Source organism: Polaromonas sp., assembly GCF_030680935.1.
Classification (GTDB): Bacteria; Pseudomonadota; Gammaproteobacteria; order Burkholderiales; family Burkholderiaceae_C; genus Polaromonas.
In genome coordinates, this window is record NZ_JAUXUP010000013.1 from 1 (window position 1) to 49,766 (window position 49,766).

The 49,766-nt window shown below is 62.3% G+C and carries 51 protein-coding genes and 1 tRNA gene; 28 read left to right on the top strand and 24 right to left on the bottom strand.

What is annotated here, in order from left to right; translation table 11 throughout:
- Positions 1 to 245 precede the first annotated feature (245 nt).
- Positions 246 to 719, top strand: coding sequence for a hypothetical protein (locus Q8L50_RS04095; protein ID WP_305347383.1), 474 nt, complete (start codon positions 246 to 248; stop codon positions 717 to 719).
- Positions 720 to 834: 115 nt separating this feature from the next.
- Here the strand turns inward: Q8L50_RS04095 and Q8L50_RS04100 are convergent, their stop codons facing one another.
- Together Q8L50_RS04100 and Q8L50_RS04105 are read right to left on the bottom strand one after the other, a co-directional pair.
- On the bottom strand, positions 835 to 1,257 hold the full coding sequence (locus tag Q8L50_RS04100; protein WP_305347384.1) for a universal stress protein: 423 nt from the start codon (positions 1,255 to 1,257) through the stop codon (positions 835 to 837).
- A gap of 24 nt (positions 1,258 to 1,281) precedes the next feature.
- Positions 1,282 to 1,725: a universal stress protein gene (locus Q8L50_RS04105; RefSeq protein WP_305347385.1), complete on the bottom strand. Its 444-nt coding sequence runs from the start codon at positions 1,723 to 1,725 to the stop codon at positions 1,282 to 1,284.
- A gap of 108 nt (positions 1,726 to 1,833) precedes the next feature.
- On the opposite strand from Q8L50_RS04105, the gene Q8L50_RS04110 reads away from it, so the two are divergent.
- The 15 genes from Q8L50_RS04110 (at position 1,834) to Q8L50_RS04180 (ending at position 14,181) form a co-directional block, all read left to right on the top strand.
- A complete protein-coding gene (locus tag Q8L50_RS04110) occupies positions 1,834 to 4,146 on the top strand; it encodes a cation-translocating P-type ATPase (protein ID WP_305347386.1) in 2,313 nt (770 codons plus the stop codon).
- A 7-nt stretch (positions 4,147 to 4,153) separates the two neighbouring features.
- On the top strand, positions 4,154 to 4,291 hold the full coding sequence (gene ccoS, locus Q8L50_RS04115; protein WP_305347387.1) for a cbb3-type cytochrome oxidase assembly protein CcoS: 138 nt from the start codon (positions 4,154 to 4,156) through the stop codon (positions 4,289 to 4,291).
- 63 nt (positions 4,292 to 4,354) lie between these two features.
- Complete coding sequence (gene ccoN, locus Q8L50_RS04120) at positions 4,355 to 5,794, top strand: cytochrome-c oxidase, cbb3-type subunit I (protein ID WP_305347388.1); 1,440 nt, start codon at positions 4,355 to 4,357, stop codon at positions 5,792 to 5,794.
- 11 nt (positions 5,795 to 5,805) lie between these two features.
- Complete coding sequence (gene ccoO, locus Q8L50_RS04125; protein ID WP_305347389.1) at positions 5,806 to 6,441, top strand: cytochrome-c oxidase, cbb3-type subunit II; 636 nt, start codon at positions 5,806 to 5,808, stop codon at positions 6,439 to 6,441.
- 11 nt (positions 6,442 to 6,452) lie between these two features.
- Entirely contained in the window at positions 6,453 to 6,590 is a 138-nt protein-coding gene (locus Q8L50_RS04130; protein ID WP_305347390.1) for a CcoQ/FixQ family Cbb3-type cytochrome c oxidase assembly chaperone, read from the top strand.
- 9 nt (positions 6,591 to 6,599) lie between these two features.
- The gene (gene ccoP, locus Q8L50_RS04135; RefSeq protein WP_305347391.1) at positions 6,600 to 7,511 is read left to right on the top strand and encodes a cytochrome-c oxidase, cbb3-type subunit III; all 912 of its coding nucleotides are present in this window, start codon (positions 6,600 to 6,602) and stop codon (positions 7,509 to 7,511) included.
- 24 nt (positions 7,512 to 7,535) lie between these two features.
- On the top strand, positions 7,536 to 8,969 hold the full coding sequence (gene ccoG, locus Q8L50_RS04140) for a cytochrome c oxidase accessory protein CcoG (RefSeq protein ID WP_305347392.1): 1,434 nt from the start codon (positions 7,536 to 7,538) through the stop codon (positions 8,967 to 8,969).
- A gap of 16 nt (positions 8,970 to 8,985) precedes the next feature.
- Entirely contained in the window at positions 8,986 to 9,258 is a 273-nt protein-coding gene (locus tag Q8L50_RS04145) for a FixH family protein (protein ID WP_305347393.1), read from the top strand.
- A gap of 11 nt (positions 9,259 to 9,269) precedes the next feature.
- Positions 9,270 to 9,548 carry a hypothetical protein gene (locus Q8L50_RS04150; RefSeq protein WP_305347394.1) on the top strand — a complete coding sequence of 93 codons (279 nt, stop codon included), beginning with the start codon at positions 9,270 to 9,272 and terminating at the stop codon, positions 9,546 to 9,548.
- A 40-nt stretch (positions 9,549 to 9,588) separates the two neighbouring features.
- Positions 9,589 to 10,683 (top strand): PAS domain-containing sensor histidine kinase, encoded by a 1,095-nt coding sequence (locus Q8L50_RS04155; protein ID WP_305347395.1) that lies wholly within the window; start codon positions 9,589 to 9,591, stop codon positions 10,681 to 10,683.
- The gene (locus tag Q8L50_RS04160) at positions 10,680 to 11,318 is read left to right on the top strand and encodes a response regulator transcription factor (protein WP_305347396.1); all 639 of its coding nucleotides are present in this window, start codon (positions 10,680 to 10,682) and stop codon (positions 11,316 to 11,318) included. Before Q8L50_RS04155 ends, Q8L50_RS04160 begins: the two co-directional genes overlap by 4 nt.
- A gap of 148 nt (positions 11,319 to 11,466) precedes the next feature.
- Positions 11,467 to 11,859 carry a response regulator transcription factor gene (locus Q8L50_RS04165; RefSeq protein ID WP_305347397.1) on the top strand — a complete coding sequence of 131 codons (393 nt, stop codon included), beginning with the start codon at positions 11,467 to 11,469 and terminating at the stop codon, positions 11,857 to 11,859.
- Positions 11,860 to 12,103: 244 nt separating this feature from the next.
- Positions 12,104 to 12,892 carry a helix-turn-helix domain-containing protein gene (locus Q8L50_RS04170; protein WP_305347398.1) on the top strand — a complete coding sequence of 263 codons (789 nt, stop codon included), beginning with the start codon at positions 12,104 to 12,106 and terminating at the stop codon, positions 12,890 to 12,892.
- Between the two features lie 13 nt (positions 12,893 to 12,905).
- A complete protein-coding gene (locus Q8L50_RS04175) occupies positions 12,906 to 13,835 on the top strand; it encodes a DnaJ C-terminal domain-containing protein (protein ID WP_305347399.1) in 930 nt (309 codons plus the stop codon).
- Positions 13,813 to 14,181: a chaperone modulator CbpM gene (locus Q8L50_RS04180; RefSeq protein WP_305347400.1), complete on the top strand. Its 369-nt coding sequence runs from the start codon at positions 13,813 to 13,815 to the stop codon at positions 14,179 to 14,181. Before Q8L50_RS04175 ends, Q8L50_RS04180 begins: the two co-directional genes overlap by 23 nt.
- A gap of 135 nt (positions 14,182 to 14,316) precedes the next feature.
- Here Q8L50_RS04180 and Q8L50_RS04185 read toward each other — a convergent pair whose 3' ends face one another.
- Genes Q8L50_RS04185 through Q8L50_RS04200 form a run of 4 tightly spaced genes read right to left on the bottom strand, consistent with a single transcriptional unit; the run spans position 14,317 to position 17,677 of the window.
- Positions 14,317 to 16,038, bottom strand: a complete 1,722-nt coding sequence (locus Q8L50_RS04185; protein ID WP_305347401.1) for a SulP family inorganic anion transporter — start codon at positions 16,036 to 16,038, stop codon at positions 14,317 to 14,319.
- A gap of 52 nt (positions 16,039 to 16,090) precedes the next feature.
- Positions 16,091 to 16,891, bottom strand: a complete 801-nt coding sequence (locus Q8L50_RS04190) for a DUF6691 family protein (RefSeq protein ID WP_305347402.1) — start codon at positions 16,889 to 16,891, stop codon at positions 16,091 to 16,093.
- Between the two features lie 22 nt (positions 16,892 to 16,913).
- Positions 16,914 to 17,348, bottom strand: coding sequence for a YeeE/YedE family protein (locus Q8L50_RS04195; protein ID WP_305347403.1), 435 nt, complete (start codon positions 17,346 to 17,348; stop codon positions 16,914 to 16,916).
- Positions 17,345 to 17,677 carry a helix-turn-helix transcriptional regulator gene (locus Q8L50_RS04200; protein ID WP_305347404.1) on the bottom strand — a complete coding sequence of 111 codons (333 nt, stop codon included), beginning with the start codon at positions 17,675 to 17,677 and terminating at the stop codon, positions 17,345 to 17,347. Before Q8L50_RS04200 ends, Q8L50_RS04195 begins: the two co-directional genes overlap by 4 nt.
- Positions 17,678 to 17,781: 104 nt before the next feature.
- Here Q8L50_RS04200 and Q8L50_RS04205 point away from each other — a divergent pair, with 104 nt between their 5' ends.
- Together Q8L50_RS04205 and Q8L50_RS04210 are read left to right on the top strand one after the other, a co-directional pair.
- Entirely contained in the window at positions 17,782 to 18,642 is an 861-nt protein-coding gene (locus Q8L50_RS04205) for an MBL fold metallo-hydrolase (RefSeq protein ID WP_305347405.1), read from the top strand.
- Between the two features lie 46 nt (positions 18,643 to 18,688).
- Complete coding sequence (locus tag Q8L50_RS04210) at positions 18,689 to 19,135, top strand: OsmC family protein (protein WP_305347406.1); 447 nt, start codon at positions 18,689 to 18,691, stop codon at positions 19,133 to 19,135.
- A 30-nt stretch (positions 19,136 to 19,165) separates the two neighbouring features.
- Here the strand turns inward: Q8L50_RS04210 and Q8L50_RS04215 are convergent, their stop codons facing one another.
- The 6 genes from Q8L50_RS04215 to Q8L50_RS04240 form a co-directional block, all read right to left on the bottom strand.
- Positions 19,166 to 19,492 carry a DUF302 domain-containing protein gene (locus Q8L50_RS04215; RefSeq protein ID WP_305347407.1) on the bottom strand — a complete coding sequence of 109 codons (327 nt, stop codon included), beginning with the start codon at positions 19,490 to 19,492 and terminating at the stop codon, positions 19,166 to 19,168.
- 150 nt (positions 19,493 to 19,642) lie between these two features.
- Positions 19,643 to 19,837, bottom strand: a complete 195-nt coding sequence (locus Q8L50_RS04220) for a DUF2892 domain-containing protein (RefSeq protein WP_305347408.1) — start codon at positions 19,835 to 19,837, stop codon at positions 19,643 to 19,645.
- Between the two features lie 108 nt (positions 19,838 to 19,945).
- Complete coding sequence (locus tag Q8L50_RS04225; protein ID WP_305347409.1) at positions 19,946 to 21,478, bottom strand: DASS family sodium-coupled anion symporter; 1,533 nt, start codon at positions 21,476 to 21,478, stop codon at positions 19,946 to 19,948.
- Positions 21,479 to 21,539: 61 nt separating this feature from the next.
- Positions 21,540 to 24,341: a cation-translocating P-type ATPase gene (locus Q8L50_RS04230; RefSeq protein ID WP_305347410.1), complete on the bottom strand. Its 2,802-nt coding sequence runs from the start codon at positions 24,339 to 24,341 to the stop codon at positions 21,540 to 21,542.
- A 45-nt stretch (positions 24,342 to 24,386) separates the two neighbouring features.
- Positions 24,387 to 25,424 (bottom strand): alcohol dehydrogenase AdhP, encoded by a 1,038-nt coding sequence (gene adhP, locus Q8L50_RS04235; RefSeq protein WP_305347411.1) that lies wholly within the window; start codon positions 25,422 to 25,424, stop codon positions 24,387 to 24,389.
- A 580-nt stretch (positions 25,425 to 26,004) separates the two neighbouring features.
- A complete protein-coding gene (locus Q8L50_RS04240; protein ID WP_305347412.1) occupies positions 26,005 to 27,042 on the bottom strand; it encodes a zinc-dependent alcohol dehydrogenase family protein in 1,038 nt (345 codons plus the stop codon).
- Between the two features lie 393 nt (positions 27,043 to 27,435).
- Between Q8L50_RS04240 and Q8L50_RS04245 the strand changes: the two genes are divergently transcribed.
- On the top strand, positions 27,436 to 30,111 hold the full coding sequence (locus Q8L50_RS04245) for a bifunctional acetate--CoA ligase family protein/GNAT family N-acetyltransferase (RefSeq protein WP_305347413.1): 2,676 nt from the start codon (positions 27,436 to 27,438) through the stop codon (positions 30,109 to 30,111).
- On the opposite strand, the gene fnr is transcribed toward Q8L50_RS04245, so the two are convergent.
- Entirely contained in the window at positions 30,100 to 30,819 is a 720-nt protein-coding gene (gene fnr / locus Q8L50_RS04250; RefSeq protein WP_305347432.1) for a fumarate/nitrate reduction transcriptional regulator Fnr, read from the bottom strand. The genes Q8L50_RS04245 and fnr overlap by 12 nt on opposite strands.
- 194 nt (positions 30,820 to 31,013) lie before the next feature.
- On the opposite strand from fnr, the gene hemN reads away from it, so the two are divergent.
- A complete protein-coding gene (gene hemN / locus Q8L50_RS04255; protein WP_305347414.1) occupies positions 31,014 to 32,396 on the top strand; it encodes an oxygen-independent coproporphyrinogen III oxidase in 1,383 nt (460 codons plus the stop codon).
- A 14-nt stretch (positions 32,397 to 32,410) separates the two neighbouring features.
- Positions 32,411 to 33,103, top strand: a complete 693-nt coding sequence (locus tag Q8L50_RS04260) for a sulfite exporter TauE/SafE family protein (RefSeq protein WP_305347415.1) — start codon at positions 32,411 to 32,413, stop codon at positions 33,101 to 33,103.
- A gap of 45 nt (positions 33,104 to 33,148) precedes the next feature.
- Here Q8L50_RS04260 and Q8L50_RS04265 read toward each other — a convergent pair whose 3' ends face one another.
- Positions 33,149 to 34,084, bottom strand: coding sequence for a delta(1)-pyrroline-2-carboxylate reductase family protein (locus tag Q8L50_RS04265; RefSeq protein WP_305347416.1), 936 nt, complete (start codon positions 34,082 to 34,084; stop codon positions 33,149 to 33,151).
- Between the two features lie 113 nt (positions 34,085 to 34,197).
- Between Q8L50_RS04265 and Q8L50_RS04270 the strand changes: the two genes are divergently transcribed.
- Positions 34,198 to 34,587 (top strand): hypothetical protein, encoded by a 390-nt coding sequence (locus tag Q8L50_RS04270; protein WP_305347417.1) that lies wholly within the window; start codon positions 34,198 to 34,200, stop codon positions 34,585 to 34,587.
- A 96-nt stretch (positions 34,588 to 34,683) separates the two neighbouring features.
- The gene (locus Q8L50_RS04275; protein WP_305347418.1) at positions 34,684 to 34,905 is read left to right on the top strand and encodes a hypothetical protein; all 222 of its coding nucleotides are present in this window, start codon (positions 34,684 to 34,686) and stop codon (positions 34,903 to 34,905) included.
- Here Q8L50_RS04275 and pcp read toward each other — a convergent pair.
- Positions 34,898 to 35,536 (bottom strand): pyroglutamyl-peptidase I, encoded by a 639-nt coding sequence (gene pcp, locus Q8L50_RS04280; RefSeq protein ID WP_305347433.1) that lies wholly within the window; start codon positions 35,534 to 35,536, stop codon positions 34,898 to 34,900. The genes Q8L50_RS04275 and pcp overlap by 8 nt on opposite strands.
- Before the next feature lie 140 nt (positions 35,537 to 35,676).
- Here pcp and Q8L50_RS04285 point away from each other — a divergent pair, with 140 nt between their 5' ends.
- The 3 genes from Q8L50_RS04285 to Q8L50_RS04295 all read left to right on the top strand — a co-directional run bounded on the left by Q8L50_RS04285 (position 35,677) and on the right by Q8L50_RS04295 (position 39,234).
- The gene (locus Q8L50_RS04285; protein ID WP_305347419.1) at positions 35,677 to 36,555 is read left to right on the top strand and encodes a neutral zinc metallopeptidase; all 879 of its coding nucleotides are present in this window, start codon (positions 35,677 to 35,679) and stop codon (positions 36,553 to 36,555) included.
- A gap of 175 nt (positions 36,556 to 36,730) precedes the next feature.
- Positions 36,731 to 38,206: a DEAD/DEAH box helicase gene (locus tag Q8L50_RS04290; RefSeq protein ID WP_305347420.1), complete on the top strand. Its 1,476-nt coding sequence runs from the start codon at positions 36,731 to 36,733 to the stop codon at positions 38,204 to 38,206.
- A 98-nt stretch (positions 38,207 to 38,304) separates the two neighbouring features.
- On the top strand, positions 38,305 to 39,234 hold the full coding sequence (locus Q8L50_RS04295) for a YihY/virulence factor BrkB family protein (RefSeq protein ID WP_305347421.1): 930 nt from the start codon (positions 38,305 to 38,307) through the stop codon (positions 39,232 to 39,234).
- A 61-nt stretch (positions 39,235 to 39,295) separates the two neighbouring features.
- On the opposite strand, the gene Q8L50_RS04300 is transcribed toward Q8L50_RS04295, so the two are convergent.
- Positions 39,296 to 40,147 (bottom strand): symmetrical bis(5'-nucleosyl)-tetraphosphatase, encoded by an 852-nt coding sequence (locus tag Q8L50_RS04300; RefSeq protein ID WP_305347422.1) that lies wholly within the window; start codon positions 40,145 to 40,147, stop codon positions 39,296 to 39,298.
- 23 nt (positions 40,148 to 40,170) lie between these two features.
- Between Q8L50_RS04300 and Q8L50_RS04305 the strand changes: the two genes are divergently transcribed.
- Positions 40,171 to 41,520: a hemolysin family protein gene (locus Q8L50_RS04305; protein ID WP_305347423.1), complete on the top strand. Its 1,350-nt coding sequence runs from the start codon at positions 40,171 to 40,173 to the stop codon at positions 41,518 to 41,520.
- Between the two features lie 18 nt (positions 41,521 to 41,538).
- Here the strand turns inward: Q8L50_RS04305 and Q8L50_RS04310 are convergent, their stop codons facing one another.
- Positions 41,539 to 41,991, bottom strand: coding sequence for a hypothetical protein (locus Q8L50_RS04310; protein WP_305347424.1), 453 nt, complete (start codon positions 41,989 to 41,991; stop codon positions 41,539 to 41,541).
- Between the two features lie 226 nt (positions 41,992 to 42,217).
- Here Q8L50_RS04310 and Q8L50_RS04315 point away from each other — a divergent pair, with 226 nt between their 5' ends.
- Positions 42,218 to 42,697: a GAF domain-containing protein gene (locus Q8L50_RS04315; RefSeq protein WP_305347425.1), complete on the top strand. Its 480-nt coding sequence runs from the start codon at positions 42,218 to 42,220 to the stop codon at positions 42,695 to 42,697.
- 4 nt (positions 42,698 to 42,701) lie between these two features.
- Here Q8L50_RS04315 and Q8L50_RS04320 read toward each other — a convergent pair whose 3' ends face one another.
- The 7 genes from Q8L50_RS04320 to Q8L50_RS04350 all read right to left on the bottom strand — a co-directional run.
- Positions 42,702 to 43,145 carry a response regulator gene (locus tag Q8L50_RS04320; RefSeq protein ID WP_305347426.1) on the bottom strand — a complete coding sequence of 148 codons (444 nt, stop codon included), beginning with the start codon at positions 43,143 to 43,145 and terminating at the stop codon, positions 42,702 to 42,704.
- Between the two features lie 456 nt (positions 43,146 to 43,601).
- A complete protein-coding gene (locus Q8L50_RS04325) occupies positions 43,602 to 43,895 on the bottom strand; it encodes an addiction module antidote protein (RefSeq protein WP_305347427.1) in 294 nt (97 codons plus the stop codon).
- A 65-nt stretch (positions 43,896 to 43,960) separates the two neighbouring features.
- The gene (locus tag Q8L50_RS04330; protein ID WP_370869747.1) at positions 43,961 to 44,722 is read right to left on the bottom strand and encodes a serine protease; all 762 of its coding nucleotides are present in this window, start codon (positions 44,720 to 44,722) and stop codon (positions 43,961 to 43,963) included.
- Positions 44,723 to 45,165: 443 nt separating this feature from the next.
- A tRNA-Thr gene (locus tag Q8L50_RS04335) sits at positions 45,166 to 45,241 on the bottom strand.
- A 25-nt stretch (positions 45,242 to 45,266) separates the two neighbouring features.
- On the bottom strand, positions 45,267 to 46,286 hold the full coding sequence (locus Q8L50_RS04340) for a class 1 fructose-bisphosphatase (protein WP_305347429.1): 1,020 nt from the start codon (positions 46,284 to 46,286) through the stop codon (positions 45,267 to 45,269).
- A 69-nt stretch (positions 46,287 to 46,355) separates the two neighbouring features.
- On the bottom strand, positions 46,356 to 49,031 hold the full coding sequence (gene pepN / locus Q8L50_RS04345) for an aminopeptidase N (protein ID WP_305347430.1): 2,676 nt from the start codon (positions 49,029 to 49,031) through the stop codon (positions 46,356 to 46,358).
- Positions 49,032 to 49,147: 116 nt separating this feature from the next.
- Positions 49,148 to 49,766, bottom strand: a 619-nt coding sequence (locus tag Q8L50_RS04350; protein WP_305347431.1) for a peptide chain release factor-like protein, incomplete at its 5' end; no start/stop codon positions are given.

Below are 49,766 nucleotides of genomic sequence, written 5' to 3' on the forward strand. Positions count from 1 at the left end.
CGCCGCAGGTACGTTAATCGGGCATTCTTATGGGTGTTCATCTGGATTGGGGTGTTGAGGGTTGGGCGTTTGGCGATTCCCAGTCTCTCAGAACCAATCCGGGTGAACACCCGTAACAACCTATTGAAACTTCACACCTAGACGTTTTGTCATTGGCGATGGTTGAGGCGCAACACGGGTTGACGTCGCGAGCACGCCGAAACCTCGTGTTACATTTTGAGCCTTACAAAATATGGGAGGCTCAAATGTCTATTCGTTTACTCGCGATTGTTGTTGCTGCGGTTGCTGTTACCGGTTGCGCTTCGATTGTCAATGACTCAACCAACCCCGTGCGGTTTGAGACTTTCAATACCAGCGGCGTCGAAATCAAGGATGCTGAGTGCAAACTTGAAAATGACTACGGCACGCAAACGGTCAAGACGCCCGCAACTGTCAACGTGCGCCGTTCGTCCAAAGACCTGCAGGTGACTTGTGTCAAAGCCGGCGAAACTGATGGGCGCGGAGTGGCCATTTCGAGAGCCAACGCGGGGTTCGCGGGCAACATCATTTTCGGCGGCGGGATTGGCGCCATCATTGATCACAACAAGGGGACGGCTTACACCTATCCGCAATGGGTGCGGGTGGTAATGGGCAAGCTGCTCACCTTTGACCGTCGTGCTGATGTCGATGGACAGCCAAATCGCGGTGTTGATCTTCCCGGGCCAGTAGCAAACAAGTAAATGACGAAGACCTGAAAAGCGGCTGGGAGCTGGCAATCGGACGGGCTTGATCTGGGGTCACGCCGGCCATCCTCGTCAGGCCGGTGTGATGCTGCTTCAGCAAAAGTGTCTGGCGCTACTTCACCAGCAGAACCGGAATCTCGCAGTCGGCCACCACGCGCTGCGCCACGCTGCCCATCAGGGCACGGCTCAGCAGGCCCTGGCCGTGGGTGCCCATGACGATCATGTGCGCTTTTTCGCGCTTGGCGGCGCGAACCACCTCGCTCGCCGGCGATCCCACGATCCAGGTCATTCGAAATTTGAGCTTGTGCCTTTTGAGCAGGCGTTCGATCGGGTCCAGCACCTTTTTGGCTTCTTCTTCATGGTAGGCCTTCACATTGGCAGAGCCCAGCATGGAGCTCACCCGCCCCGGAACAGGCGACTGGACGTTCAGAACGACGAGATCGTCTTCCGGTCCTGCCAGGCTCTCGTGGGTGACGAGAAAAGCGATGGCCTTTTTGGTGTATTTGCTGCCATCAGCAGCGAACAGAATTTTCATTTTTTCTCCTCGATTGAAATGGAATCAGCGCAACACTAACACGGGAACGCTGCTGTGCGTCAGCACGTGCTGGGTTTCACTGCCAAGGAGGATGCGCTTGATGCCTTTGCGGCCATGCGAGGCCATCACCACCAGATTGCATTTGTATTTTTTAGCCGCTTTGATGATGGATTCGGCCACAAGGTCGGAGGACGTGGTCACAGCCTTCGCCTTGACGCCTTCGCGCTCGGCCAATTGCCTGACCGCGTCCACCACGGCCTGGCCCTGATCGGCCCATTGCTTTTCCGTGCGGGCGATATCCTGTGCCGAGATGGATATACCGCCCTCAAAGTAGGCGACGGGGTAACGCGGAACCACGTAAAGCGCCACCAGCTCGGCGCCGGTCGCGCCAGCGAGGTCAATCGCGTTGCGCACTGCTTTTTTTGAAAGGGTCGAGCCGTCGGTGGCCACAAGAATGCGTTTGTACATGGTGGGGTCTCCTGAATTACTGTGAGGCTTGCAGCTTAGGACTGACCTTGTCTTGCCGGTTTGATCCATGTCAAGCGCGCGCGGGCAGCGGGCGCTAGGCTTGGCAGCATGTCATCTGCCACCTTTGCGTCCGTCCCCGGCCCTGGTGACGCGGCGCCGCCAGCCCGCTGGTCAACGCTGGATGAACCTGCCGAATGGGAGAGTTTCGGTCGACCGCTCGCGACGCAGCCCGGTCGCTGGGAGTCATACCTCGCGATCCAGGGCATGTATTGCGCTGCCTGCGCGCTCACGGTGGAAGCCCTTCTGCAGCAACTGCCTGGCGTACACAGTGTGCAGGTCAACGGCGCCAGTGCAGTGGCGCGCCTGACCTGGTCACCGGCGCAAGGTCTTCCTTCTGCCTGGTTGGCCGCTCTACAGCGGGCTGGTTATGGCGGCTTGCCGGCGGGCGACGTGCTGGCAGCCGCGCCACGCGAGCAGGCCGGACGTCTCATGTTGTGGCGCTGGCTGGTGGCCGGTTTTTGCATGATGCAGGTCATGATGTATGCCTTTCCGGCGTACACCGCAGGGGCGGGTGACATTTCTGCCGAGGCGCAGTCACTGCTTCGATGGGCCTCCTGGGTGCTGACATTGCCGGTGGTGCTGTTTTCCTGTCAGCCTTTTTTTGCGGCGGCTCTGCGCGATCTGAGCCACAGGCGCATCGGCATGGACGTCCCTGTGGCGCTGGGTATTGCCATTGCGTTTGGTGCCAGTACTGCGGCCACTTTCGATCAGGCCTCGCTCTGGGGTGCTGAGGTCTGGTACGACTCCTTGACCATGTTTGTGTTTTTTCTGCTCTCGGGGCGGCTGCTGGAGCAGCGCTTGCGTGACCGTACCGCCGGCTCGCTGCAAGCCCTGATGCGCCGCCTGCCCGAGCGTGTGGAGCGCCAGGGTGCGGACGGCGGCTTCGAGCCTGTCGCGCTGCAGCGCCTGGCCGCTGGCGACCTGATCCGGCTGTTGCCGGGCGAGATGGTGCCAGCGGACGGGTTGGTGGAGGCCGGTGAAAGCCAGGTCGATGAAGCCCTGCTGACTGGCGAGTCCACACCGCTGCCGCGCGGGATGGGCAGCGCCGTGATTGCCGGCAGCGCCAACCTGACCGGCGTGCTGCTGGTGCGGCTGCAGCGCGTGGGGCCGCACACCCGCTACGCCGGTATCGTGGCCTTGATGCAGCAGGCCTCGGTGCAAAAGCCGCGTTTGGCGCAGCTGGCCGACCGCATTGCCAGCCCTTTTACCGGGCTGGTGCTGCTGGCCAGCGCGGCAGCGGCCTGGTGGTGGTGGCCCAGCGATCCGGCGCACGCCATCAGCGTGGCGGTGGCGGTGTTGATCGTCACCTGCCCTTGCGCGCTGTCGCTGGCAACGCCCGCTGCCACCCTGGCCTCGGCGGGCGCGCTGGCGCGACGCGGAATTCTGGTGCGTCGGTTGGAGGCGCTGGAGACCGGCGCGGAGGTCGATACCGTTCTCTTCGATAAAACCGGCACTTTGACGGCACACGGCATGGCGCTGGCCACGACCCGCACCCGCCAGGGCGTGAGTGCCGCACAAGCGCTGGCTGTGGCCGCCGCTCTGGCGCAGTATTCGCTGCACCCCTTATCGCGTGCACTGGTGCAGGCGGCTGGAATGGAGTCTGGCCCAGCGACCAACATCTCCGTTGCCGCCACCGTCACTGACTTGGCTGAAGAACCCGGCCGTGGCATACGGGGGCGCCTGCTGGCCGGCAGCGATGGGCAGACACAGGTGTTGCGTCTCGGTTCGGCCGAGTTTTGTGGTGGGGTGCCGCAGAACGCAGAGGTTGAAGGCGCACAGGTTCATCTGGCAGACGGGCAGGGGTGGCTCGCCAGTTTCTCGCTGGACGAAACCCTCCGGCCAGACGCCCGCCCTGCTGTTGGCGCGCTGGATGCGCTGGGCTTGCGTGTGTGCCTGTTGTCGGGTGACAGGTCGGCAGCCGTGACCCGGCTGGGCTGGCGCGCAGGCATTGGCAACGCCCTGGGCCAGCGAACACCTGAAGGAAAGCTGGCGCATATTCGCCAGCTACAGGAGCTTGGCCATCGCGTTGCCATGGTGGGCGACGGCATGAACGACGCACCGGTGCTGGCGCGCGCAGATGTCTCGGTCGCCATGGGTCAGGCCGTGCCACTGGCGCAGGCTCAGGCCGACTTTGTGGTGCCTGGTGGCCAGCTGGCTGCGGTAGCTACCTTGCTGGCACAGGCGCGACGCACCAGGACAGTGGTGCGCCAGAACCTGCTGTGGGCGGCTGTTTACAACGGTGTGTGTGTGCCGCTGGCCGTGCTCGGGCTGATGCCGCCGTGGCTGGCAGGTCTGGGCATGGCCGCCAGCTCGCTGCTGGTGGTGCTCAATTCTGCGCGGCTGGCCCGCATCACTGATTGACCAGGCGATGGACATTCTTTTTCTGCTGATTCCTCTTTCAGTTGCGCTGGCACTGCTCGTCATTGCGGCGCTGGCCTGGGCCGTCTGGCGTGGCCAGTTTGATGCGCTGGAGCAGGAGGGCGAGCGCATTCTGCGCTCGGATTGACTTTGATCAAGTCAGACCCTGATCCTGACAGGGACACTTGGCGCATTCGACAACAGGTGCTTCATGAATCCAACAACACTACCCGCCGCCACCTACCACGACACCGCGGTGCGGCAGTTTGCCCTCATGTCGGTGGTCTGGGGCGTGGTGGGCATGCTGGTCGGCGTCATCATTGCGGCGCAGCTGACCTGGCCTGAACTGAACTTTGGCATTTCCTGGCTCAGCTACGGACGCCTCAGGCCGCTGCACACCAACGCCGTGATTTTTGCGTTTGGCGGCTGCGCCTTGATGGCCACCAGCCTGCATGTGGTGCAGCGCACCTGCCAGGTGCGGTTGTTTGCGCCGGCGCTGGCCTCCTTTGTGTTCTGGGGCTGGCAGGCGGTGATTGTGGCGGCGGCCATCAGCCTTCCCATGGGTTACACCCAGGGCAAAGAATACGCCGAGCTGGAGTGGCCGATTGACATCCTGATCACGCTGGTCTGGGTCGCCTATGCGGTGGTATTTTTCGGCACCATCGGTACCCGCAAGGTGCGCCACATCTATGTGGCCAACTGGTTTTATGCATCCTTCATCATCACCGTGGCCTTGCTGCACATTGTCAACAGCGCGGCCATCCCTGCCGGCTGGATGAAAAGTTACTCGGCCTACGCCGGTGTGCAGGATGCCATGGTGCAGTGGTGGTACGGTCACAACGCCGTCGGCTTTTTGCTGACCGCAGGTTTCCTCGGGATGATGTACTACTACATTCCCAAGCAGGCCGGCCGCCCGGTGTATTCGTACCGCCTGTCGATCGTTCACTTCTGGGCGCTGATCTTCACCTACATGTGGGCGGGGCCGCACCACCTGCACTACACCGCCTTGCCGGACTGGACCCAGTCCATCGGCATGGTGTTCTCGCTGATTTTGCTGGCTCCAAGCTGGGGCGGCATGATCAACGGCATCATGACGCTCTCGGGCGCCTGGCACAAGCTGCGCACCGACCCCATCCTGCGTTTTCTGATCGTGGCGCTCTCCTTCTACGGCATGGCGACTTTTGAGGGGCCGATGATGTCGATCAAGACGGTCAATGCCCTGAGCCATTACACCGACTGGACCGTGGGCCATGTGCACGCCGGCGCACTCGGTTGGGTGGGCCTGATGACCATGGGCTCTCTCTACTACCTGATCCCCCGCATGTACGGCCGCACCGAGATGCACAGCGTCAAGGCGATCGAACTGCACTTCTGGATGTCCACCATTGGCATCGTGCTGTACATCGCTGCCATGTGGATTGCGGGTGTCATGCAGGGCCTGATGTGGCGCGCAGTCAACGCCGACGGAACCCTGACCTATACCTTTGTAGAGGGCGTCAAGGCAACCTACCCCTACTACGTGGTTCGCCTGATGGGTGGCCTGCTTTATCTGGCCGGCATGGTGGTGATGGCCTGGAACGTGTGGATGACCGTGCTTTCTGGCCGGACAGTAGAGGCGACCATCCCCTTACCCGCCGCTGCCCGCGCCTGAGGAATTGAGTCATGACTGAAAACACCAAAGAAACTTCAAAACCCGGCTTCTCGCACGAGAAGATAGAAACCAACAACTTCCTGATGATTGTGCTGATTCTGCTGGTGGTCGCCGTCGGTGGCTTGGTGGAGATTGTGCCGCTGTTCTTTCAGAAATCGACCACCGAAGCCGTCACCGGCATGTTGCCACCCACCCCGCTTCAGGTGCTGGGTCGCGACATCTATGTGCGTGAAGGTTGCTACAACTGCCACTCGCAGATGATCCGGCCCTTCCGCGCTGAAACACTGCGTTATGGGCACTACTCGGTGGCCGGTGAATTTGTCTACGACCACCCGTTCCAGTGGGGCAGCAAACGCACGGGGCCGGACCTGCACCGCGTCGGCGGCAAGTACAGCGACGAGTGGCAGCGCATTCACCTTGTCAATCCCCGTGACCTGGTACCCGAGTCCAACATGCCCGCCTACCCGTGGCTGGAGAAAGCGCCACTGAGCGGGGCTGAGGCCGCCGCCCACATGCGCGCTTTACGCCGCGTGGGTGTGCCGTTTACCGACGCCCAAATCGCCGCCGCCCCGGCCGAGGTCACCGGGAAAACCGAGATGGACGCTCTGGTGGCCTACCTGCAGTCGCTCGGACTTGCATTGAAATAAGGAGCTTTCGCATGGACGTCACCACACTGCGCATCGCGGCCACGCTGGCCTCGTTTTTGACCTTTGTCGGCATTCTGGTCTGGGCCTGGTCGCGAAAAAACGCGAAAGCCTTTGACGAGGCCGCCCGTCTTCCGTTTGAGCAGGACTGAGCAAGCACCATGAGCGATTTTTTCAACAGTTTCTGGTCGTACTACGTGCTGGCGCTCACGCTGGCCAGCATTTTTGCCTGCGTCTTGCTGCTGTGGTTGACGGCGCGTGGCCAAACCCCTGCGGGTACCGACAACACCACCGGCCATGTGTGGGACGAGGATCTGCGCGAAGCGAACAATCCCATGCCGCGCTGGTGGGTGGGTCTGTTTGTGCTGACGATTGTCTTCAGCCTGGGCTACCTGGTGGCTTATCCGGGACTGGGCAGCTACAAGGGTGAGCTGGGATGGAGCACCCAGCAGGAGTATGCCAATGACATCGCCAGCGCGAACCTCGAGCTGGAACCGGTGTACGCCATGTACACCGCCATGCCCGCCGAAAAGTTGGCGGGCGAACCCAAAGCCATGGCCATTGGCGAGCGGCTATTTTTGAACAATTGCGCGCAATGCCACGGCTCGGACGCACGCGGCAGCAAGGGTTTTCCGAATCTGACCGACCAGGACTGGCTGTACGGCGGATCCCCTGAGGTCATCAGCGCGACCATTCACAAGGGGCGCACCGGCGTGATGCCGCCCATGGCGGCTGCAGTGGGTACGCCGGACGATGTGAAGAACCTGGCCAACTATGTGCTGAGCCTGTCGGGAAGCCCGCATGACTCGCTGCGTGCGGGGCTTGGTAAAAGCAAGTTCGGCGCCTGCGCAGCCTGCCACGGTGTGGGCGGCGCCGGCAACCCGGCGCTGGGGGCGCCCAACCTCAGCGACAAGGTGTGGCTGCACGGCTATGGGCAGGAAGCCATCATCTCCATCATCAACACCGGCAAGACCAGCCAGATGCCACCGCAGCAGGGCCGTTTGACCGATGCGCAGATTCATGTGCTCTCGTCTTATGTCTGGGGTTTGTCCAGCAAGCCAGGCAAGCCGTGACCCCCTGCGCTGACCCGACCCGACATGCCTGAGGTACCGCTTCCCGTTCGCAAAGTCATTCCCATCGCTGTGATCGAAGGGCAGGGGGACGGTGCGCTGTATGCGGCGCACAAGAAAATTTATCCGCGCAGCGTGCGCGGCATTTTTGCGCGCTGGCGCTGGGCCATGGTGTTCCTGACCCAGCTGGTGTTTTATGGCCTGCCGTGGCTGGAGTGGGGGCAGCGGCAGTCGGTGCTGTTTGACCTCGGCGCGCGCCGCTTTTATATCTTTGGTCTGGTGCTCTACCCGCAGGACCTGATTTACCTGACAGGCCTGCTGGTGGTTTCGGCGCTGGCGCTGTTTCTGTTCACGGCCGTGGCCGGTCGCCTGTGGTGCGGCTACACCTGTCCGCAGACGGTTTACACCGAAATTTTCATGTGGGTGGAGCACAAGATCGAAGGCAACCGTATTGCCCGCATGCGGCTTGACGAGAGCTCTTTTTCGGCCGAGAAGCTGGTCAAAAAATGGTTCAAACACGTCGTCTGGATCGCCATCGCGATGTGGACCGGTTTCACCTTTGTCGGGTATTTTTCGCCGATCCGCGATCTGGGCATGGACTTTTTGCAGACACGCATGGGTTCATGGGAAGTGTTCTGGGTGTTTTTCTACGGTTTTGCAACCTATGGCAACGCTGGTTTCATGCGTGAGCAGGTCTGCAAATACATGTGCCCTTACGCGCGCTTTCAGGGCGCCATGTTTGATCGCGATACGCTGATTGTCAGTTACGACACCGCGCGCGGCGAGCCGCGTGGCGTTCACACCAAAGGCACGGACGCCAGAGCGCAGGGCTTGGGCGACTGCATCGACTGCTCCCTGTGTGTGCAGGTCTGCCCGACCGGCATCGACATCCGGGATGGCCTGCAGTATGAGTGTATTGGTTGCGGCCTGTGCATCGATGCCTGCAACACCGTCATGGACCGCATGGCTACCCCGCGCGGGCTGATCCGGTATGCCACACAGAACAGCATGGCCGGCCGCTGGTCGCCGCAGCAGGTGTTGCGCCGCGTGTTGCGGCCGCGGGTGTTGCTTTATGCTGGCGTGCTGACGGCCTTGTGTATCGGCTTGCTGGCCAGCCTGGTGGTGCGCACGCCGCTCAAGGTGGATGTGGTGCGGGACCGCGCATCACTGGCACGCATCGCCGAAGGGGGTCAACTTGAAAACGTCTATCGGTTGCAAATCATGAACGCGACCGAGCAGTTGCAGCGCTACCGCATTGAGGCCAGCGGCTTGCCAGGGCTGAGTGTTTTCCCGTTGGAGCCGGTAGAGGTGGAGGCTGCCCAGTCGCGCTGGGTCGCGGTACGCCTTCAACTGCCCTACGGCAGCGCGTCGGCGGGTTCACATCCGGTGCAGATTGACGTTTATTCCATCACTGGCAGCGCGCGGGTTTCTGAAAAAGCCGCGTTTCTGGTACCCCGCTGACATCCAAGGAGGCAACATGCAAATTGACCAGTCCCCAGAACCTGGCGCACCCTGGTGGAAGTTTCCGCTGGTGTGGATGGTGATCGCAGGCCCCGCCATCGTGGTGGTGGCGGGTTTTGCCACACTCTGGCTTGCGCTGCGCGCACCCGACCCGCTGGTGGCCGGGGACTACTACCGGCGCGGGCTGGAGATCAACAAGACACTGGCCACGCAAGACAAGGCGCTCATGCCTGCGGTGCAGGGTCGCAACCATGCGGCCACGCCTGCACCCGCGCCAACCGGTCGTTGAAGGAGGTCACCATGCTCAAGCAAAAGTTGATGTGGGTGGCGTGGCCCGCGTTTCTGACGGCCTGTGGTCTTGAGTTGCTGGTGTTTGCGCTGATTGACCCGCAGGACCTGCATTGGTCGGGGCAGCCGCTGGGCTGGTCGCGGCAGGGTGTCTATACCGTTGCCTTTTTCGCTTTCTGGGGTATCTGCATGATTTCAAGCACGCTGACCGCGATGCTTTCCAGTTCCTCGGCAGAGCTCAGCCAGAACAGCCCGTCTGCCCCCAGCCGGAGCGACGCTGCGCCGCCCTAGACGCCCGCGGCTGCCATGGAACGGCTTGCTACACTGTCCCATGCATTTTTCTCCCTCTGGCAGTCTGGACACGCCCTTTTTGCAAAGCCACCCTGGTGACGCTGGCGCTCTGCTGGCCGGCTTGCTGGATTCGGCCATGGACGGCATCATCACGGTGGACAAGGCGCAAAGAATCGTGTTGTACAACCGCGCTGCGGAGAAGCTTTTTGGCTGGCCCCGGGACCAGGTGCTGGGTCAATCGCTGGACCGCTTGATGCCCGCACGTTTTCAGCGCGGGCATGCCGAACACATTCGCCGCTTTGCCACCACCGGGGTGACCTCCAGGCGCATGGGGGACGGCACTGTCATCTACGGACTGCGCGCCAGCGGGGAAGAGTTTCCGATGGATGCGTCGATCTCACAGCTCGACACTGCAGACGGAAAGCTTTACACGGTGATCCTGCGGGACGTGACCGAGCGGGTCCGGGCGCAGGAAGCGCGCAGTGCTTTTGCGGCGGCTGTCAATGCTGTGCGCGAAGAGGAGAAAACCCGGGTGGCCCGCGAGCTCCACGATGAGCTGGCCCAGTCGCTGACCGCGTTGAAGATGGACACCATGTGGCTGCGCGATCAGGCCGGCGGTGCACCCCTTGCCGCGCATGCCAAGCTGACCGAGATGCTGGCCATGCTGGACCACACCATTGCAGCGACGCGGCGCATAGCCGCTGACCTGCGCCCGCTGCTGCTCGATGATCTGGGTCTCGTGCCCGCGATTGAATGGCTGGTTCACACCTTCCAGCAGCGAACCGCAGTGGCATGTGCGCTGTCAGCCGACGAAGAGCTGGCGCTGCACGAGCCGTATGCCACAGCGGTGTTTCGCATCGTTCAGGAGGCGCTGGCCAATGTGGCCAAACATGCGTGCGCCTCTGAAGTCAAGGTCTCGATTGAGCGTGTGCCGGGGGGTGTCGCGCTGGCTGTGCGCGACAACGGGCGCGGGTTTGTGGCCGATGCACCGCGCCAGCCGCACTCACTGGGCCTGATGGGCCTGCGCGAAAGGGCTGCGCTCCTCAAGGGCCATGTGGTGATCGACAGCGAGCCGGGTCGCGGCACTTGCGTCAAGGTCGACATTCCCCTGGCCGAGGGGGGCGGCGCGTCGTGATCAGAATCGTGATTGCCGACGACCACGCGATTGTGCGTGAAGGGCTCAAGCGCATCGTTTCGTCGGTGGACGATATGCAGGTGACGGGAGAGGCCGCTGACGGCACCGAGGTCATGCAGCGGGTGCGAGAGTTGAGCTTTGATGTGCTCATGCTGGATTTGTCGATGCCGGGTCGCAGCGGTATGGAGCTGATCAAGCTGGTGCATGCCGAGAAACCCAAGCTGCGAATTCTGGTGCTCAGCATGCACCAGGAGCTGCAGTACGCGGTACGGGCCATCAAGTCGGGCGCCAGTGGTTATCTGACCAAGGAGAGCGCACCCTCACTACTGGAGCAGGCGATTCGCAAGCTGGCGGGCGGTGGCGCGTTTATCAGTGCCGAGGTGGCAGAGCAGCTGGCGCTTGGCGCGATGCCCGGGGGCGAAGGTTTGCCACACGAAAGCCTCTCGAACCGGGAGTTCGAGGTGCTCCGATTGCTGGTCTCGGGGGTGTCTGTGACTGACATTGCGCTGCGCCTGAAGCTCTCTGTCAAGACGGTCAGTTCACACAAAGCCAACCTGATGCAGAAGATGGGACTGCAGAACCAGAGTGAGTTGATCCGCTACGCGCTCAAGCATGCATTGATCGATCAACTCTGAGGAATCCCGGCCAGTCGCGACCTGGCCGTTTCTCAGACAATTCCTAGTCGGCCCCAGCTTGTGCTGAGGGCGATTTTCAGCACAGGCAGGGGTGGATTTTCGGTTTCTGCCGATGGCTGCAATGCAGCGCTGCCGCCACAGTAGGGGCATGGCTGAAACACTTCCCTGTATTGTCAAAGTTTTCCTTGCTGAAGACTCCGTCCTGATCCGCGATCGGGTCACCGGCCTGTTGCAGGCGGGCGGCATGGCGGTTGTTGGCTTCGCCCAAACCCCGCAGGCTGCCATCGACGGCATCCTCGCCGCCCATCCCTGTGTGGTCGTGCTCGACGTGCAACTGGAAGGTGGCTCTGGCTGGGAGGTGCTGCGCACTGTGCGGCGTACGGCGCCTGACATTGCTTTCGTGGTGTTCAGCGGCAACTCGGATCCAGCCTATCGCAAGCTCTATCTTGGCGCGGGGGCCGAGACCTTCCTCGACAAGAGCACGCAATTCGATCAGCTTGTGCAAGCTGTCACAAAAGCAGCGAACCATGCGCAGGTCTGATTCAGTTGCCCTGAAAACCCCGGCGACGGCGTCTTCGCTGACACCGGGTTTCGTCATTGCCTGTCGCAGGTTCTGCGGTCTGCCGCGGGCCTGGGTGCTCTGGCGCACAGACGGCCTCGGGCATCGGGCGCACCGTGGAACAGACGCTGTTTTTGCGGTCTCCCGTCCGGCTTCGTACCGGCTTTAACCCGGGCTTGATCCCATTCTCCACCTTCATATCCGCCAATCCTCAAAGGAACACACCATGTCCTCAGCCGCTCTGGAAGCCACCGTTTCTCCTGTCCGGGTGTTGGCCCGCCAACCTGACGGCAACAGCTCGGCGATAACACCTCTGGTGACGCACTGCTCCAACTGCCACCTGCGTGACCTCTGTCTGCCCTGCGGGATGACAGGCGGCGATGTCGAGCGCCTGGACAGCCTGATGTTCGGCCGTCGCAGGGTGCTGGCCGGTCAGACACTGTACCGGGAGGGTGACGGCTTCCAGTTCATCTATGCTGTGCGTAGCGGAACCTTCAAGTCCAGCCTGATGTTGAGCGACGGACGCGAACAGGTCAGCGGCTTTTACATGGCAGGCGAGCTGATGGGGCTGGACGGCGTGGCCCACGGCGCCCATGCCAGCAGCACCACGGCGCTGGAAGATGCTGAAATCTGTGCCATTCCCTATGCCCATTTTGCGTCGGTGGCGGCCAGCAGTTCCGGCATGCAGCATGTGGTCAGCCGCCTGATGAGCCGTGAAATTGTGCGCGAACACAGTCTCATGGTGTTGCTTGGCAGCATGAACGCAGAAGAGCGGCTGGCTGCATTTTTGCTGAACTTGTCGCAGCGCCTCAAGGCGCGCGGCTATTCGGCCAGTGAATTTCATCTGCGCATGTCGCGCGCAGAAATTGGCAGCTATCTGGGCATGACGCTGGAGACGGTCAGCCGGACCTTCTCGGCCTTTCAGCAGCAACGCCTGCTGGAGGTGGACAAACGTCACATCCGCATCACCGATCTGGACGGCCTGACCCGCGCCTTCGATACGCGCGTGCATTGAAGGCCCTGGTGCGATGAAGTACAAGGACTACTACGCCGCGCTGGGCGTGCCGCACGACGCCAATACCGATGAGATCAAAAAGGCCTATCGCAAGCTCGCGCGTCAGCACCATCCCGATATGTCCAGGGCGCCAGACGCCGAAGCCCGTTTCAAGGAAGTGGCAGAGGCCTATGCGACGCTGAAGGATTCCGAAAAGCGCGCAGCCTACGATGATCTCGGCCGTCGGCCTGCCGGCGAAGAGTTCGCACCGCCGCCGCAGTGGCGTCAGGCGCATACATCGACCGGGCAGATGTTCGACGAGATGGACCTTTCCGATCTGTTGGCAGCCATGGGGCGGGGCCAGCGGGGCGGGCAGCAAGGCCCTGTTGCCATGCATGGCCGGGACTACGATAGCTCGGTACAGATCAGCCTGGAAGACGCGCATCGGGGTAGCCGCATCACCCTGAATCTTGCTCGCGAAGGTGGAGAGTCCGTTCTGGAGGTGACCGTTCCGGTTGGCGTGCAGGACGGTCAGAAACTGCGGCTGCGCGGAAAAGGCGGCAAGGGGCTGAGCGGCGGAGTCGATGGGGACATCTACCTGCACATCGCCCTCAAACCCCATCCGGTGTTTCGAGCCGATCACCACGATCTGTATTTCGATCTGGCGCTGACCCCCTGGGAAGCAGCGCTGGGCGCGGAGGTGGAGGTGCCGACGCTGGACGGACCGGTGCTGTTGACGGTACCACCGGGGTCCCGCTCAGGCCGCAAGTTGCGGCTTCGTGGCCGGGGGCTGGCCAAGGGGCAGGGCGTCGCTGGGGATCTGTACGCGGTGGTAAGCATCGACGTCCCGGCCACACTGACCGAACGTGAGCGTGAGTTGTTTGAAGAGCTTGCGCGTACCTCGCGCTTTCACCCACGGCCCTCGAACCAGGAGAAAGAGCATGAAAACACCGCAGCAAGCTGAATGGATGTGGCTTGACGAGCACAACACCGTGACTCTGACCGAGTTGTCCCGGTTTTGCGCCATGACTGCCGCTGAGGTGGATGAACTGGTCGAATACGGCGCCTTGTTGCCGCTGGAGCAGGGCCGCGAGGAGCTTGTCTTCAGTGCCCAGTGCATCACGCCCCTGCGCGCCGCCGGGAAGCTGCGGCTTGACTTTGACCTGGACCTGTTTTCGGTGGCGATGCTGCTGGGGTATCTGAACCGCATTGAGGCGCTGGAGCGTCAGGTGCACTCCCTGCAGGCTCACCTGCCTTCGCAGGGGAACTTCGCCACTCAGGATGCGCCTCATCTGCCGCACGCGCCGTAGTCAACTTATTGAGCCTTGCACAAGACATGGCAGGCAGGTTTTCAGCATTGCCCCTTGACTTGGCCTGTCCCGAGCCCTACGCGGGGCCGCTCTGAACGGGCCAGTGTCATTGTGAGCGCGGTGCTGCCAGCACGATCAGCCCGGCCGCAACGCCGCGCTGTTCGTTTGACTGGCGTATTCAAACGCCTCGTGGACACTGAGAAACACGCGCTGCTGCATCCGCTGGCCCAGCTCTGTGGGGCGCAGGCGGTCCATGACCGGGCCCTTGACTTCAGCCAGCATGAACTCAATGCCTCGTGCAGCCAGACTTCGCTCCAGCTGGGTCAGCACGCCCAGGGCGGTGGTGTCGATCTGGTTGACAGCCGAGCAGATCAGCAGTACACGCCGCACAGTGGCATCCTGACTCAGCAGTGCCTCAACCCGGTCTTCGAGCACAGTCGCATTCGCAAAAAACAGGCTCTCGTCGACCCGCAGGGCCAGCAGGCCGGGGACCGTCTGCACGGCGTGCCGTGCCACGTTGCGAAAGTGTTCAGTGTCCGGCACCCGCCCGACCACCGCCATGTGCGGGTGGCTGCTGCGCCAGACCAGCACCCCCAGCGACAACACCACGCCGGTCAAAATCCCCACTTCAACCCCCAACGCCACCACCCCCAGCGCGGTGGCGACCAGCGACAGGGCATCTGCGCGGTCGTAGTGCCAGGCTTCCTTGAGCGTCTGCAGGTCGATCAGCGAGGTCACAGCCACAATGATGGTGGCCGCCAGCACCGCATGCGGCAAGTAATAGAAGAGGCCGGTCAGCGTGGCGATCACCAGCGCCATCAGCGCGGCCGAAATCACGCCGGCCAGCGGCGTGTGGGCGCCAGCAGCGAAGTTCACCACAGAGCGCGCGAAGCCGCCGGTCACCGGGTAACCGCCCGACAAGGCACTGGCCACGTTGGCGGCGCCCAGGCCCAGCAGTTCGCGGTTCGGCTGGATGCGCTGCTGGCGCTTGAGTGCCAGCGACTGCGCCACCGACACACTCTCCACAAAACCGATCAGTGTGATCAGCAGGGCAGGCAGCCAGAGCTGGCCCAGGGTCGACATGCCGGGCAGTGACAGATTCAATTGGGGCAATCCTTGCGGAATATTTCCGACGACGCTGACACCGGCGGTCTCGTTGAGCTTGAACATGGCGACCACGGCAGTGGAGGCGATCACGGCCACCATAGGCGCAAGCTTGGTCATCAGATCGGCAGCTTTGGCAGGCACCCCCAGCCTGGTCAGCACCTGGGCCAGGTAGCGGCGGGCCAGTAGCAGAAAAAGCAGGCTGGCCCCACCGATGGTCAGCGTGACCGGTTGGGTCTGTGGCAGGGCCTTGACCAGGCCGGTCAGGGTCTCCAGCACGTCCGAGCCGGCCACCTTGACGCCGAAAATGTACTTGAGCTGACCCACGGCGATCAGCACGGCAGAGCCGGTGATAAAACCGCCGATGACCGGGTGGCTGAGAAAATACGCCAGAAACCCCAGTCGCAAGGCGCCAAAAGCCAGCAGCATGACCCCCGAAATCAGCGACAACTGGACAGCCAGTGTGACGTATTCAGCCGACCCGGCGGCGGCCAGCGGTTGCAGGGCGCTGGCGGTCATGAGAGACGCCACTGCTACCGGACCCACCGCCAGCGTCATGCTGGACCCCAGCAATGCGTAGGCGACGATGGGCAGGATGCTGGCATACAGACCCACTTCGGGTGGCAACCCGGCCAGCAGGGCATAAGCCAGACTCTGTGGAATCAGCATCACCGTGACAATCAGGCCGGCGGTCAAGTCGCCGGCCAGCCATGACGGACGATAGGCCCGAAGCCATGCCGGTAACCAGGTCATGGGCAGTTCTTTTTCATGGGCGTTTGGAACGGGGTTGCGCTGCGGCGGGGCTTTAGCTGGCCACCTCAGCCAGCTTGTAAAGCTGGGCCGAGCGGGTGCCCGAGCGGCAGAAGGCCAGCACGGGTGCAGGCGCGGTGGCCAGCGCTTCGCGCATGGCCAACGCCTGGGCCGGTGTGATGGCGCCCGCGACCACCGGCAGATAGACGTAGTGCAGACCTGCCGCCAGCGCAGCCTGCTCCATGTCGCTGCTCAGCGCCTGCGTGCTGCCACCTTCACCGTCCGGCCGGTTGTTGATCAGGGTTGCGAAGCCCTGCTCGGCGACAGCGGTGACGTCGTGGGCCGTGAGTTGCCCGGCAACCGAGAATGCGCTGCTCACCTGACGAATGGCCGGCAGGGTGCGGGCCTTCGGCTTCGTTGGCGTTTTCGCTCCCGCGCCCTGCATGCGCCGTTCGCTCCATTCAAAAATGACCATGCCTGCCAGCATGGCCAGTACAAAGACGGCCGCCTTGGGCTGGCCACTGCCGAGCGAAACAATGGCCGGACCGGGACAAAAGCCGGCCAGCCCCCAGCCCGCGCCGAACAGCAGGCTGCCAGCCAGCAGGCGCTTGTCAATGTCACGTGAGTTGGGCAGGTGCAAGGCGCCACCCAGAAATGTAGTGGTGCGTTTTTTGGCCAGCGCAAACGCAAACACGCCGACCAGAATGGCGCCGCCCATCACCAGTGCCAGCGAAGGGTCCCAGGCGCCAGCCAGATCCAGAAAGCCGATGACCTTGCCGGGGTCTGTCATGCCGGAGAGGATGAGGCCGATGCCGAAAAGCAGCCCGACCGCGAATTCAGAGATGCGATGTTTCATGATTATTCCTTGTAGCCAGGACTCAACCGGCCAGCGCGTGGCGCGCCAGATAAACGGTGACAAAACCTGCACCCATGAAGGCCAGCGTGGCCACCAAAGAGCGCGGTGACAGGCGCGACAGACCGCAGACCCCGTGCCCGCTGGTGCAACCCGAGCCGAAGCGCGTGCCCACACCCACCAGCAGCCCTGCGATGATCAGCGTGGCCCAGCTGGCGTCTATGCGCACGGCAACGGGCCCTGCCAGCAGCAGATAGAGCAGGGGCGCCACCAGCATGCCCAGTACGAAAGACAGGCGCCAGCCCACGTCGCCCGATTGGGGACGCAACAGGCCGCCGATGATGCCGCTGATGCCCAGGATGCGCCCGTTCACCAGAATGAACATGGCCGAGGCCAGACCCAGCAGAATGCCACCGGCCAGCGAGGCCCAGGGCGTGAAGTTGTTCCAGTCAATGGTCATTTCTCTTTCCTTTTTGAGGTATTGCAAAACTGCTCATACAAGACATTCATCACGGCCAGCGCCTGGGGGCTGTCGATCTGGTAGTAGATATTTTTGCTTTCGCGGCGGGTACTGACCAGGCCTTCATCACGCAGTACACCCAGCTGCTGCGACAGGGTGGGCTGCACGATACCGACCATCGCTTCCAGCTCGCCGACCCGCTGCTCCCCCTGCGCCAGCTGGCAAAGCAGTAGCAGCCGTGCCGGGTTGGACAGCACCTTCATCAGGCGACTGGCTTCTTCAGCCGAACTGCGCAGCATATCGATGTCCATGGTGGTTTCTGCCTGCATGGTGAGAGTGTTCCGTTGTTGATTCAAGACAATGTCAGTATATTGACTAATAGTATATATGTCAATATAATATTGGAGGTGGAATAAACAACAAGGAACACTTCATGAATGCAGCCATAGAGAGCTTTTTTGACCCCGCCACATGGACGGTGAGTTATGTCGCCTATGAAAAAGAGGGGTCGGCCTGCGCCATCATTGATTCGGTGCTGGACTATGACGCCAAGTCCGGGCGTACCCGCACCACCTCGGCCGACAAGCTGGTCGAATTTGTGCAGCAGAAGAAACTGCGCGTGGACTGGATTCTCGAAACCCATGCCCACGCCGACCACCTGTCTGCGGCGCACTACCTCCGGGCCAAGCTGGGCGGCAAGATCGCCATAGGGGCGGCCATCACCGATGTTCAGAATGTGTTCCAGGGCATTTTCAATCTCGAACCCGGGTTTCGTCCGGATGGCCACCAGTTTGACCACCTGCTGCGGGACGGCGAGACCTTTGCCATTGGTGCGCTGACCGCAGAAGCCCTGTCGGTTCCGGGTCACACGCCGGCGTGTATGGCTTTCCGTGTGGGTGACGCGGTGTTTGTCGGCGACACCCTCTTCATGCCGGATGTCGGTACGGCCCGCTGCGACTTTCCCGGCGGCGATGCCCACAGCCTGTACCGGTCCATGCGCAAGCTGCTCAGCCTGCCGGTTGAAACGCGGTTGTTCATGTGTCATGACTACCCGCCAGAGGGACGCTCGGCGTTGTGGGAAACCACGGTGGCCGAACAGCGCGCCGGCAACATTCATGTTCACGATGGTGTGAGTGAAGAAGACTTCGTGAGAATGCGAACCGCGCGTGACGCCACTCTGGAGATGCCGGTGCTTATCCTGCCCGCGGTGCAGGTCAACATCCGCGCCGGCGAGATGCCGCCACCGGAAGACAACGGCGTGTCTTACCTCAAGATTCCGCTCAACGCGCTGTAAGGGCTGCAACCCATCACGCCCGCCCAAACGCAGAAAGGCCGATACCATGAGTGACAAGCAGATTCTGGTTCATCTCACACAAGTGAAAGACTACCGTTTCCAGATTGCATTTGACGACGGGGTACCTGAATTGACGGTTGACGAGCCGCCACCGCTGGGTAGCGCAACCGGGCCCTCGCCAGTGCAACTGCTTACCGCGGCCGTGGGCAGCTGTCTGTCTGACTCCTTGCTGTTTGCCTTGCGCAAATTCAAACAAAACCCCGAGCCCATGCGTTGTGAGGTGCAGGCCGACGTGGGCCGTAATCCTGAAGGACGCATGCGGGTGCTGCGCATGAAAGCCGTGCTGACGTTGGGTGCGGCAGCCGATCAACTTGAACACCTGCAACGCGCGCTGGACCAGTTCGAAGAGTTTTGCACCGTGACCCAGAGTGTGCGCGCAGGTATAGAGGTGACCGTTGAGGTGTATGACGCGGGCGGTGCCCGCTTGAAGTAAAGCCTGGCGCCCGCCAGCGACGCGCAGTTTTTAAAGTGCTGCCGGTGCCGCGAGAGTGCCCGCCAGCGACGCGCGCACCCGTTCCAGCTTTTCGCGCACATCCTGCGCGACGCGGCCGACCTCCGGGTCGCTGGTCAACTTCAGTACGGCCGTCGGGTCCATGAAGGCAGCGACGAGACGACCGTCCGCTTCTTCGCGTACCAGCACATTGCACGGCAACAAAAGTCCGATATTCGTTTTGGCGTTCAATGCACGACGGGCCAGCGATGGGCTGCAGGCACCGAGAATCCGGGAGGGCCGCATGGGGACCCCCAGCTTGGTCTTCATGGTGGCCTGGACGTCGATCTCAGTGAGCACGCGGAAGCGTTATGCCTTGAGCGCCTCGGTGACAAGGGCCACCGCCTGGGGGAAGCCTTGTTTTGGCAGAACGCAGTGAAATCCGTAGGCCGAACCTTCCGCTGCCAGTGGGGATACCTTGAGACGACTCAGGGTAGGGGGGCTGTGCGCTCAGCGGCGCGGTGTCGGACAGGAATTGATGCCCAGCAAGCTGTAGAGAGGGCACATGCCGACAGCACCGGTGATCAGCGGAATGATGCCTATGTAACCCCACAAGCCGACGGTGCCCGTGGCAGCCAGCCCAATCAGCACAAGCCCCACGATGACGCGCAAGCTGCGGTCCAGAACGCCTTCATTTGTTTTCATTTCAGCTTCCCTCGAGAGTTAAAAAATGGCTGTCTGCCGCATCGGAAGATACAGTCACAAGCGCGACTACAGGCTACCTCCTCGTTGTGTGTATCCCCTTGACCTGGATCAAGCAGCGTGTGTCATGTAGCCCATCCACGGCCAGTAAGTCAGCGCAAAGATGACCAGTAATACGGCGGCTGCCAGCGTAATCACCAGGCCGGTACGAATGAAATCCCGCGCGTCGAAGGTATCGGTGCCGTAGGCAATCATGTTTTGTGGTGCGTTGACCGGCAGGATGAAGCCAAAACTCACCACAAACTGCAGCAGCATGGTCATGCCGATCACATTGATGCCCGGTGTCTGGACCGCCATCAGCACGCTGATGATGATGGGGATCATGGTCGAGGCCAGCGCTGTTGCACTGGCAAAACCCAGGTGAATCACGATCAGGAACAGCGACAGCAGCATCAGGATGACAAAAGCGCTGGCCTGCTGCAAGCCCAGGTTTTGCACAATCAGGTTGGCAAGCCAGCCGGCGGCGTTGGTGCGCAGCAACGCGGTGCCCACACTGATACCAATGGCGAAAAGAATCACCGTCCCCCAGGGGAAGCCGCGTTGTGATTCTTTCCAGTCCATCACGCCCAGGCGCGGCATCAGCATCAGCGCAATGGCGGCAATCGTGGTGGAGGATGTATCGAAGTTGTGCAGCATTTTCTCGGTGGCCCAAAAGCCCAGCAAGGTCAGCACAATCACCAGCAGCTTCCACTCCCGCGCAGTCATTTTCCCGATGGCGTCCAGCTGCAGGCGGATGGTGGCCTGGCCGCCAGCGATCTCTTTCATCTCGGGCTTCATCATGCGGGTCATGATGAAATAAACCGCCACGCTGAGCAGGGCCGAGAACGGCGCACCGGCAATAAACCATTCGGTCCAGCTGATGCCGCTGCCAAACTGCTTTTCGATGAAGCCGATGGCCACCATATTCTGTGCCGCCGCCGTTTTGATACCCACGTTCCAGACGCTGGCGGTTTGCGCGGCAGTGATCACCAGCAGGCCGGCAAAGCGGCTGCGTTTGTCCACCTTGAAGGCCAGAATGAAACCCATCATGATGGGTACCAGGCAGGCCACGCGCGCGGTGGTGCTGGGCACAATGAAGGACAGCAAAAAGCCCGTCACCATGGCGCCCATCACGATGTGGTTGGTACCCGCATCTACCCTGGAGAGGACCCATAACGCGATGCGCCTGTCCAGCCCGGTGGCGGTCATCGCGGCGGCAATAAAGCAGGCTGCGGCCACCAGGGCGACCGCACTGTTGGAAAAACCGGACAAGGCCAGACCCAGCGCCGCACCGGTGCCCATGTCAGCCCCAGCGGGCTTGGCTACATCGGGCGCGTAGGCCAGCAGGAAGACCATCAGGGCGCCTATGACGACTGAGCTCACCGCATAGTCCAGCGCCTCGGTCATCCAGACGATCACGGCGAACGCGAGGATGGCCAGCATCACTTGTCCGGCCGCAGGCAGGCCCGGCGTGCCGGGCATCCACAGCACCGCCAGCAGGGCGGCCACTGCCGCAAGCAGTCCGGCTTGCTTGAGCAGGGTCCCTTTGGTACCGGTGCCGACCGTGGAGACGGGGCTGGGGGAGGGGTTCAACAGGGGGGGCATGGGGATCTCCTTTTGCTTTGGAGAACTATCCGGCGTTTGGCGCGCCCGGGCTTGACCTGCCTCAAGAAGGCTTGCTGTTATTCCTGCTCCTGGGATGCATGGCGCGGCGGAGCAGCTTGCGCAGCTCGCTGAACCACAAGACGCTGCTGCCCATGGCGGCGCAGACCAGCCACTGTGCCAGCGTCAGCGGAACGGTGCCAAAAGCCAGGTTCATGAAGGGCAGGTGAACCACTGCGACTTGCAGCAACCCCGACAGTGCCAGTGCGCCCCATAGCCACGGATTGACGAACAGTTGGTGGAAAGCGCTGGTGGTTTCCGAGCGGGCATTGAAGCAGTTGAACAAATGGGCGAACACCAGCACCGTGAATCCCGCGGTGCGTGCGGTGTCCAGGCTCTGCGACCCTTCAATCAGGCCACCGGGCAGGTACAGGTCCATGGTCAGCAAGGACGCCAGCGCCACCACCAGACCGATCTCCACCACGCCGACCCACATACGGGCGTCAATCACACGCTCGTTCAGGTGGCGTGGCTTGCGTGCCATGACGTCGTCCGTGGGCGGATCGATGCCCATCGCCAGTGCGGGCCAGGAATCGGTGACCAGGTTAAGCCACAAGATCTGTGTGGCCAGCAGCGGAAGCACCACCAGACCGGCGGGGTGGGTCAGCCCGATCACACCAGCGCCAACCACGCCGAGGAACACCGTCAGTACCTCGCCCATGTTGGACGACAGCAGGTAGCGCAGAAACTTGCGGATGTTGTCGAAGATGTGGCGCCCCTCGCGCACGGCCTGCACGATGGTGGCGAAGTTGTCATCGGCCAGGATCATGCGGGCGGCTTCCTTGCTGACTTCGGTACCAGTGATGCCCATGGCGATCCCGATATCGGCTGATTTCAGCGCCGGAGCGTCGTTGACGCCATCACCCGTCATGGAGACGATGTGGCCGGACGCCTGAAGCGCATCGACAATGCGCAGTTTGTGCGCAGGCGATACGCGGGCATAGACAGATGTGTTCTGTACGGCGGCGGCAAAGTCGTCGTCGTTCAGCGCATCGATGTCGTTCCCGGTCAAGGCAAGCTCCCCAGTCGCGACGATGCCCAGGTCCGCAGCAATGCGAGCGGCGGTGCGCGGGTGGTCGCCGGTGATCATGATGACCCGTATACCGGCGCGCCGCGCCTCGGCAATCGCCACTTTGGCTTCGGGCCGGGGCGGATCGATCATGCCGACGGTACCAACGAAGATCAGGTCCTTCTCCATGGCTTCGTCAGTTTGCCCCTCCTCGCCGGGCATCAGCGGCCGGTAGGCGACTGCCAGTGTACGCAGCGCCGCGTCAGACATGGCATCGACGTCAGCCAGCACCTGGCTGCGCAACAGGTCGGTCAGTGGCACGGACTCCATGCCGACCCGTGCGTGGCTGCAGCGGCCCAGCAGCACGTCGGGCGCGCCCTTGGTGATCAGCATCCGGGCGTCGGCATGTTCATGGTCGATTTCGATGCTGGACATCATCTTGCGCTCAGACGTGAACGGGATTTCACCGATGCGCTCAAAACGCTTTTTGCGGCGTTCGTGGATTCCCAGCTTGCGTTCAGCCACCAGAAAAGCCGCCTCGGTCGGGTCGCCGTGAATTTCCCAGGTGCCGCTGTCTGCCTGGCGCAACTGCGCATTGCCAGCCAGGGCACCACCGCTGAGCAGGGCAATCTGCTCTTGCCGCAGCGGACCGGCGGCCAGCTCCAGGCCCTCATGCTCCAGGCGGCCCACCGGCGCGTAGCCCACACCCGTCACATACACGCTGCCAGACGCGGTCATCACCCGCTCTATGGTCATCTCCGAGCGGGTCAGGGTACCGGTCTTGTCCGAGCAGATGACCGATGCCGAGCCCAGCGTTTCCACAGACGAAAGGTTCTTGACGATGGCCTTGTGACCGGCCATGCGTTGCATGCCCAGGGCCAGCACGACTGACAAAACGGCTGGCAGGCCTTCGGGCACGGCCGCCACCGCCAGAGCGACGCCCAGAAGCAGCACGTCGATGACATCCTTCGCGTTGCGGATCTCGGTGATCAACAAGATGGTGGTGACCACCACGACGGAAATCCCGACAACTGCCAGACCCAGCATGCGGCCTATGCGCGCCACCTCCTGCTGCAATGGCGTGGGCGCGTCCGGAGTCGCCTCCAGCATGGCGGCTATCGTGCCCATCTGCGTCTGCATGCCGGTGGCTGTTACCACCGCCCGGCCGCTGCCCTGGACCACCGCCGTGCCCTTGAATACCATGTTGATCCGGTCACCCAGGGCTGGTGAGCCGGGCAGGGTGGCGGGATCCTTCAACACGGCTTGACTCTCGCCGGTAAGTGACGCTTCCTGCACGCGCAGTGACGAGGCGCGCAGCAGGCGGGCGTCGGCCCCGACTGCATCCCCCTCGCCCAGCAGCAGCACGTCGCCACGTACCAGTTCAGCGCCTGGCACCCGCTGGGCCCGGCCATCGCGCAGCACTGCGGCACTGGCGGTGGTCATACGCGCCAGCGCCGCCACCGCCTGCTCGGCCTTGGCCTCTTGCGCAAAACCCAACACGCCGTTGACCAGCACCACCACGCCGATCACGATGGCATCGACCGGCCAACCCTGTCGACCCTCGATCGCCCAGGCAAGCAACGCAATGCCGACAGCGGCGAGCAGCAGGTAGATCAGCGGGTCCTGAAAATGCTTCAAGGCCCGTCGCCAACGGGACAGACGAGGTTTGGCGCGAAGTTCGTTGGGTCCGTCTTGCAGCAGGCGGCGTCGGGCCTCCCCTGCGGTCAATCCGAGCTCGGGGTTCGCAGCGACCGCCGCGAGCACCCCGCCAATTGCCTGCGTTGACGGGTCGTTCATGTCAGTTGATGACGGCCTGCGCTGCAGGGATCTGTGGTGCCCGCATCAGTGTGACGAGTCAAACTCAAGCACCACCCGGGCCGCCACATCGCCGCGCCCGAGCCGATGCAACACGCTGTTGATCGCCGACAGCGGTTGCAACTCGATGTCCGCCTTGACCTTGCCTTCGGCTGCAAAAGCAAGTGCTTCAGCCATATCCTGGCGCGTGCCGACCAATGAGCCGCGTACCGTGATGCAGTTGAGCACCACGTCGAAAAGAGGAAAAGGAAAATCTCCTGGCGGCAGGCCGGCCAGAACGCAAGTGCCGCGTTTTCGGGTCATACCGACACCCTGCCTGAATGCTGCCAGGGAGGGGGCCGTGATCAGCACGCCGTGGGCTCCGCCGCCGGTTATTTTTTTGACCGCCTCCTCCGCACCGCGCGTTTTTGCGTTCACAACGGCATCGGCGCCCATCAACCTGGCATGGGCAAGCTTGCCATCGTCGATGTCCACTGCGCAGACGTGTAAACCCATGGCCTTGGCGTACTGAATGGCCAGGTGCCCGAGGCCGCCGGCACCGGAGATGGCGATCCACTCCCCGGGGCGTGCTTTGGTCTCCTTGATCCCCTTGTACGTGGTGACGCCCGCGCAGATGATGGGCGCTGCATCCTTGGCGGCCAGGCCATCGGGTATCCGGGCCACGTAATTGGGATCCGCAAGAATGTATTGCGCAAACCCCCCGTTCTTTGTGTAGCCGCCAAACTGCGCGCTGCCGCACACGGTCTCCCAGGCCGCCAGGCAATGTTCGCAGTGCCCGCAGGCTGAGTACAGCCATGGCACGCCGACGCGGTCACCCTCCTTGACATTGGTGACGCCCGCTCCAACAGCGGCGACCCGACCAATGCCCTCGTGCCCTGGAATAAACGGTGGTGTGGGTTTGACCGGCCAGTCCCCGCGCGCCGCATGCAGATCGGTGTGACAGACTCCACATGCCTCGGTTTTCACAAGAATCTGGCCTGCCGCCGGCGAGGCGATGGTCCATTCCTGCAGTACCAGCGGCTGGCCGAACTGCTCGACCACTGCGGCCTGCATTTTGAGCGTCATCGTGAACTCCTGTTGAACAGTCGAGGGATCATGGGGCTGCCGACAAATGCACCCCTCACATACACTTATCCTGGTTAGTCACAGTCTGTGCGCCGACCTGTACCTTTCACTTGATTTTTCGCAAGCACCTTGACTTCAGGGCCGATCAAGTGCGAAGCGAAGGTGCCGCTGCCAACCTGGTTGGCCTGGGGGCGGGCGCGCCAGGTCGAATGCCCGTCAACCGGGCGTTGGTGTCCGGTCGGGCATCATGGTTGCTATAAAAAAATAGCTGTTTGCGACCGACTGGATTGGGCCAAAGGGCTTTTTTTCCGACATTCAGGGGGGCCACGGGAGCATCACCACACCCAGGCGCCAGGGCCAAGTTCACCACTCGGTCTGGGCGATGACCATCAGGGCTGCGGCCGTGGCAGTGTTGCGGGGTGAGGCTGCTGACCTCCACTCCACGCGCAAGCGGCGGCAGAAGCCTGTTTTTGAACTCATAACCAATCTTTTCACTTGTGCCGCGCCAGTGGGATGTAGCCCCTGCGCGCAGCATCCACGCGACTTCGCAATTCTTAGGCGGATGTGATTGACGGGATCATCAGGCCTCAATGATCACTTTCAGCGCTTTGGTTTCAGCGGCTTTGCCGAAGGTGTCATAAGCCTCCAGAATATCGTCCAGCTTGAAGCGGTGGGTGATCAGTTGTGCTGCGTCAATCTTCCGGGACTGCACCGTTTTGAGCAGCATGGGCGTCGAAACCGTGTCAACCAGCCCGGTGGTGATGGTGATGTTGTGAGCCCAGAGCCTTTCGAGATGCAGGTCGGCTTTCAAGCCGTGGACGCCGACGTTGGCAACGGTGCCGCCAGGCGCGACGATGTCGGTGCACAGCTCGAAGGTCGCGGGTATGCCGACGGCCTCGATGGCAGTGTCAACCCCCCGGTCCCCGGTCAGCTGCATGACCTTTTCGGCGGCTTTGCCATCGGCGCTGTTGATCGTATGCGTTGCGCCGAAGCGTTTGGCGACCCCAAGCCGGTTGTCGTCCAGATCGATCATGATGATTTCCGACGGCGAGTAGAGCTGTGCGGTCAGCAGTGCCGCCAGTCCAATCGGGCCGGCGCCGACAATGGCCACGGTGGAGCCAGGCTGCACCCTGCCATTGAGCACACCACACTCAAAACCGGTGGGCAGGATGTCGCTCAACATGACGAGCGCCTCCTCGTCGGCCCCGGACGGGATCGGGTACAGGCTGGTGTCGGCGTGGGGAGTTCGTACAAACTCTGCTTGCGTGCCGTCGATGCTGTTGCCCAGAAGCCAGCCCCCTGTTGCGCAATGGGAGTACATGCCCTTGCGGCAAAACTCACAGCGACCACATGCCGTGATGCAGGAGATGAGCACCCTGTCTCCTGGCTTGAAGGTGGTGACGCCGGTGCCCACCGAATCGACGATGCCCACGCCTTCGTGGCCCAGCACCGTCCCGGGTCTGCAAGTCGGGACGTCGCCCTTGAGGATATGCAGGTCGGTGCCGCAAATGGTGGTCCGGGTGATCTGGATGATCGCGTCGGTGGCTGCCTCGATGATGGGTTTGGGGCGCTCTTCCAGGCCTTTTTGACCAGGGCCGTTGTACACAAGGGCTTTCATGGGATTTCCTTTTCAGTCATTGGCGGGCCGTCCATCAGGCGCCGTATGGCCGCTGGGACGGCAAAGGCGTTGATGCGGACGAGGAACCGGTGGGATCGACAGAAATGGGCAAGGGCAGGACCGTGAGCGCCCCCGGGGCCGTGGGTGTGCGGGCCGCGTCACCCATGACGCGGAGGATGGCGCGCGACACTTCCTCCCGTTCACCCAGGCACCGCTTGAAGCGCAGGGCTGGTGGGCTGGCGGGTTTGTATGTTTGCATGGCGAGGCGGTTGTTCTGAGTGTCATTTTGTCGGTCGCAAGCGTCGGCCTGTTTGATCTAAAACAACTACCTGTCCGTCCCCTGCGCTAAGCTGGTTTTGACATGCGGGACCCTGCGTGCTTGCAAGGAGTTTTATGAGCGTACGCAATCTCGAAGCCCTGTTCCACCCGGGCTCGGTGGCCGTGATTGGCGCCTCAGACCGGGAAGGCAGTGTGGGCGCCGTGGTGCTGCGCAACCTCAAGCTTGGCGGGTTCAAGGGCGCGATCTGGCCCGTCAATCACCGGCATGCGCGTGTGGGCGGTGGACCGGCCTGGCGTGATGCTGCGTCGCTGCCGCAGGCGCCTGATCTGGCCATCATCTGTACCCCGGCGAAGACGGTTCCTGGCCTGATCGCCGCGCTGGGCCGCAAGGGCACGCGCGCTGCCATCGTGCTGTCGGCCGGACTCAAGGAGATGTCGGCGTCGGGCGGTCCCTCGCTCGAGCAAGCCATGCTCGATGCGGCGCGTCCGTACCTGTTGCGCATCCTCGGGCCCAACTGCATCGGTGCGCTGGTTCCGGGTATTGGCCTGAATGCGAGTTTTGCGCCCGGCAATGCCCTGCCCGGGGGCCTGGCCTTCGTGACGCAGTCGGGCGCACTGGCGACGGCCATGCTGGATTGGGCCAATACGCGTGGCATCGGGTTTTCCCATTTCATATCGCTGGGCGACAGCGCGGATGTGGATTTCGGTGATGTGATTGATTACCTTGCCAGCGATCCCGCCACGCGCGCCATCCTGCTCTATATGGAGTCCGTCAAGGCGGCGCGAAAGTTCATGTCGGCGGCGCGGGCGGCTGCACGCAATAAGCCGGTGATCATCGTCAAGGCGGGTCGCGCCCCGGACGGCGCCCGGGCAGCCGCCTCACACACCGGCGCGCTGGCGGGCTCGGACGCCGTGTTCGACGCTGCCGTCAGGCGCGCCGGCATGTTGCGGGTGGACACCCTGGAGTCGTTGTTCGACGCAGCCGAGACACTGACTTATGCGAAACACTGGCACGGCGAGCGGCTGGCCGTGTTGACCAACGGCGGGGGAGCTGGCGTGCTTGCCGCAGATGCACTGTCGCTTGGAGGTGGTGTGCTGACGACGTTGACAGAAAACACGCTGCACCTGCTTGGGCAATGCCTGCCGCCCACGTGGTCGCACGGCAATCCGGTGGATATTGTGGGTGACGCACCAGTCGACCGCTACGCCGACAGTCTGCGGGTGTTGCTGGCCGCGCCCGAGGTCGATGGTGTGTTGTTCATCCATGCGCCCACAGCCATTGTGCCGGCGGCAGCTATTGCGGCGGCCTGTTTGCCGCTGATGCAGGCGGCGGACAAACCGGCGCTGACCTGCTGGCTCGGTGGCGCAGCGGTCGCGGAGGCGCGAAAGGCCAGCGCCGAATCGGGCGTAGCCAGTTACGACACACCGGAACGCGCGACAGCCGCATGGTTGCAATTGGCCACTTATGCGAAAAATCAGCAAGCCCTGCAACAGCTTGCCACGGACACGCAGAAGGATTTCACACCGGATCGGGGGCTTGTCCAGACCCTGCTGGACGATGCACTGCATGAAGGCAGGGAGTGGCTGGGTGATGCCCAGGCACTGGCCGTGTTGCGGGCCTATGGCGTTCCCACGGTGGAGACCGTGCAGACACAGGGCGTGGAAGACGCAGTGGCAGCGGCCGACAAAATCGGCTATCCGGTGGCGCTGAAGATCATTTCACCGCAGGTCATCCACAAGTCCGATGTGGGCGGTGTGGCGCTGGGCTTGACGTCTGGCGAAGAGCTAAGGGCCGCAGCGGCAAACATGCGCCAGCAGGTCGCGCAACTTTTGCCGCACGCGCAGGTAGCGGGATTCACCGTACAGGCCATGGCTCATCGCCCCGGCGCCCATGAGCTGATTGTCGGAATTGCCACCGATGCCGTGTTCGGACCCGTCATTTTGTTCGGCGCGGGTGGCACTGCAGTTGAACTGAACCGGCAACACGCTGTCGCGCTGCCTCCGCTCAATAGCCTACTGGCGCGAGACCTGGTGGCCGCAAGCGGACTATCGACTTTGCTGGCGGGTTACCGGGGAAATCCGCCAGCCGACGAGCAGGCGTTGCTGGCCACTTTGCTGAAGGTGTCGCAGATGGCTTGTGACCTGGCCTGGCTGGTGGAGCTCGACATCAACCCGCTGCTGGTGGATGAGCGCGGCGTGCTCGCAGTGGATGCCCGCATCAAGCTGCGGCGGGTGCCGGCCAAAGAGCGCAGTCGGCTGGCTATCCGCCCCTATCCGACGGCGCTGGAAGAGCAGGTCGAGTTGGCGGGACAAGCATTGCTGCTGCGACCGATCCGGCCAGAAGATGGCCAGCGCCTGCTGGCCTTTTACGCCGGGGCCTCGCCCGGCGACATGCGGCTGCGGTTTTTCATGACGCGCCGGGAAGTGCCGCATTCAGAGCTCGCACGTTACAGCCAGATTGACTACGACCGCGAGATGACTTTTGTGGCGATCGTCGACCAGGCGGACGCTGCGCCTGTCATGGTGGCTGAAGCCCGGGCCGTGTGCGACCCTGACAATCGGGTGGCCGAATTCGCGATTCAGGTAGCCACTGACTGGCAGGGCAAGGGTCTGGGACGCCTGCTGCTTGACAAGCTGACCGGCTACCTGCGCGAACGCGGCACGGTGGAGGTGGTGGGGCAGTGCCTGCCGGAGAACGCCGGTATGGCGGCACTGGCTCGGCGGGCAGGTTTCACGGTGTCGGCCGGGCCCATGCCGGACGTCATCACCATGCAATTGTTACTGCGCTGACTGCTGGTTCACGATGCGCTGCAACTCGGCTGCGTTCAGGATGCGCACATGGCGTTGGCGGACTTCGATGAGGCCATCCTCAGCGAACTTCGAAAAGGTGCGGCTCACGGTTTCAAGTTTCATGCCCAGGTAACTGCCGATTTCCTCACGCGTCATGCGCAGAACCAGCTCCGAGCCTGAAAAGCCGCGCGCGTTCAGCCGCTGCGCCAGGTTCAGGACAAAAGCGGCCAGTCGTTCTTCGGCGCGCATGCTGCCCAGCAGCAGCATGACGCCATGCTCGCGCACAATCTCCCGGCTCATGATGCGGTGCACATGGTGTTGCAGGGCGCTGACTTCGCGCGCCAGCTCGCCGATGCGGTCGAAGGGCATGACGCAGACCTCGGCGTCCTCCAGCGCCACCGCGTCGCAGGTGTGGCGGTCGTTGACAATTCCGTCCAGCCCAATGATCTCACCCGCCATCTGGAATCCCGTGACCTGATCGCGGCCATCTTCGGCATTGACGCAGGTCTTGAAGAAGCCGGTACGGATGGCAAACAGGGACTCAAAGGCTTCGCCGCTACGAAACAGCGTGGTGCCGCGCTTGACCTTGCGGCGGGTGGCCACCACCTCGTCGATGCGGGCCAGTTCCTGCGGGCTCAAGCCCACAGGCATGCACAGCTCCCGCAGGTTGCAGTTGGAGCACGCCACCTTCATGGTTTGTGCGTTCACGGCGTGCAGGTGCACCGTGGGCAGCAGGCGAATGGTCGGCGCGGATTGCGCGGGCAGGGGGGGTTCCTTCATGGCGGTGCCTTTTCTGATCTGGATCAAATTGTCTGGTTGCGCTGTCGGGGTGCGTTTGATCCAGATCAAGCTCCCCCGGAGGTGCGCGCCGCACAGTCGGACACCACCATGAGAAACCCGCGATGACCCCCGTATTGCCCGACCTGCTGCAGCGATTTGACATCCCCGGTCCCCGCTACACGTCGTATCCGACGGCTGACCGCTTTGTCGAGGCGTTCAGTGCTGCGGATTATGGTCAGGCCCTGGCCCAGCGCCGCGATGGTCCGTCCGTGCTGGCTTTACCTCTGTCGGTGTACGTCCACATTCCGTTTTGCGAATCGCTTTGTTATTACTGCGCCTGCAACAAGATCATCACCAAACACCACAGCCGGGCAACGAGCTATCTGCGTTATCTGGGTCGCGAGATCGACCTGCACACGGCCCAGCTTGGAACGGGCCAGGCTGTGACCCAGCTGCATCTGGGTGGTGGCACGCCCACTTTTCTGTCTGACGATGAATTGCGCGAGCTGATGGCCATGCTGCGGCGCAGCTTCAACCTTGCGCCAGGCGGCGAATACTCCATCGAGATTGACCCGCGCACGGTGGATGCCACGCGCCTGCGCGCCCTGGCCGACCTCGGCTTCAACCGCCTGAGTTTTGGTGTGCAGGATTTTGACCCCGAGGTGCAGAAGGCCGTGCATCGCATTCAACCGTTTGAACAGGTCTGCGATCTGATGGCGCAGGCGCGTGAGATTGGTTTCGACTCGATCAACATGGACCTGATCTACGGGCTGCCGCGCCAAACGCCCGAGTCGTTTGCGCGCACGCTGGCCCAAGTGGTGCAGTTGCGGCCGGACCGCATTGCCCTTTACGCCTATGCGCATCTGCCAGAGCGTTTCAAACCGCAGCGGCGTATTGTCTCGGCTGATCTGCCCGGTGCTGCGGCCAAAGTGGCCATGTTGTCCGAGTCGTTGGCGGCTTTTCTGGCGGCAGGGTATGTGTACATCGGCATGGACCACTTTGCCTTGCCCGATGATGCACTGGCCGTGGCGAAGCGCCAGGGCCGCCTGCACCGCAACTTCCAGGGTTACAGCACGCAACCCGACTGCGACCTGATTGGCCTGGGCGTTTCCGCGATTGGCCGCATCGGTGCCACCTACAGCCAGAACGCCAAGACGATGGAAGAGTATTGCGACCATCTGGACCAGGGGCGGCTCCCGGTGGCACGCGGGCTGGCCCTGAACCGTGACGATCTGGCACGCCGCGCCGTGATCATGGCGCTGATGTGTCAGGGGCAGGTGTTGTTTGAATCCATTGAATTGGCCTGGCTGCTTGATTTTCGCAGCTACTTTGCAAGCGAACTCAAACAACTGGGTGAGCTTGCTGAAGCGGGTCTGCTGGTGCTGGATAACGCCGGTATCCAGGTGACGACCCAGGGCTGGTTTTTTGTCCGTGCCGTGGCCATGGTGTTTGACCGCTACCTGCAGGCCGACCGCAACCGCGCGAAGTTTTCGCGCATCATCTAGGACAGACGCCCGGCATGTCCACCACGCTGGCCGTCACAGCCCTGCTGATGGGGTTGGCCGGCGGGCCGCATTGCGCAGCCATGTGTGGTGCCGCTTGCGCCGGCATCTCGCGGCTGGGTCCTCGCGCGGGCGGGGCTTCACAGATGCGTTCCCTGCTGGGCTTTCAGGCGGGCCGGCTGGTGGGCTATTCGCTGGCCGGTGCGGCAGCCGCAGGGGCGGTGCAAAGCCTGGCCTGGTTGACGACCAACACCGCCGCCTTGCGGCCGGTGTGGACGTTTTTTCATCTGGCGGTACTGCTCTGGGGCTTGATGTTGCTGGCGCAGGCGCGCCAGCCAGCCTGGGTCAGTGCGGCTGGCCGCTCGGTCTGGGCGCGCATCCGCCCCTTGGCCAGCGCGCGCGGCGGAGTTTTTGCCACCGGCGCGCTCTGGGCATTGATGCCCTGTGGCCTGCTGTACTCGGCGCTGCTGGTCGCTTCGCTCAGCGGCGGGCCGCTGGAGGGCGCGCTGTCGATGGCGCTTTTTGCCGCAGGCAGCAGCGTGTCGCTGATGCTGGTGCCGCTCATTTACGACAAGCTGCGCGGGCGCGGCAACCAGTTGCGCCAGGATTGGGGCACGCGCGCGGCGGGTGGGCTGTTGATAGTTGCGGCTGCCTGGGCCCTGTGGGCAGATGCCTTTCACCGCTTTGCCGAGTGGTGCGGCATCGCATGACGCTGACCCAGGCGGGGCAGTGATACCAGCCGGGGCGTCGGGTTGTCAGGGCGTGTGCGCCGAAGCCGTGCGCGCTGCGGCCAGGTCCCAGCCCGCCCAGCCGCAGCTTTTGAACAGCACAGGCCCTCGCGGCGCCTGGATAGCCTGGCGAATTACATCAGCCAGCGTGGCGAAGTGGCTCACATCCAGCCCGGCCTGCAGCAGATCGCCGGCCTCATGACAGGCATCAGTGGTGTCCACAAACACCGACCCGTTTTTTGCAAAATGACGGCATAAGTCCGCGCCCAGCTCCACCATGGCTGGCGTGAAGGCACCGACAGCGGCCACAAAGGCATCCGGTCGCGGCCGGGCGTCCAGCACCACCGCGCTGGCCGGCGTGCAGGTCACCACCAGCGGGCAATCCGCCAGAGCTGCGTTGGCGTCTGCCACCACGCTGGCCTGCAGGCCCAGGGTCAGCGCGTGTTGCGCCAGGGCGTCTGCGCTGGCCGCGCTGCGCGATGTAATCATCACCTGCCGGATGGCAAGGCCGCCGGCAAAGGCTTCGAGGTGCGCCCGTCCCTGCACACCTGCGCCCACAATCAGCAAGGGCCCGTTGGTATTGGGCGCCAGGCGCTGCGCCGCCAGCAACGACACCGCGGCGGTACGGCGTGCCGTAACGGTGGGTCCGTCAAGTATGAGCCGGCGCTCCCCGCTGGCAATGTCAAACACCACCACGTCGCCCTGTATGGTGGGCCACTGCTGGCCGCCGCGGGTTTTCCCGGCGTTGGCCGGCGTGAACGAGATCAGCTTGGTGATGGCCACCTCTTCGTCCATGGCCGGCATCACAAACAGGCTGCCGCCGCCGGCCAGGGCTTGCACCAGACGCTGTGGGACCCGCACCGAAACATCGCCCAGCAGGCGCACGATCTCTGCCACCAAGGCCGGGTAGGGCAGGCGGGCCGCCGTCTGCAAAGGGGGCAGCAAAGTTGTTGATTCAGTCATGAGCGCATGTTGCCTGAAACGGTTTTATCCTACATGTGCACAGGCAATGCGCTGCGATGTAAGCGCAGGCGGCGTTACTAGCATGGAGGCATCAGCAACCAGGAGCCTTCGCCATGTTTTCCACCCACCTTCCCCGCATTCACAGCGTACCGCGTGAGTACATTTATTTTGGTGTCGGCATGGTGCTGGTGGTCAGCCTGCTGATCGCGATTGCTTCGGTCGCTAGCGGTGAAGTCAAAAAAGCGGCCATGCGTGACTCGGCCCTGGCTTCGCAGCGCACTGCGGCAGCGTACTGCGTTGAAACCCTGCGCGGAGCCGAGCTCAGTAGCTGCCTGAAACAGGCCTGGCAGGATTCCAGTGGTGAAGCGGTGCAGGTCGCCAGCAACCACGCGCCTTCCAGAACCATGGCGGTGGCTGACGGTACGGTGTTTTCGCGGGGCGCGCCAGTTGGCAATGCGCCCGGCCAGGGCTTCATGCAGGTTTCGCTCGGCAACCTGCGTTAACCCGCTTCCTTGCTGCCTGATCAAGCTGCGATTTCCTGCTGTCCAAGCGCAAGGGATTGAACTTCATGGAGCTGTCAGCGGTTAGCATTGAGCGTTATGAAATTAGCCCGCCTGTTTCAGCCTCGAAATCCCCTGTTCTGGATAGCCATGGTGCTCAATGCGCTCTCGGCAGCCCTGGCCTGGATTGTTCACAACCGGGCGCTGGACAGTTGGGCCATGCTGATTGTGGGTATTTTTGCGGTCTGCAACGCGCTTGCAGGAAGCTGGCTGGTCTGGCGCCTGCTGCGCGATGAGCCGCCCTCTCGTGCCATCAACTGACGGCCCCAGCCCCATAAGCCGTGTCGCGCTGCGTGGTCAGCGCCGTTCTTGTCGCGATGTGCAGGCCCCGCGTCAGATCTTCCAGTGCCATGCACGGCTGACCTTGACCGGCCAGATACGGTACATGAATAAAACCGCCTCGCGTGTGCTTGCAGGCTGGCTGCGTAGCGAGCTGGCGCATCAGTCCGTAGAAAACATGGTTACAGACAAACGTACCTGCGGTTTGGGAGACTTCCGCCGCCAGGCCCTCACGCTGCAGGGCCTGCAGCATGGCCTTGATCGGCAGCGTGCTGAAGTACGCCGTTGGCGCACCTGCCACCACCGGCGTATCGACAGGCTGGGCGCTGGCGTTGTCGGCAATCCGCGCGTCGTTGACATTGATCGCCACACGTTCCAGCGACAAGGCATCGCGGCCTCCGGCCTGACCAACGCAGATCACCAGAGCCGGCGTATGCAGGCGCATCAGGCGCGCCAGTTCGAGTATCGATTTATCAAACACCGTCGGCAGCTGTGCGGCCACGATGCGGTGGCTGGCCACCTGCCTCCCGTGCAGGGGGCGGACCGCCAGCCAGCTCGGGTTGATGCTTTCGCCGCCAAAAGCGTCGAATCCGGTGAGCAGAACCCGGGGCAGGGCGGAAGATGCGGAGCGGCTGGCCATGGCCGTATTGTGCGTTCGCCTGCTGTGCTGGCGTTGAAGCCCAATTTTCAGGCCTCGGGCCGGCGCGCGCCATCTGGCGCGCCGGTGTCCGGCAAGCTTGGCGAAAGTCCATCATGAAATGGGAAGGCAACCGCGAATCTGACAATGTTGAAGACCGCCGCAGCGGCGGGGGTGGTGCCGGGCTGGGCGGTTTGCTGGGCGGGCGCAGTATAGGCGTGGGCACCATTGTGGTGGCGCTGGTGGGCGGCTGGATCTTTGGCATCAACCCGCTGACCATTCTGGGTGCGCTCAGTGGCGGCGGCTCGCCCGCGCAGGTGCAGCAGGGGCCGGCACAACGGCCCCCAGCCGACGACCGCATGGCGAGTTTTGTGTCCACCGTGCTGGCCGACACTGAAGACGTCTGGAAGGACATCTTCTCACGAGGCGGCAGCAGCTACCAGGAGCCACGCCTGGTGTTGTTTCGCGGTGCCACGGCCACCGCCTGCGGCCAGGGGCAATCTGCCATGGGGCCGTTTTATTGCCCGGCTGACCAGAAGGTCTATATCGATCTGGGGTTTTACGAAACCCTGCAAAAAAAGCTGGGCGCGCCAGGCGACTTTGCCCAGGCCTATGTGATTGCGCATGAGGTCGGCCACCATGTGCAAAACCTCATGGGCATCACTGGCAAGATGGACCAGATGCGTGGCCGGATCAGCAAGGTGGAATACAACGCCATGAGTGTCCGGCTGGAGTTGCAGGCCGACTGTTTTGCCGGCGTCTGGGCCAACCATGCGCAACGCGCCCGCAGCATTTTGCAGCAGGGTGATGTCGAAGAGGCTATGAACGCCGCCGCCAAAATTGGCGACGATGCCTTGCAGGGCGGGCGCAGCGGCGCGGTAGTCCCCGAGAGTTTTACCCATGGCAGCAGTGCCCAGCGGGTGCGCTGGTTCAACACCGGCCTGCAGCAGGGCAGCGTCAAGGCCTGCGACACCTTCAGCGCCCGGAATCTATAGAAAAAAAGGCTGCAGGCCTTTTCTGGATTGCGCAAGCAGCTATTAAAATAATAGCAAATTGGGGCAATCCGATGGCCCGCAGGCCATTGCCGCAGCGGGCCACATGACCGTGCCCGGTGGGTACAAAGACCGGTCACAGGCCCGACACTCCCAAAATGCGACAATAGAACGCTAAATGACATCTTCCTTTTCGAACCTTTCGCTGGCAGAACCGCTGGCACGCGCCGTAGCCGAAATGGGCTACGAAACCATGACACCCATTCAGGAGCAAGCCATTCCGGTCGTGTTGCTGGGCAAGGATGTGATGGGCGCCGCCCAGACCGGCACCGGTAAAACCGCCGCTTTTGCCTTGCCGCTGTTACAGCGCATGATGAAGCACGAAAACGCTTCCACCTCGCCAGCGCGCCATCCGGTGCGTGCCCTGGTGTTGTTGCCGACCCGCGAACTGGCAGTCCAGGTGGCCGAGCAGGTCGAGCTGTATGCCAAATACACCAACCTGCGCAGCACGGTGGTGTTTGGCGGCATGGACATGAAGCCGCAGACGGCCGAGCTGAAAAAGGGCGTTGAAGTGCTGGTGGCCACCCCAGGCCGCTTGCTGGACCATATTGAGGCCAAAAACACCGTGCTCAACCAGGTCGAGTACGTGGTGCTTGACGAGGCCGACCGCATGCTGGACATCGGCTTTCTGCCCGACCTGCAACGCATCCTGAGTTACCTGCCCAAACAGCGCATCACCTTGCTGTTTTCCGCCACCTTCTCGCCCGAGATCAAACGCCTGGCATCCAGCTACCTGCAGGACCCGGTGACGATTGAGGTGGCGCGCTCCAATGCCACCGCCTCCACGGTGGAGCAGCATTTTTATGCGGTGAACGCCGACGACAAACGCCGCGCCCTGCACCAGATTCTCAAGGCACGCGGCATCAAGCAGGCCTTTGTGTTTGTCAACAGCAAACTCGGTTGCGCCCGGCTGGCCCGCTCTCTGGAGCGTGAAGGCCTGAAAACCACCGCGCTGCATGGCGACAAAAGCCAGGACGAACGCCTGAAGGCACTCGACGCCTTCAAAAAGGGCGAAGTTGACCTGCTGGTGTGTACCGACGTGGCCGCGCGCGGGCTGGACATCAAGGATGTGCCGGCGGTCTTCAACTTTGACGTGCCCTTCAATGCCGAAGACTACGTGCACCGCATCGGCCGCACCGGCCGTGCCGGCGCGTCCGGCCTGGCGGTGAGTTTTGCCGCCAGCAGCGACCAGCGGCTGGTCGCTGACATCGAAAAACTCATCAAGACAAAAATCGAGCTGGAGCCGATGGAGTTTGAAGAAGACCAGCCGCGCAAGGACCAGGGCCGCATCAACGATGGCCGGCGCATGTACCGCGACAGCGGTGATCAGGCGGTGCGTGATGCAGAAGACGCGCCGCAGGGTCGGCCAGAGCGAGCCGAGCGGCCAGAGCGGCGCGAGCGCCGCGAAGCGCCGCCGCAGCGCCAGCAGGCATCGCGCGATCCGTTTTTTGACAAGCCTTATGAATCCACCCTGGCCGCCGATGCGCAGCCCGCGTGGGAAGCCAGCGCCAAGGGCGGCGCGCCGCGCAGCAGCGTGTCGGCCAATATCAAGCCGAAGAAAAAAGTCGCCGCGCTGTTCAAGACCGGCGAGTAGGAGCCTGCCGGGCTCCTGGACCCAGTCGGTCGGCGCCTACCGATGTCGGCGCCGGCGTCTGATGTCCAGCTGGCGCGGCCCAGCCTAAGCTGACGGTCATGATCACCCAGTACCATGCGCTGCGCCAGGCCTACCAGAAGTCTTCCGTTCCCGCGTTGATTCGCCCCGCACGGCGAGCCGTCCAACTATGGATGGACGCCGACGGCCTGCGCATGAGTGCTGCCATGTCCTTTTACGGCATCCTGAGCCTGGCACCGCTGCTGGTGCTGCTGGTCGCAGTGCTCGGTTGGTGGCTGGACCGCAGTTACATCGAGACCGGACTGATCCAGCAGATTGGCAGCGTGATTGGTGAACAGGGGGCCGGGCTGATCAAACAGGCGCTGGCCAGTGCGCAGGAGCCCTCTGATGGCCTGCTGGCCTCGTTGATTGCCTTCGTGCTGCTGCTGTCGGGTGCCACCGGAGTGTTTGCCGAATTGCAGGATGCGTTTGAGCGGCTCTGGCGCCATGACACCGGTGTGGCGCCCCAGCAGAAGTGGTGGTACAGCGCATCGCTGCGCCTGCGTGGTATTGCCTACATCCTGGCCTTCGGTTTTCTGCTGATGGTGTCGCTGGCGATTTCGGCCATATTGAGTTTTTTCACCAGCTGGGCCGGCGCCTACATGCCGCTGGAGCGTATCGCGGTGGCTGTCAATGAGCTGGTGTCCATGGGTTTTTCGGCTGCGTTGTTTGTCGCCCTGATGCGCATGAGCGCAGGGCCCAAACCTGCGTTGCGTTACCTGGTCATGGGCGGCATTGCGGGCGGCATTTTATTTGCGTTGGGCAAGTACCTGATGGCCATTTACCTGTCTACAGCGGCGGTGGTGTCGGCTTACGGCGCAGCGGGCTCGCTGGTGGTGCTTTTGATGTGGATCTACTTTTCGTCGGCGGTGCTGCTGCTGTCGGCCAGTGTGGCCCGGGCGCTGAGCGACGAGGCGGCACTCCGGGCACCCAAATCCACCCCTTTGGATCAAGGCTCAATTGCTACATAATTGATAGCTGCTTACGCAGGTGGGATAAGGGCTACAGGCCAAAAAGATCCATAACTTCGGACTATCCGGGTGTTTGCGAAGCCGCACAAGGCACAGTGACCAGCGCATACTCGCCCGGGCTTTTACCCAGCCGCGCTGCGCTCAGGCAGCCGCCCCAGACACAGCCGGTGTCCAGCGGCAGGGCGTTGCTCAACAAGCCGGGGCCTGCTGCTGCCGTATCCGCCCCCAGGGTGGACCAATGGCCAAAGGCCACGGAGGTGCCGGCGGTTTTGCGCCCCGGCACTTCAAACCACGGCAGATAACCGGGCAAAGCGGTTTGTTTTCCACCCGTGCTGGCAAACTCCATCACGCCATCCGCGGTGCAAAACCGCATGCGTGTCAGGGCGTTGACAATGACCCGCAGGCGTTCTGCGCCACGCAGGCTGTCCTGCCATTGCAGCGGTGTGTTGCCATACATGCCGGCCAGAAAACCAGCCAGATCTGGCCCGCGCAAGGCACTTTCCACCTCTGCGGCCAGCGCCATGGTTTGCCCATTGCTCCATTGCGGCAGGACGCCGGCATGCACCATCAGCCAGCCGTGGGCCTGGATGGCCATTTGCCGGTGCCGCAACCAGTCCAGCAGGCTGTCGCAATCGGGTGCGTCCAGCACCTGCTGCACAGTGTCGCCCCGGTGCGGCTTGCGCAAGCCGTGGGCAATGCCCAGCAGGTTCAGGTCGTGGTTGCCCAGCAAGCACTGCGCGGCGTCGCCCAGACTGCTCAGGCTGCGCAGCACCGCTAACGAGTCCGGCCCCCGGTTGACCAGGTCGCCCAGGATGTACAGGGTGTCCCGGCTGGACGAGAAATCTATTTTGTGCAGCAGGCACTGCAGCGGCTCATGACAACCCTGCAGGTCACCAATCAAGTAAAGTGCCATGTGTTCATTCTGCCTCCGGATCCATGGATTTCATCCTCATCGCCTTTTTGACCCTGCTCAACGGCGTTTTTGCCATGTCCGAGCTCGCGCTGGCCTCCAGCCGCAAAGCCAGGCTCAATGCCATGGCCGAGTCGGGTGACAAGGGTGCGCAAGCGGCGCTGACCTTGCTGGACAACCCGACACAATTTTTGTCTTCGGTGCAGGTCGGTATCACGTCCATTGGCATGCTCAACGGCATCATTGGCGAGGCCGCTTTCAGTGGTGACCTGGCCAGCTGGATACAAAGCTGGGGCGCACCGCCGCGTGCGGCTGAAATTTCTGCCACCGCGCTGGTGGTGACCATCATCACCTTCATCACGATTGTGTTTGGCGAGCTGGTGCCCAAACGCATAGGCCAGCTTTACCCTGAAACCGTGTCGCGCCTGGTGTCACGGCCCATGATGTGGGTGGCCACTGGCGCCAAGCCGTTTGTGCGGCTGCTGTCTTTCAGCACACACGCTGTGCTCAAGCTGCTGCGTGTCGATACCGCCGGGGACCGCACCGTGACCGACGAAGAAATTGCCGCCAGCCTGGAAGAAGGCCTGGACGCCGGGCTGATTGAAGAGCATGAGCACCAGATGGTGCAAAACGTCTTTTTGCTCGATGACCGCCTGCTGACTTCGCTGATGTTGCCGCGTTCGGACATCGAATGGATTGACGCCTCAGACACGGTGGCGCAGGCGATCGCCAAGGCCGGTGTTACCGGCCACTCCTGGTACCCGGTGTGCCGCGGCAGCCTGGACGACGTCGTGGGCGTGATCAACATCGCCAAGCTGCTCGCACTGCGCGGGCAGATTCAGCCGGTGGGCGAAGCCAGCGCGGCCGGTACAACCCCCACCATGGCAGACCGCATTGATGCCTATGCCATCCCGGCGGTGTTTGTGCCCGAGACCCTGACCGGCATGGAATTGCTGGGCCAGTTTCGCACCCAGTCCACACGCATGGTGTTTGTGGTCGATGAATACGGCGTGGTGCAGGGGCTGATGACGCCTCTGGACATGCTGGAGGCCATCACCGGCGAGCTGCAGCCGGGTGCGCAGGTGGACGCCTGGGCCACGCGCCGTGCCGACGGCAGCTGGCTGATTGATGGCGTGATGCCGGTGTCTGAACTCAAGGCCAGACTGGAGATCAGGGACCTGCCCGATGAAGACCGGGGGCGCTACAACACGGTGGCGGGACTGCTGCAGAGCGTGTCGGGCCGTCTGCTGGCCACCGGCGAAGAGGTGGAAGCGGCAGGCTGGCGTTTTGAAGTGCTGGACCTGGACGGCAAACGCATTGACAAAGTGCTGGTCAGCAAGCTGACCGACGCCCGGCACCCCAAACCGTCGGCGTAGCGTAGGATTAAAGGCGGCTCAAGGCCGGCTGGCTGGCGCGATGCCCGTGGGCCTGACCGCTGGCGCCACCGTGATCAACACATCGTTGGCGCCAAAACTGCCGGCCTGCATCTGCACGTTGGCAATGCGGTCTGCCTTGGTGAAGGTCAGCAGGCTCAGTTTGGAAAAGGAGCTGGATGTCAGCGTCCAGCCAGCGCCCGGCAAGCCGTCGCGAAACCAGGCAAACACCTGCTGCGGCTCGCCCGACACCGTCACACTGAGCCGGCCTGTCCAGGCCGTGCCCGAGCCCATGACCAGCGAGTCCTGCTGCCTGATCACTGCGCCCTGCGGCAAGGGCACATCGCCGGCTATCTGTTTGGCTGTGGCTTCGGTCACCGTGCTGTCCGCGCCAAGCTGCACGTTGCCCGTGGAGGCGCAGCCAAAGGTGACCAAGGCGGCGGACAAGACGAGGAGGATCTTGAAAGAGCTCATGAAACAAACCTTTGAAAAAATGGCAGCCGGTTGTGCGCCAGGGCGGTAGTCAGCCAGCGAGATTGTAAGGGCTTGTTAGCGAGGGACGGGCGCGAGGGGCAGGGGCGGTGCTGTGATCACCATGAACCCTTCGCGGGAAGCCCGGTAGCAAGAAACCGGTAATTTTGTATCATGGGGCAGAAACCAAGGACGGGCACCGCTTTGAACCAGATCACTCCCCAGCGCCATGCGTAACAACCCGGAACGCCTGCAGGCGCTTAAAAACCTCGCGATGCTTGATACGGCGCCGGAAGTGGTGTACGACGACTTGACCCGCCTGCTGGCCAAAGCCTTTGATGTGCCCATCGCCATGGTGAACCTGCTGGACGCGGACCGCGACTGGTTCAAGTCCTGCATAGGCGTATCCCTCGCGGAATCCCCTGCCGAGACTTCATTTTGCGAAATCTTCTTCCACTGTGATGACGACTTCCTCGTCATCCCGGACACCACCGCCGACGCACGGTTTGCCGACCATCCCCTGGTGGTGAACGCGCCCTACATCCGGTTTTATGTCTCCGCGCGGCTGGTTTTTGATGGGCACACCGTCGGCACGCTGTGTATCTATGACGTCAAACCGAAGCAGGTATCCAAAGAGCAGCTGGAGGTACTTGGCGCGATGCGCCTTGCGGCCATGGAAACGTTGGCCCTGCGGGCGCGGGGCGTTTGAAGGACTAGCAACTACCGTCGGTTTTTTGGGGTATGTCGTCTCCCTGGGACACACCCGACCTGTCAGGCGCCACCAGGCGACTGGCCCTGCCTATGCAATAGGCCACCAGGTCGTCCAACTCTGTGGACTTGTCAAAAACGGCGTTTGCGCCCAGCAGGCGGCAATGTGTCACCAAAGAAGAGATCGGGTGGTTGGTCATGACCAGCAGATCCTGGTTGGCCGCACGCCGCCGGCAGTGCCGCAGTACACCGGCGCCCGTGCCTTCCCGCAAAAAAAGATCCACCAGCGCGATGTCCCAGCCAGCCGGGTTACGCTCGAGCCAGTCTTTGGCCTCTGCCTCGGTATCGGCAGCCCCCACCCAATCGACACCAATTTCCTGGGAGAGCGTGTCCCCCAGATGCTTTTTCATCGATTCGTCGTCTTCTACCAGATACACCCTGAGCGCCATACCGGTTCTCCTGAGAGCCCGTTCCATTTTGATCCCGGGCGATTTTTAAATCGCGCCAGATTACAGGGGACTTGAAAGCAGGTTTGTAGGTCAGCGGCGCACCAAGTGTCAGACAAAGCCCCAGCCTGTGACTGGCGGCGCTTGATGGCTGGCAAACCCGCATCAACGACGCCTTGAAAAGCTGGGTGCCAACGCACGCATGAAATTTCGCCTTTCCGCGCTTGTAGCTTGCCAGGAATGGCGGTGCCATTTGCTATAGTATTGATAGCTGTTTACGCACGTCAGATAAGGGCTGGAGGTCGATTTTGTTCGTAAGGTCAGAGGGGGAGGTAGTGCCGGTGTTTTCCAGGTTGTCAGCCCGGACCTGATCGAAATCCCCGCGGGCGTGCAAAAGAACGGAGTCAACAAAATGACTGAAAACAACTGACGATCTACGATCCTGCTGCCGCGTTGGTCTTATGCGGTAGCCGAAACTTTGGCGGTCAGCTCGATGCCCAGAGCTTGCATGACTGCCAAAGTCGTCTTCAGGGTAGGGTTGCCGTTTTCACTGAAAGAGCGGTAAAGCTGTTCGCGGGAAAGCCCGTTTTGCCCAGCTATTTGAGTCATGCCTTTGGCGCGGGCGACGACCCCCAGCGCGTGCGCGATGTAGCCCGCATCGTTTGTCTGGAACGCTTCCGCCATGAAGCTCGCAATCGCTGCGTCCGAAGTCAGGTCCTCGGCGGGATCGTAGGTAGTCAGTTTTTCAGTCATTTCATTCACTCCATTCTTCGGCCAGGCGCTGGACTTGACCTGTTCCTGCGACATTCGTCACCGATCTACTCGAGTATTCGCAGCCGCACTTGGCGCCCTCCCGGCCCGTCGATGTGTTCAACGGCTTCCCGACCGTCAATAACGCAGATACTAGGGTCCATTTCTTGCAGAGTCTTGGCAGTCCCACGGATTTCAGTGGGCCATCCGCCTCTGAATTCTGTCGCTATTACGGGCCACAGCAAAGACACCCATGAAGGTCCATTTTCGTCATCACTCTCCAATGATGACGACAGCAAACCGATAAGACGTCCCTTTTTATCGAACACCGGTCCTCCGCTCATGCTTCCCCATGCATGGCAGTTAACTTCGATACTGGACCACGGCATCACTGCGGTATCGCGCCCGCCGAGGTAGTGCTGCGTGACCTCACCCTGCGAAAGAATTACACGCATCTCAAATTCAAGGTCGCGGCCCATACTTACGTCAAGCGGCGGGGAAGTCGGAATCACACCGACGATGGTCACTCTCTCGTCGATTTGGGGCACGCGGGTGCTGAGATGAAGCTGATTGAAAGTACCTGACGCTGGAAGATCAGACGCATATTCGAGACCAAGAAGCGTGAGATCCGAACGATCAAGATTAGTGACCTCGCGAACTTTCCACAGTTGTAATCCTTCAGAGCCAAACCCGATCGCCATCAGTTCTGACCTGCTGTTCTTAAGGTCATATTCATGGTCACTCAAGACATGCGTGGCACATAGGGCGATTCCGGGTGCGACCATGCATGCCGAACCGTAAATCTGTGCAGACTCTCCTGTCCCAATCATGAGAGCAAGAACCGCACCTTCAAAAACGCTTACGTCTGCGAGTTTGCCAGGGCTGGGGACATGGATGTCGTTTAGGGTATGAGTGGCGAATCTTAGTTGACTTCCGATGGAGGCTGCCCGGGCTGGGTCCTCTCGGATGATCCCGTGCAACGTTTGCTCCGCAGGGGCTCGATTGATAGGCGGCGCAATTGAACGCCGTGCTGCAGCTAATTTTTTCTGATGCCTGGATGTTTTACGCACTGAGGTCCCCCACCGTTAGAGCGCAGCGATCACTATGCGCATGAATGACCATGCAATTCTGTCTGTAGCACGAGTTGGTCACCGAAAGGGAAGCGGTGATTTCTTGGCTGAGACTGATGCGGGCTTCCATCTGTTTGTAGCAACATTGCAGGAAAGCAAAAAGGGTTTGCTGCTTTTTATTAGCAACAAACCCTTATGCATGTTGGTGCCGGAGAGATGAATCGAACACCCGACCTTCTCATTACGAATGAGCTGCTCTACCGACTGAGCTACACCGGCTTGGTGTGTGGCGTGAAGCCCGCGATTATAGCCCGGCGGTTTTGCCGGCGTGGTAGCCGGTGACCCGCTCCACCTCGTTCTTCGAGCCCAGCATCACGCTGACACGTTCGTGTAATTTGCCGGGCTGGATGTCCAGAATGCGCTGCTTGCCGTTGGTGGCGGCGCCCCCGGCTTGCTCGATCAGCCAGCTCATGGGGTTGGCCTCGTACATCAGGCGCAGCTTGCCGGCCTTGTCGGGCTCACGCTTGTCCCAGGGGTACAGAAAGATGCCGCCACGGCACAAAATGCGGTGCACGTCGGCCACCATGGCTGCCACCCAGCGCATGTTGAAGTTCTTGCCGCGTGGGCCGTCCTTGCCCGCCAGCAGCTCGTCGATGTAGCGTTTGACTGGTTCGTCCCAGTGCCGCATGTTGCTCATGTTGATCGCGAACTCCTGCGTATCCGCCGGAATCTGCACGTTCTCTTCGATCAGTACAAACGAGCCCTGCTCTCGGTCCAGTGTGAACATGGCCACGCCGTCGCCCACGGTCAGCACCAGCGTGGTCTGCGGGCCGTAGATGCAGTAGCCGGCGGCCACCTGCTTGTTGCCAGCCTGCAGAAAGTCGGCCTCATCGACACCGCGGTCATCCTCGGGCATTTTCAGCACGCTGAAAATGGTGCCTATGCTGACGTTGATGTCGATGTTGCTGGAGCCGTCCAGCGGGTCGAACAGCAGCAGGTATTCGCCTTGCGGGTAACGATTGGGCACCACATAGATGCCCTCCATTTCCTCGCTGGCCATGCCGGCCAGGTGGCCGCCCCATTCGTTGGCCTCGATCAGTACTTCGTTGGCGATGATGTCGAGCTTTTTCTGGATCTCGCCCTGCACGTTCTCGCTGTCGGCGCTGCCCATCACGCTGCCTAGCGCACCCTTGTTGACCGCCTGGCTGATGCCTTTGCAGGCGCGCGCAACAACTTCCAGCAGCAGGCGCAGCTGCGAGGGGATGTGGCCGTCGATGCGCTGCTGCTCAACGAGGTAACGGGTGAGGGAGATTTTCTGGGACATGAATATTTCTTTCAATGGTTCCGGGTAGCTCGATGAAGGCTTCGACAGGCTCAGCCCGAAGGCTAGAGTTCAGTCGCCCAGCGCGCGTGTGATCACTTCAAGCGTGTCCTTGCTCAGGTCGGGCCTCGCGGCGACGCGGGCAATCGCCTCGCGTGCGGCGCTGCGGTAGGGTTCGGCCAGCTTGCTCCAGCGGTCCAGCGCACGCGCCAGCCGGGCGGCGACCTGCGGGTTGATGGCGTCGAGCTCAATCACGCGTTCACTCCAGAAGACGTAGCCTGCTGCATCTGCGCGGTGGAAAGCGGCGGGGTTTCCCTGGCAGTAGGTGCTGACCACGCTGCGTGCGCGGTTCGGGTTGCGCAGGCTGAAGTCAGCGTGTTTCATCAGCTGTTTCACCGCGGGGAGGATGTTGCCCTTGCGGTCCGGCGCGCTGGTTTGCAGGCTGAACCATTTGTCGATGACCAATGCTTCGTCCTTGAACATCGCATGAAAGCGGTGCAGTGCCTGGCTGGCCAGCGGGTGGCCGCTGGACACCAGCGCCGCCAGCGCGTTGAAGCGGTCGGTCATGTTGCCGGCGTCCTTGAATCGCTGCAAGGTCTTGCCGGGCCATTCTTCCGATGGTCCCGCCGCCAGGCACAAATGCGTGAGCGCCATGCCGGCCAGCGCGCGCCTGCCCGAGGACAGTGGGTCGGGCGTGTAGGCGCCGTTGTCCTGGTTGGCTTCGTAAGTCACCGCCCAGTCCTCGGCCAGCGCGGTGGCCAGTTGCTGGCGCATGGCTTCGCGCACCGCGTGAATACGCTGCGGGTCCACCACGTCCAGTTGCTCGGCCAGGTAGGTTTCGCCCGGCAGGGTCAGCACCAGCTCTTTGAAGGCGGCATCCAGCGTGGGGTCACGCAGCACGCTGCGCATGGCTTGCACATAAGCATCATTCAAGGGGTTAGCCCCCACTGGTTCTGCGTGAGCAGCTATGGATTTGATAGCGGCTCGCACGGCCAACCGCTGCCCGGCCTCCCAGCGGTTGAAGGGGTCTATGTCGTTTGCCAGCAGGTGCAGCAGTTGTGTATCGCTGTAGTCAAACTCCAGCACCACCGGCGCGCTGAAACCGCGCAGGATGGACGGCACTGGCTCCGAATCAAGGTTGATGAAGCTCAAGGTCTGGCTGGCGTCGGTCAGCACAAAAGTGCGCGGCGCGGCGACTGGCCCTGCTTCTCCAACGAGCTGCAGCGGCAGGTCGGCGCCGTCGGCGCCCAACAAGCCCAGGCCCACCGGAATCACAAACGGTTCTTTGGGCTGGCCGGCGGTAGCGGCGCAGCTTTGCGACAGGGTCAAGGTGTAGCTGCGGGCTGCGGCGTCGTACACCCCCGCGCCAAACACGCGCGGCGTACCGGCCTGGCTGTACCAACGCTTGAACTGCGGCAGCAGGCGCGCCAGGTCGGACGCCGGGTTGGCGTCGGCAATGGCCTGTGCAAAGTCGTCGCAGGTCACGGCCTGGCCGTCGTGGCGCTCGAAGTACAGCTTCATGCCTTTGGCGAACCCGTCACGGCCCACCAGGGTCTGCATCATGCGCACCACTTCAGCACCTTTTTCGTAAATGGTGACGGTGTAAAAGTTGCTGATCTCGATATAACTGTCAGGCCGCACCGGGTGCGCCATCGGGCCCGCGTCTTCGGGGAACTGCGCCGTACGCAGCACGCGCACGTCTTCGATGCGCTTGACGGCCCTGGCCGAGGCATCCGCGCAGAGGTCCTGGGAAAACTCCTGGTCGCGGAAGACAGTCAGGCCCTCTTTCAGGCTCAGTTGAAACCAGTCGCGGCAGGTGATGCGGTTGCCGGTCCAGTTATGAAAATATTCGTGGCCGACCACACTTTCAATGTTCGAGTAGTCGGTGTCGGTGGCGGTGGCCTGGTTCGCCAGCACGTACTTGGTGTTGAAAATGTTCAGGCCCTTGTTTTCCATCGCGCCCATGTTGAAGTCGCTGGTGGCAACAATCATGAAACGTTCCAGGTCCAGGCTCAAGCCAAAACGGGCTTCGTCCCAGGCGACCGAATGCATGAGCGAGCTCATCGCGTGTTCGGTTTTGTCCAGGTCACCCGGGCGCACATAGACCTGCAGCAAATGATCTTTTCCGGCGCGAGAGGTGATGCGCTGCTCGCGCGCCACCAGCTGGCCGGCCACCAGGGCAAACAGGTAGGCCGGTTTCCTGTGCGGGTCCACCCATTTGGCAAAATGCCGGCCGTCAGCCAGCTCGCCCTGCTCGACCAGGTTGCCGTTGGACAGCAGCACCGGGTAGGCCGCTTTGTCGGCGCGCAGTGTCACCGTGTAGCTGGCCATCACATCCGGACGATCCAGGAAGTAGGTGATGCGCCTGAAACCTTCGGCCTCGCACTGTGTGAAGAAAGAGTGGTTGCTGACATACAGGCCCATCAGCTTGGTGTTTTTGGCAGGCGCGCAGGTGGTGAAAATTTCCAGCTCGAAGGTGTCGGGCAGGTTGTCCAGCACCAGCTTGTCGCCTTCCATGCGGAAGGACGCGCCCTGACCGTTGACCAGCACCCGGGCCAGATTCAGCTCTTCGCCATCGAGCTTGAGCGGTTGCACCGGCACATGAGGGTTGCGCCTCAGGGACATCTTGTTGAGCACGCGCGTTTTGGCCGGGTCCAGGTCAAATGACAGATCGACGGTGTCGATCCAGTAGGCGGGTGCGATGTAGTCGGCACGGTGTATGGCCGTGGCTTGTCCTTCACGCAGCATGGTGGGTTCCTGAAAAATAAGGGGGATAGGCTGAGTCGCCGCCGGGCCGCCCCAAGGCGACTGCGGCCTCCTCGGGGGGCAGAGAAGTACACGAAATGACGAGCGTGGGGGCCATGTCACACGCCCTGTTTGAGGGAGGCTTCAATGAACGGGTCGAGATCCCCGTCCAGCACCTTCTGCGTGGCCGAGGTTTCGTAGTTGGTACGCAAATCCTTGATGCGGCTCTGGTCCAGCACGTAGCTGCGGATCTGGTGGCCCCAGCCCACGTCGGTCTTGGTGTCTTCCAGTTTCTGCTGGGCTTCCTGCTGCTTGCGCAGCTCAAAGTCGTACAGGCGTGAGCGCAGGCGCTTCCATGCCACATCGCGGTTGCTGTGCTGGCTGCGCCCGTCCTGGCACTGCACCACAATGCCGGTCGGGATGTGTGTCAGGCGCACGGCCGAGTCCGTCTTGTTGATGTGCTGGCCGCCGGCGCCGCTGGCGCGGAAGGTGTCCACGCGCACATCCGAGGGGTTGATGTCGATCTCGATCGAGTCGTCGATCTCGGGATAAACAAACACCGAGGCAAACGAGGTATGGCGGCCGCCCGACGAGTCAAACGGCGACTTGCGCACCAGGCGGTGCACACCGGTTTCGGTGCGCAGCAGGCCGAAGGCGTATTCACCCTCGATCTTGATGGTGGCGCCCTTGATGCCAGCCGTATCGCCGGCGGTTTCGTCTTCAATCTGCGTCTTGAAG

Coding starts and splice junctions, on each gene's coding strand:
- Q8L50_RS04095 (WP_305347383.1), top strand. CDS start 246: ATGTCTATTCGTTTACTCGCGATTGTTGTTGCTGCGGTTGCTGTTACC.
- Q8L50_RS04100 (WP_305347384.1), bottom strand. CDS start 1,257: ATGAAAATTCTGTTCGCTGCTGATGGCAGCAAATACACCAAAAAGGCC.
- Q8L50_RS04105 (WP_305347385.1), bottom strand. CDS start 1,725: ATGTACAAACGCATTCTTGTGGCCACCGACGGCTCGACCCTTTCAAAA.
- Q8L50_RS04110 (WP_305347386.1), top strand. CDS start 1,834: ATGTCATCTGCCACCTTTGCGTCCGTCCCCGGCCCTGGTGACGCGGCG.
- ccoS (WP_305347387.1), top strand. CDS start 4,154: ATGGACATTCTTTTTCTGCTGATTCCTCTTTCAGTTGCGCTGGCACTG.
- ccoN (WP_305347388.1), top strand. CDS start 4,355: ATGAATCCAACAACACTACCCGCCGCCACCTACCACGACACCGCGGTG.
- ccoO (WP_305347389.1), top strand. CDS start 5,806: ATGACTGAAAACACCAAAGAAACTTCAAAACCCGGCTTCTCGCACGAG.
- Q8L50_RS04130 (WP_305347390.1), top strand. CDS start 6,453: ATGGACGTCACCACACTGCGCATCGCGGCCACGCTGGCCTCGTTTTTG.
- ccoP (WP_305347391.1), top strand. CDS start 6,600: ATGAGCGATTTTTTCAACAGTTTCTGGTCGTACTACGTGCTGGCGCTC.
- ccoG (WP_305347392.1), top strand. CDS start 7,536: ATGCCTGAGGTACCGCTTCCCGTTCGCAAAGTCATTCCCATCGCTGTG.
- Q8L50_RS04145 (WP_305347393.1), top strand. CDS start 8,986: ATGCAAATTGACCAGTCCCCAGAACCTGGCGCACCCTGGTGGAAGTTT.
- Q8L50_RS04150 (WP_305347394.1), top strand. CDS start 9,270: ATGCTCAAGCAAAAGTTGATGTGGGTGGCGTGGCCCGCGTTTCTGACG.
- Q8L50_RS04155 (WP_305347395.1), top strand. CDS start 9,589: ATGCATTTTTCTCCCTCTGGCAGTCTGGACACGCCCTTTTTGCAAAGC.
- Q8L50_RS04165 (WP_305347397.1), top strand. CDS start 11,467: ATGGCTGAAACACTTCCCTGTATTGTCAAAGTTTTCCTTGCTGAAGAC.
- Q8L50_RS04170 (WP_305347398.1), top strand. CDS start 12,104: ATGTCCTCAGCCGCTCTGGAAGCCACCGTTTCTCCTGTCCGGGTGTTG.
- Q8L50_RS04175 (WP_305347399.1), top strand. CDS start 12,906: ATGAAGTACAAGGACTACTACGCCGCGCTGGGCGTGCCGCACGACGCC.
- Q8L50_RS04180 (WP_305347400.1), top strand. CDS start 13,813: ATGAAAACACCGCAGCAAGCTGAATGGATGTGGCTTGACGAGCACAAC.
- Q8L50_RS04185 (WP_305347401.1), bottom strand. CDS start 16,038: ATGACCTGGTTACCGGCATGGCTTCGGGCCTATCGTCCGTCATGGCTG.
- Q8L50_RS04190 (WP_305347402.1), bottom strand. CDS start 16,891: ATGAAACATCGCATCTCTGAATTCGCGGTCGGGCTGCTTTTCGGCATC.
- Q8L50_RS04195 (WP_305347403.1), bottom strand. CDS start 17,348: ATGACCATTGACTGGAACAACTTCACGCCCTGGGCCTCGCTGGCCGGT.
- Q8L50_RS04200 (WP_305347404.1), bottom strand. CDS start 17,677: ATGCAGGCAGAAACCACCATGGACATCGATATGCTGCGCAGTTCGGCT.
- Q8L50_RS04205 (WP_305347405.1), top strand. CDS start 17,782: ATGAATGCAGCCATAGAGAGCTTTTTTGACCCCGCCACATGGACGGTG.
- Q8L50_RS04210 (WP_305347406.1), top strand. CDS start 18,689: ATGAGTGACAAGCAGATTCTGGTTCATCTCACACAAGTGAAAGACTAC.
- Q8L50_RS04220 (WP_305347408.1), bottom strand. CDS start 19,837: ATGAAAACAAATGAAGGCGTTCTGGACCGCAGCTTGCGCGTCATCGTG.
- Q8L50_RS04225 (WP_305347409.1), bottom strand. CDS start 21,478: ATGCCCCCCCTGTTGAACCCCTCCCCCAGCCCCGTCTCCACGGTCGGC.
- Q8L50_RS04230 (WP_305347410.1), bottom strand. CDS start 24,341: ATGAACGACCCGTCAACGCAGGCAATTGGCGGGGTGCTCGCGGCGGTC.
- adhP (WP_305347411.1), bottom strand. CDS start 25,424: ATGACGCTCAAAATGCAGGCCGCAGTGGTCGAGCAGTTCGGCCAGCCG.
- Q8L50_RS04240 (WP_305347412.1), bottom strand. CDS start 27,042: ATGAAAGCCCTTGTGTACAACGGCCCTGGTCAAAAAGGCCTGGAAGAG.
- Q8L50_RS04245 (WP_305347413.1), top strand. CDS start 27,436: ATGAGCGTACGCAATCTCGAAGCCCTGTTCCACCCGGGCTCGGTGGCC.
- hemN (WP_305347414.1), top strand. CDS start 31,014: ATGACCCCCGTATTGCCCGACCTGCTGCAGCGATTTGACATCCCCGGT.
- Q8L50_RS04260 (WP_305347415.1), top strand. CDS start 32,411: ATGTCCACCACGCTGGCCGTCACAGCCCTGCTGATGGGGTTGGCCGGC.
- Q8L50_RS04265 (WP_305347416.1), bottom strand. CDS start 34,084: ATGACTGAATCAACAACTTTGCTGCCCCCTTTGCAGACGGCGGCCCGC.
- Q8L50_RS04270 (WP_305347417.1), top strand. CDS start 34,198: ATGTTTTCCACCCACCTTCCCCGCATTCACAGCGTACCGCGTGAGTAC.
- Q8L50_RS04275 (WP_305347418.1), top strand. CDS start 34,684: ATGAAATTAGCCCGCCTGTTTCAGCCTCGAAATCCCCTGTTCTGGATA.
- Q8L50_RS04285 (WP_305347419.1), top strand. CDS start 35,677: ATGAAATGGGAAGGCAACCGCGAATCTGACAATGTTGAAGACCGCCGC.
- Q8L50_RS04290 (WP_305347420.1), top strand. CDS start 36,731: ATGACATCTTCCTTTTCGAACCTTTCGCTGGCAGAACCGCTGGCACGC.
- Q8L50_RS04295 (WP_305347421.1), top strand. CDS start 38,305: ATGATCACCCAGTACCATGCGCTGCGCCAGGCCTACCAGAAGTCTTCC.
- Q8L50_RS04300 (WP_305347422.1), bottom strand. CDS start 40,147: ATGGCACTTTACTTGATTGGTGACCTGCAGGGTTGTCATGAGCCGCTG.
- Q8L50_RS04305 (WP_305347423.1), top strand. CDS start 40,171: ATGGATTTCATCCTCATCGCCTTTTTGACCCTGCTCAACGGCGTTTTT.
- Q8L50_RS04310 (WP_305347424.1), bottom strand. CDS start 41,991: ATGAGCTCTTTCAAGATCCTCCTCGTCTTGTCCGCCGCCTTGGTCACC.
- Q8L50_RS04315 (WP_305347425.1), top strand. CDS start 42,218: ATGCGTAACAACCCGGAACGCCTGCAGGCGCTTAAAAACCTCGCGATG.
- Q8L50_RS04320 (WP_305347426.1), bottom strand. CDS start 43,145: ATGGCGCTCAGGGTGTATCTGGTAGAAGACGACGAATCGATGAAAAAG.
- Q8L50_RS04325 (WP_305347427.1), bottom strand. CDS start 43,895: ATGACTGAAAAACTGACTACCTACGATCCCGCCGAGGACCTGACTTCG.
- Q8L50_RS04330 (WP_370869747.1), bottom strand. CDS start 44,722: ATGATTGGGACAGGAGAGTCTGCACAGATTTACGGTTCGGCATGCATG.
- Q8L50_RS04340 (WP_305347429.1), bottom strand. CDS start 46,286: ATGTCCCAGAAAATCTCCCTCACCCGTTACCTCGTTGAGCAGCAGCGC.
- pepN (WP_305347430.1), bottom strand. CDS start 49,031: ATGCTGCGTGAAGGACAAGCCACGGCCATACACCGTGCCGACTACATC.